Origin of the sequence: Holtiella tumoricola, assembly GCF_027857615.1 — a bacterium.
In the GTDB taxonomy this organism is placed as follows: domain Bacteria; phylum Bacillota; class Clostridia; order Lachnospirales; family Cellulosilyticaceae; genus Holtiella; species Holtiella tumoricola.
Window position 1 is genome coordinate 1 of record NZ_JAQIFT010000044.1, and the last position, 51,143, is coordinate 51,143.

Annotated in this window: 57 protein-coding genes; 3 read left to right on the plus strand and 54 right to left on the minus strand. The window is 33.6% G+C overall.

Annotation, left to right across the window (positions count from 1 at the left end; translation table 11 throughout):
• Positions 1 to 9: 9 nt before the first annotated feature.
• The 3 genes from PBV87_RS10960 to PBV87_RS10970 all read right to left on the minus strand — a co-directional run bounded on the left by PBV87_RS10960 (position 10) and on the right by PBV87_RS10970 (position 4,090).
• Positions 10 to 2,271 (minus strand): helix-turn-helix domain-containing protein, encoded by a 2,262-nt coding sequence (locus tag PBV87_RS10960; protein ID WP_271012299.1) that lies wholly within the window; start codon positions 2,269 to 2,271, stop codon positions 10 to 12.
• A gap of 172 nt (positions 2,272 to 2,443) precedes the next feature.
• Positions 2,444 to 3,247: an ECF transporter S component gene (locus tag PBV87_RS10965; protein WP_271012300.1), complete on the minus strand. Its 804-nt coding sequence runs from the start codon at positions 3,245 to 3,247 to the stop codon at positions 2,444 to 2,446.
• Positions 3,248 to 3,268: 21 nt separating this feature from the next.
• Entirely contained in the window at positions 3,269 to 4,090 is an 822-nt protein-coding gene (locus PBV87_RS10970; protein ID WP_271012301.1) for a pyridoxamine kinase, read from the minus strand.
• 161 nt (positions 4,091 to 4,251) lie between these two features.
• Between PBV87_RS10970 and pdxR the strand changes: the two genes are divergently transcribed.
• The 3 genes from pdxR (at position 4,252) to PBV87_RS10985 (ending at position 6,473) form a co-directional block, all read left to right on the plus strand.
• The gene (gene pdxR / locus PBV87_RS10975; RefSeq protein WP_271012302.1) at positions 4,252 to 5,658 is read left to right on the plus strand and encodes a MocR-like pyridoxine biosynthesis transcription factor PdxR; all 1,407 of its coding nucleotides are present in this window, start codon (positions 4,252 to 4,254) and stop codon (positions 5,656 to 5,658) included.
• Positions 5,659 to 5,750: 92 nt separating this feature from the next.
• Positions 5,751 to 6,053, plus strand: a complete 303-nt coding sequence (locus PBV87_RS10980; RefSeq protein ID WP_053984636.1) for a hypothetical protein — start codon at positions 5,751 to 5,753, stop codon at positions 6,051 to 6,053.
• A gap of 87 nt (positions 6,054 to 6,140) precedes the next feature.
• Entirely contained in the window at positions 6,141 to 6,473 is a 333-nt protein-coding gene (locus PBV87_RS10985) for a winged helix-turn-helix transcriptional regulator (RefSeq protein ID WP_053984637.1), read from the plus strand.
• A gap of 2 nt (positions 6,474 to 6,475) precedes the next feature.
• Here PBV87_RS10985 and PBV87_RS10990 read toward each other — a convergent pair whose 3' ends face one another.
• The 51 genes from PBV87_RS10990 to PBV87_RS11240 form a co-directional block, all read right to left on the minus strand.
• Entirely contained in the window at positions 6,476 to 7,297 is an 822-nt protein-coding gene (locus PBV87_RS10990) for a metallophosphoesterase (protein ID WP_271012303.1), read from the minus strand.
• A gap of 289 nt (positions 7,298 to 7,586) precedes the next feature.
• Complete coding sequence (locus PBV87_RS10995) at positions 7,587 to 7,757, minus strand: hypothetical protein (protein WP_154668822.1); 171 nt, start codon at positions 7,755 to 7,757, stop codon at positions 7,587 to 7,589.
• 85 nt (positions 7,758 to 7,842) lie between these two features.
• Positions 7,843 to 8,985, minus strand: coding sequence for an HlyD family secretion protein (locus PBV87_RS11000; RefSeq protein WP_271012304.1), 1,143 nt, complete (start codon positions 8,983 to 8,985; stop codon positions 7,843 to 7,845).
• Positions 8,986 to 9,021: 36 nt separating this feature from the next.
• Positions 9,022 to 11,295, minus strand: coding sequence for an ABC transporter permease (locus tag PBV87_RS11005; RefSeq protein WP_271012305.1), 2,274 nt, complete (start codon positions 11,293 to 11,295; stop codon positions 9,022 to 9,024).
• Positions 11,296 to 11,396: 101 nt separating this feature from the next.
• Positions 11,397 to 12,098 carry an ABC transporter ATP-binding protein gene (locus PBV87_RS11010; RefSeq protein ID WP_271012306.1) on the minus strand — a complete coding sequence of 234 codons (702 nt, stop codon included), beginning with the start codon at positions 12,096 to 12,098 and terminating at the stop codon, positions 11,397 to 11,399.
• A 24-nt stretch (positions 12,099 to 12,122) separates the two neighbouring features.
• On the minus strand, positions 12,123 to 12,983 hold the full coding sequence (locus tag PBV87_RS11015; protein ID WP_271012307.1) for a cation diffusion facilitator family transporter: 861 nt from the start codon (positions 12,981 to 12,983) through the stop codon (positions 12,123 to 12,125).
• 186 nt (positions 12,984 to 13,169) lie between these two features.
• Positions 13,170 to 15,083: an ABC transporter ATP-binding protein gene (locus tag PBV87_RS11020; RefSeq protein ID WP_053984643.1), complete on the minus strand. Its 1,914-nt coding sequence runs from the start codon at positions 15,081 to 15,083 to the stop codon at positions 13,170 to 13,172.
• Positions 15,073 to 16,809 carry an ABC transporter ATP-binding protein gene (locus PBV87_RS11025; RefSeq protein WP_271012308.1) on the minus strand — a complete coding sequence of 579 codons (1,737 nt, stop codon included), beginning with the start codon at positions 16,807 to 16,809 and terminating at the stop codon, positions 15,073 to 15,075. The genes PBV87_RS11020 and PBV87_RS11025 overlap by 11 nt, the downstream gene beginning before the upstream one ends.
• A gap of 131 nt (positions 16,810 to 16,940) precedes the next feature.
• Positions 16,941 to 17,384, minus strand: a complete 444-nt coding sequence (locus tag PBV87_RS11030) for a MarR family winged helix-turn-helix transcriptional regulator (RefSeq protein ID WP_271012309.1) — start codon at positions 17,382 to 17,384, stop codon at positions 16,941 to 16,943.
• A gap of 65 nt (positions 17,385 to 17,449) precedes the next feature.
• Positions 17,450 to 18,445 carry an SH3 domain-containing protein gene (locus PBV87_RS11035; protein ID WP_271012310.1) on the minus strand — a complete coding sequence of 332 codons (996 nt, stop codon included), beginning with the start codon at positions 18,443 to 18,445 and terminating at the stop codon, positions 17,450 to 17,452.
• 170 nt (positions 18,446 to 18,615) lie between these two features.
• Entirely contained in the window at positions 18,616 to 19,413 is a 798-nt protein-coding gene (locus PBV87_RS11040; RefSeq protein ID WP_271012311.1) for an ABC transporter ATP-binding protein, read from the minus strand.
• A complete protein-coding gene (locus PBV87_RS11045) occupies positions 19,388 to 20,347 on the minus strand; it encodes an ABC transporter permease (RefSeq protein WP_053984647.1) in 960 nt (319 codons plus the stop codon). Before PBV87_RS11045 ends, PBV87_RS11040 begins: the two co-directional genes overlap by 26 nt.
• Positions 20,348 to 20,371: 24 nt before the next feature.
• Positions 20,372 to 21,325, minus strand: coding sequence for an ABC transporter substrate-binding protein (locus tag PBV87_RS11050; protein ID WP_271012312.1), 954 nt, complete (start codon positions 21,323 to 21,325; stop codon positions 20,372 to 20,374).
• Between the two features lie 505 nt (positions 21,326 to 21,830).
• Entirely contained in the window at positions 21,831 to 22,973 is a 1,143-nt protein-coding gene (locus PBV87_RS11055; RefSeq protein ID WP_271012313.1) for an exo-beta-N-acetylmuramidase NamZ family protein, read from the minus strand.
• 16 nt (positions 22,974 to 22,989) lie between these two features.
• A complete protein-coding gene (locus PBV87_RS11060; protein WP_271012314.1) occupies positions 22,990 to 23,907 on the minus strand; it encodes a BadF/BadG/BcrA/BcrD ATPase family protein in 918 nt (305 codons plus the stop codon).
• 135 nt (positions 23,908 to 24,042) lie between these two features.
• A complete protein-coding gene (locus PBV87_RS11065; RefSeq protein ID WP_053984651.1) occupies positions 24,043 to 25,014 on the minus strand; it encodes a DHH family phosphoesterase in 972 nt (323 codons plus the stop codon).
• Between the two features lie 493 nt (positions 25,015 to 25,507).
• On the minus strand, positions 25,508 to 26,122 hold the full coding sequence (locus PBV87_RS11070) for a lysozyme (protein ID WP_271012315.1): 615 nt from the start codon (positions 26,120 to 26,122) through the stop codon (positions 25,508 to 25,510).
• Positions 26,109 to 26,594: a phage holin family protein gene (locus PBV87_RS11075; protein WP_271012316.1), complete on the minus strand. Its 486-nt coding sequence runs from the start codon at positions 26,592 to 26,594 to the stop codon at positions 26,109 to 26,111. Before PBV87_RS11075 ends, PBV87_RS11070 begins: the two co-directional genes overlap by 14 nt.
• Positions 26,595 to 26,686: 92 nt before the next feature.
• Positions 26,687 to 26,905: a hypothetical protein gene (locus PBV87_RS11080; protein WP_271012317.1), complete on the minus strand. Its 219-nt coding sequence runs from the start codon at positions 26,903 to 26,905 to the stop codon at positions 26,687 to 26,689.
• A 27-nt stretch (positions 26,906 to 26,932) separates the two neighbouring features.
• Complete coding sequence (locus tag PBV87_RS11085; RefSeq protein ID WP_271012318.1) at positions 26,933 to 27,265, minus strand: hypothetical protein; 333 nt, start codon at positions 27,263 to 27,265, stop codon at positions 26,933 to 26,935.
• Positions 27,266 to 27,280: 15 nt separating this feature from the next.
• Positions 27,281 to 27,892 carry a hypothetical protein gene (locus PBV87_RS11090; RefSeq protein WP_271012319.1) on the minus strand — a complete coding sequence of 204 codons (612 nt, stop codon included), beginning with the start codon at positions 27,890 to 27,892 and terminating at the stop codon, positions 27,281 to 27,283.
• A gap of 10 nt (positions 27,893 to 27,902) precedes the next feature.
• Positions 27,903 to 28,502, minus strand: coding sequence for a collagen-like domain-containing protein (locus PBV87_RS11095; protein WP_271012320.1), 600 nt, complete (start codon positions 28,500 to 28,502; stop codon positions 27,903 to 27,905).
• Positions 28,503 to 28,516: 14 nt separating this feature from the next.
• The gene (locus PBV87_RS11100) at positions 28,517 to 29,197 is read right to left on the minus strand and encodes a phage tail protein (protein WP_271012321.1); all 681 of its coding nucleotides are present in this window, start codon (positions 29,195 to 29,197) and stop codon (positions 28,517 to 28,519) included.
• A 1-nt stretch (position 29,198) separates the two neighbouring features.
• Entirely contained in the window at positions 29,199 to 29,753 is a 555-nt protein-coding gene (locus PBV87_RS11105; protein WP_271012322.1) for a phage tail protein, read from the minus strand.
• A complete protein-coding gene (locus PBV87_RS11110; protein WP_271012323.1) occupies positions 29,753 to 30,862 on the minus strand; it encodes a baseplate assembly protein in 1,110 nt (369 codons plus the stop codon). Before PBV87_RS11110 ends, PBV87_RS11105 begins: the two co-directional genes overlap by 1 nt.
• Positions 30,859 to 31,164, minus strand: a complete 306-nt coding sequence (locus PBV87_RS11115; RefSeq protein WP_271012324.1) for a hypothetical protein — start codon at positions 31,162 to 31,164, stop codon at positions 30,859 to 30,861. Before PBV87_RS11115 ends, PBV87_RS11110 begins: the two co-directional genes overlap by 4 nt.
• Positions 31,165 to 31,166: 2 nt before the next feature.
• Positions 31,167 to 31,730, minus strand: coding sequence for a phage tail protein (locus PBV87_RS11120; RefSeq protein WP_271012325.1), 564 nt, complete (start codon positions 31,728 to 31,730; stop codon positions 31,167 to 31,169).
• Between the two features lie 12 nt (positions 31,731 to 31,742).
• The gene (locus PBV87_RS11125; RefSeq protein ID WP_271012326.1) at positions 31,743 to 31,931 is read right to left on the minus strand and encodes a hypothetical protein; all 189 of its coding nucleotides are present in this window, start codon (positions 31,929 to 31,931) and stop codon (positions 31,743 to 31,745) included.
• Between the two features lie 4 nt (positions 31,932 to 31,935).
• Positions 31,936 to 32,835 carry a phage late control D family protein gene (locus tag PBV87_RS11130; RefSeq protein ID WP_271012327.1) on the minus strand — a complete coding sequence of 300 codons (900 nt, stop codon included), beginning with the start codon at positions 32,833 to 32,835 and terminating at the stop codon, positions 31,936 to 31,938.
• Positions 32,832 to 33,041: a tail protein X gene (locus PBV87_RS11135; protein WP_271012328.1), complete on the minus strand. Its 210-nt coding sequence runs from the start codon at positions 33,039 to 33,041 to the stop codon at positions 32,832 to 32,834. The genes PBV87_RS11130 and PBV87_RS11135 overlap by 4 nt, the downstream gene beginning before the upstream one ends.
• Entirely contained in the window at positions 33,034 to 34,884 is a 1,851-nt protein-coding gene (locus PBV87_RS11140) for a phage tail family protein (protein WP_271012329.1), read from the minus strand. The genes PBV87_RS11135 and PBV87_RS11140 overlap by 8 nt, the downstream gene beginning before the upstream one ends.
• A gap of 156 nt (positions 34,885 to 35,040) precedes the next feature.
• Complete coding sequence (locus PBV87_RS11145) at positions 35,041 to 35,376, minus strand: hypothetical protein (protein WP_271012330.1); 336 nt, start codon at positions 35,374 to 35,376, stop codon at positions 35,041 to 35,043.
• 46 nt (positions 35,377 to 35,422) lie between these two features.
• Entirely contained in the window at positions 35,423 to 35,929 is a 507-nt protein-coding gene (locus PBV87_RS11150; RefSeq protein ID WP_271012331.1) for a phage major tail tube protein, read from the minus strand.
• Positions 35,929 to 37,389, minus strand: a complete 1,461-nt coding sequence (locus tag PBV87_RS11155) for a phage tail sheath family protein (protein ID WP_271012332.1) — start codon at positions 37,387 to 37,389, stop codon at positions 35,929 to 35,931. Before PBV87_RS11155 ends, PBV87_RS11150 begins: the two co-directional genes overlap by 1 nt.
• A gap of 13 nt (positions 37,390 to 37,402) precedes the next feature.
• A complete protein-coding gene (locus PBV87_RS11160) occupies positions 37,403 to 37,927 on the minus strand; it encodes a hypothetical protein (RefSeq protein WP_271012333.1) in 525 nt (174 codons plus the stop codon).
• 2 nt (positions 37,928 to 37,929) lie between these two features.
• The gene (locus PBV87_RS11165) at positions 37,930 to 38,580 is read right to left on the minus strand and encodes a hypothetical protein (RefSeq protein WP_271012334.1); all 651 of its coding nucleotides are present in this window, start codon (positions 38,578 to 38,580) and stop codon (positions 37,930 to 37,932) included.
• Complete coding sequence (locus PBV87_RS11170; protein ID WP_271012335.1) at positions 38,546 to 38,863, minus strand: hypothetical protein; 318 nt, start codon at positions 38,861 to 38,863, stop codon at positions 38,546 to 38,548. Before PBV87_RS11170 ends, PBV87_RS11165 begins: the two co-directional genes overlap by 35 nt.
• A gap of 7 nt (positions 38,864 to 38,870) precedes the next feature.
• Positions 38,871 to 39,170, minus strand: a complete 300-nt coding sequence (locus PBV87_RS11175; protein ID WP_271012336.1) for a hypothetical protein — start codon at positions 39,168 to 39,170, stop codon at positions 38,871 to 38,873.
• 13 nt (positions 39,171 to 39,183) lie between these two features.
• Positions 39,184 to 39,513, minus strand: coding sequence for a DUF2190 family protein (locus tag PBV87_RS11180; RefSeq protein ID WP_271012337.1), 330 nt, complete (start codon positions 39,511 to 39,513; stop codon positions 39,184 to 39,186).
• Positions 39,514 to 39,565: 52 nt separating this feature from the next.
• Positions 39,566 to 41,056 (minus strand): phage major capsid protein, encoded by a 1,491-nt coding sequence (locus PBV87_RS11185; protein WP_271012338.1) that lies wholly within the window; start codon positions 41,054 to 41,056, stop codon positions 39,566 to 39,568.
• Between the two features lie 10 nt (positions 41,057 to 41,066).
• A complete protein-coding gene (locus PBV87_RS11190) occupies positions 41,067 to 41,675 on the minus strand; it encodes an HK97 family phage prohead protease (RefSeq protein WP_271012339.1) in 609 nt (202 codons plus the stop codon).
• Positions 41,653 to 43,125, minus strand: a complete 1,473-nt coding sequence (locus tag PBV87_RS11195) for a phage portal protein (protein WP_271012340.1) — start codon at positions 43,123 to 43,125, stop codon at positions 41,653 to 41,655. The genes PBV87_RS11190 and PBV87_RS11195 overlap by 23 nt, the downstream gene beginning before the upstream one ends.
• Positions 43,126 to 43,152: 27 nt before the next feature.
• Positions 43,153 to 43,347, minus strand: coding sequence for a peptidylprolyl isomerase (locus tag PBV87_RS11200; protein WP_271012341.1), 195 nt, complete (start codon positions 43,345 to 43,347; stop codon positions 43,153 to 43,155).
• Positions 43,348 to 45,180, minus strand: coding sequence for a phage terminase large subunit family protein (locus PBV87_RS11205; RefSeq protein WP_271012342.1), 1,833 nt, complete (start codon positions 45,178 to 45,180; stop codon positions 43,348 to 43,350).
• A complete protein-coding gene (locus tag PBV87_RS11210) occupies positions 45,131 to 45,652 on the minus strand; it encodes a hypothetical protein (protein WP_271012343.1) in 522 nt (173 codons plus the stop codon). Before PBV87_RS11210 ends, PBV87_RS11205 begins: the two co-directional genes overlap by 50 nt.
• A gap of 410 nt (positions 45,653 to 46,062) precedes the next feature.
• Positions 46,063 to 46,623 carry a site-specific integrase gene (locus tag PBV87_RS11215; RefSeq protein WP_271012344.1) on the minus strand — a complete coding sequence of 187 codons (561 nt, stop codon included), beginning with the start codon at positions 46,621 to 46,623 and terminating at the stop codon, positions 46,063 to 46,065.
• A gap of 18 nt (positions 46,624 to 46,641) precedes the next feature.
• A complete protein-coding gene (locus PBV87_RS11220; RefSeq protein ID WP_271012345.1) occupies positions 46,642 to 47,397 on the minus strand; it encodes a DNA adenine methylase in 756 nt (251 codons plus the stop codon).
• Between the two features lie 1,019 nt (positions 47,398 to 48,416).
• Positions 48,417 to 48,923 carry an RNA polymerase sigma factor gene (locus PBV87_RS11225; protein ID WP_271012346.1) on the minus strand — a complete coding sequence of 169 codons (507 nt, stop codon included), beginning with the start codon at positions 48,921 to 48,923 and terminating at the stop codon, positions 48,417 to 48,419.
• 107 nt (positions 48,924 to 49,030) lie between these two features.
• Positions 49,031 to 49,327 carry a hypothetical protein gene (locus PBV87_RS11230; protein WP_271012347.1) on the minus strand — a complete coding sequence of 99 codons (297 nt, stop codon included), beginning with the start codon at positions 49,325 to 49,327 and terminating at the stop codon, positions 49,031 to 49,033.
• Entirely contained in the window at positions 49,324 to 50,247 is a 924-nt protein-coding gene (locus tag PBV87_RS11235; RefSeq protein WP_271012348.1) for a ParM/StbA family protein, read from the minus strand. Before PBV87_RS11235 ends, PBV87_RS11230 begins: the two co-directional genes overlap by 4 nt.
• Before the next feature lie 101 nt (positions 50,248 to 50,348).
• On the minus strand, positions 50,349 to 50,507 hold the full coding sequence (locus tag PBV87_RS11240) for a hypothetical protein (RefSeq protein ID WP_271012349.1): 159 nt from the start codon (positions 50,505 to 50,507) through the stop codon (positions 50,349 to 50,351).
• Between the last annotated feature and the right edge of the window lie 636 nt (positions 50,508 to 51,143).

Here is a 51,143-nt window from a genome sequence, read left to right on the forward strand (position 1 = left end):
GACTATGTTTTACATAGTCTTTCTGTATTGTGCAGGCGTTATATCATTGATTTTTTTAAATACCCTATTAAAATGTTCTACATTGTGGTACCCTACCATCTCTGCAATCTCATACACTTTAAATTGGGTTGTCCTAAGCATTTCTTTTGATTTTTGCATCCTTATACCTGTTAAGTAAGTCAAAAATGTCTCTCCTGCTTCTTTAGAGAAACGATTTGCAAAGTATTTTTCATTTAATCCAACATATTCAGCAACTTTAGCTAAACATAGCTCACTATCATCAAAATGATCAATCATATATCTTTTTGCTTTAATAATAATATCTGTTTCGGAAATATTTAATTTGCTCGCTGAATAGTCCATAATCCATTCAAAATAATTAGTTACCCAAAGTTTAAGTTGCCTTATATCTTCTATTCTCTTAAGTTTCTCTATATAATCATATCTTTGACCAAAGATATCTATAAAACTAAAATGGTGTATACTAGACTGCATACCAATAGCTAAAACAGCTGCCAGTACATGGTTTATTGCATGTGTTTCATCTTTCTTAGCAAATTGCTCAAAAAGTTTTTCTCTTTCCTCTACCATATTCTTTTCATCAGCTATATATAAGGCGTTAGCTAGCTGTAAATAATTCTTAGATAACTCCAAAATTTCTTCTAGTTGCTCTTTATCCTCTTCTAAATCAATAATACCTTGATTTCCTTTTAAATATCTTAGGCACATTTGTTTTTTTATAACATCTACGGCCTCTTCAAATTGCGTACTTTCTGCTTGTAGCGCTCCTACACATGCTGTTATTTGAATGTTAAATTGCTTCATAGAAGAATGCTGCAATTCTCCTAACATTTGCTTAATATTCCCTTTGTCCCCCTCTTCTCTAACACTATAAAAGACTAAGAAAAAGGATGGTGTTTGAGCATATACTAAGCATCTAGATGAAAATCTAGGGTTCTTTTGAAAATGACATATGAGCTTTTCCCTACTATCACTCTCATTTTCTTGATGATGAGCCCCCTCTAACCAAAGTCCAATTATAATAAAACGATCACTAAATAACTCTTTGCATTTGCTCTTAGCTTCTGCAACACTTATTTCTTCTTTAAGTAATAGCTCAAAATAATCTTGTGGGGTCTTCTCAGTATTTCTAATTTTATCTTCATATTCATCAATTAGCGCTTTCAGTCTTCTTACCATGGCATTAAAAGAATGAATCATAGTCCTTAATTCATGTTGTCCACTTGGTAAAATATGAATATCTAAGTTTCCTTCTTCCACTGTTTTTAAAGCAGTACTCATCTCTTCTATTGGTCGTACAATACTTTTCAAAAAATAGCTTAGACAATATCCAACTAACGCTAAGATAATAATAGCTACCCCTAATATAATAAAGGCTTTTTCCCAATAGTCTCCCATAAGATGAGAGGTCTGTATATAACTTTCTATGTACCAAGTTGTATTATTATAAAATATAGGAGAGGTAATACAAAGAACATTTTTTTGATCTTCTTTATAAGTATCCCCCTCTATAGTAGAAAAAATAATCTCTCCATTCTGATCTCTAATAAGCGTTACACCCAGCTTATTTTGTCCTTCTAAATATTGATTGTTATACTGTCTAATACGCTCCCCTGCTGAAACAGACTGATACATAGTTATCATTTCAATCTTTTGTGACCTATCTATAACTACATTAGGTGACAACGCATACACCAGTATAAATAAATCTTTTTTTCCACCTGTAAATAAGTCATTCATATAAGCTGTATCATATGCGCCAAGATGAACTGTATTAGGATTTTCTAAAGCCTCTTTATACCACTCTGTCTCCTTCAACTCTATATCTGTTCGTTTAATAGGATTTTTAACATAAATATTTTTTCCATTCTTCATATGAAATCCTAAAGAAATAATGTTTTTTGTTGGCTCTAGCGCTAAGCTACTGGCTTGATTTAGCTTTTGTTCATAGTGATAGCGTTCCACTTGATCTAATGTGTCCATTTTAGATACGTAATTAATAACCTCATTATCATTTGTATAAATAAGATGTGACAACTTCATAGACATAGCATTAATATCTGCCATTAACTCTGTTCTTATAGTCTCTTGAGCTTGCTCAATATTATGAATAGCTTGTTCTCTAAACTCCCAATTAAGCCAATTAAGTGCAGCAATAAATATAATTAAAATAGGTAGTACAATAAAAAAAGCAAAAACAAAATAGTATACCTTTTTTAAAGGTAATTTTTTGAACTGTGTTTTGCGCATTTTGATCCCCTTAGAATAAGTCTTTCTTTATTTTTTGCCTTATAACAATCTCACCATAACCTTATCATAATTTTATCAACTCTTATATTTTTTGTATATATTTTATTTTATTTTTATATACAATTTAGTATTTTAATTACAAAAAAATAGATCCCTTAGGATCTATTTTAAGTTAAAATTTAAAATTTGATTTTGCCACTACTTTTGAAAGTGGAATATATAAAAGTACTGCTATAACAATAGAGAATGTACCATTAATAACTGTAGATGGTAAACTTATTAAAGCGCTCATTACTGCTGGCATAAAACCACTTCCTACAATAAGAAGTGAAATAACAGCAAATAAAAATTCTCCTACTAAGTTAAATCCAATACCACACACTGCACCCAAGATTGCATATTGTACTTTAATAGATACTTTTTTAATAAAGAAGCAAGTTACCGCAAGACCAATTCCTAAAACAAGTGAAAAGATATATAACACAGGAATAACAACAAGAGTTGTTTTTAGCCCTTCTGTAGTTTCAGCTGCTTGTTGAAGAAAAGGAATATTAACTTCATATCCATATACAAGAGATGTAATACATAAACCAAGTCCAATAATAATAAAGAAAGCTGCCGCTATCATAATGCCTACAAGTGGAGATTTTGCATCTTCTTTATGACCTTTTGATGCTACTAGGCCTGTTACAAATCCTATACCAAACTTTAAGATAATCGTTTTTGGAGCACTTGTTGCCCATCCATTGAGTAAATCAAAAAGTCCCATTCCAATAGAGCCAGATAGACCTCCAATTGTTCCACTAAATAGTAGTGCTGCAAGGATTACAAACATATTCCCAAAGTGAATAAATGGTTTACCAACTGGTGATGGTATTGGTATTTTAAATAGCATAAGTGCAATATAACAAATTGCACTAAATAGCCCTATTAAAACCATTGATTGTAAAGTTAACCCCTTTTTTTTGTTCTCCATATTAAATCCCTCCTAAATTCTTTATAATAAATTTTCTAACAAGATCCCTTCCCTTGTATCTGTACCTGCTTCATACGTTGCCTTTACCCCTAACGTTACAAAGGATGTTGCTTGCTTAGTTGCCTCTAATAATGTTTCACCTTGTAATAAAGCACCTATTAACTTACTTGTAAAACAGTCCCCAGTTCCTGGGTAGTTCTGTGGTACTTCCTCATAAGGAATCATTCCAAACAACTCTGTTTGCTTATCATAAATCACATTTACTTTCTGCCCATTTTCATAAGGTACACCTTTAAGTACAATTTGTTTTGGTCCTAGCTTTGCAAGTGCTTTCATCATACTTTTGATCTCCTCCTTATTAATAGGCTCCATGTTATATGGTCTATGTAGTAAGAAAGAAGCTTCTGTCCAATTTGGTGTAATAACATCTGCTTTTTCAACCAAATGCTTCATCTTTTGTTGCATCATCTCATTATAAGTTTTATATAGCTTGCCGTAATCTCCCATAACTGGATCTACAACTATAAGCGTATCTTCTCCTTTAAAGTTCTCAAAAAAGTACAATACTTCTTCAATTTGTATAGCATTACTTAAAAATCCGCTATAAATACAGTCTAGTTCTACGCCTACTTCTTTCCAATGCTCTGTTAAACCATGCATCATTCCAGTTAAATCTGTCATCTTCGGTGTACCAAACCCTCCAGTATGTGTACTAAATACTGCTGTTGGTACAGGACAAACTTGAACGCCCATTTTTGATAATATGGGAATAATGACACTTAATGAACATCTTCCAAAACATGATAAATCTTGTATCGCCGCAACACGTGGTATTTTTCTCACTTTGCCCTCCTTATTTTCTTCTTTGCTTTACAGCAAAACTATTCTTCTTTATAATAAAAGCATATTAAATTGTATCGAAACACTTTAGCCTTATGTATGGCAATATTCTGCCATACATTTTAATCTCTAGTCAATATTTTCTCACAACAGGAGGATAGAAAATGAATTTTGTATCCATACAATTAGATAATACAAGTAATGAGCCCCTATATTTACAACTTTTTAACCAAATTAAACAAGCTATACTAAGTGAACAACTCCCTACTAACTATCGTCTCCCAGCTATTCGAACACTGGCAAAAACTTTACAAGTTAATAATGTAACGGTAATTAATGCTTATAAGCAACTAGAGTCTTCGGGTTATGTGATCTCCAAAAAGGGCAGTGGCTTCTATGTTTCAAAACCTAATACATCAGAAATTAGTTTAATGACTACCCCTAACCCAAAAGCTGCAAAAGCTTCTATTAACTTCTCTAGTGCATCTCCTCACCCGGGTATCTTTCCCACAGATTCTTTTAAAGCTTGTCTCAATCAAGTTCTTGACCGCGATAAAGGCTTTGCTTTTGGCTATCAAGAAACTAATGGTTTTATGCCCCTTCGTGAAGTTCTCGTTGAATACTTGCAAAAAGAACATCATATCCTTACAACGCCTGAATCTATCCAAATTGTATCAGGTGCTCAACAAGGAATTGATATTATCTCCAAAAGTTGCTTAAATGCTGGTGATTATGTTATTACGGAAACACCTACTTATAACGGTGCTACCGATGCATTTAAATCTCGTGGTGCACGCATTGTACCTGTAGAACTTACTTCAGAAGGCATTGATCTTATTGCACTTGAAAAGCGTATTAATATCTGTAAACCTAAACTTGTTTATGTGATGACTAAGTTTCAAAATCCTACTACTCTATGTTATACCCAACAAACCCTTAAGGCACTCCTACAGCTGGCCCAAAAGTATGATTTCTACTTAGTCGAAGATGATTCTATGTCTGAACTGAGCTACAAAGATAAATCTACCTATAGTTTAAAATCCTTAGATACATTTAATTGTGTTATCTATATTAAAAGTTTTTCTAAACTTCTTATGCCTGGATTACGTATAGGATTTCTAGTTATCCCTGATAATCTTTTAGATCATTTTACCAGAACAAAACAAATGACGGATATTGCTGCTTCTGGTCTCATTCATCGTAGCCTTGATTTATTCTTTAGAACCAATAAATGGGAAGAACACTTAAGCTATATGAAAGCCATCTACACTAGTAAGTATGAACTTATGCTTAGCCAGCTTAATAAATTAAAAGTTTATAATATTACTTATACTGAACCTAATGGCGGGCTTTGCTTCTGGCTCAAGCTCTCCAAGAATATTTCCGCTTACAAACTCTATGAACTTTGTTTGGATAAAGGCCTTCTTATCTTACCAAGTACAATTTTTTATCCTAATACACACAAGCAAAGAGATAGTTTTATACGTTTAAGTTTTGCACCTTGTGATGCAAAAGAAATTGTAGAAGGTATAGCTATATTAGAAGAAGTCATTAAAGGCTACTCTTATTAGTCTAGTGGTTACAAAAAAGTACCTAATTGCCTCATCATACGCACAAAATTATACTTACTTTAGAATAAACTTAAAACTCTAAGGTGATAAATATGACAAATAAACTTACTTATAAAATTAAAGAAATTATTACTAGCAAAGAATATACTGATGTAATTATTAAACACAAGCATGATAATTATGACGTTGAAATTAGTAGTGCTAAAATAAAATTTAGATATGAACCAAAAGTTGATAAATCTTGCTTAAGCTTTGGAGATTCTAATGGTTATACAGTCTGCGAAGTTGAAGATAAAAATATTAATGAAGTTATTCTTTTAGAGGATTCTTTAAGTATAGAAACAGATGAAAAAATTTATTATTGTTATATAGACAAAAAGAAGTTATATTATTAAACTAAAAATAGACAAATACTATAGACAAAAAAGCGTAGAGTAATCTACGCTTTTAAAATTAAGATCTATCAAGGAGGTATAATATAGATGTATAATATAGATGAAATAATCTACAGTTGTCCCGTAGAAGCACTCTCTAATATATTAGGCAAAAAATGGATTGCTATTATTATCTGGAAATTACAAGATAATAAAATGCGCTTTGGAGAACTTCAAAGAGCTATAGATGGCTGTACAAAAAAAATGTTAATCCAACAACTGGATGTTTTAATTGACCAAGGTATTGTTATAAATGATAAAAAGGTTAGTAATAACTCCGTAGAGTCTACTTATTATTTAAGTGAAGCTGGTATAAAATTACTTCCTATTATGGCAAATATGATGGCCTGGAGCAATCAGCATCTTCCTTGTGGTCATTAATTTTATTGGATATCCTCTGAAACAGTTGGTAACTTTATATTCAGTACAGCTATTTGAGGTGGGTTCCAAAATCGTATTTCCATTTTAGTCGTACCTACACCACTATTCACATACAAATACTTCTCATCTTCTAATTCATATAAACCATGAGTATAAATTTCAGCAAGCCCTGGTGTATAAATAGGCCCTATAAATGGAATTTGTATTTGTCCACCATGGCTATGCCCTGCTAATACTAAATCATAGTTATTGGCACTTACACGTTCTACCAAGTCTGGTTCATGCATTAAAAATATATTATATGCCTCTTCCTTTATACCTTTGCACGCCCCTTGTATATCTACTTTTCCAAGCAATGCATCATCTATCCCAATCACATTAATTTTATGACCTGCCTCCGTATAAACCGCTTTACTTTCATTTTGTAGTAATGTAAAACCTGCTGCTTCCATAATATCTTCGTAGTACCTTACCCCTGCTCCTCCATGGTCATGATTGCCCCATACTGCATATTTACCATATGTACTCTGAATACCTGAAAGTACCTTTCCAATTTCTTCCTTGTAAGGATATTGGCCTGGATGATCCATCAAGTCACCTGTAAATACTACAAGGTCTGGATTTTGTTTATTAGTCTTTTCTACTAATTTTTTAAGTTCTTCAAGGGTATAACTAGGTCCTAAGTGTGTATCTGTAAAGTGTACAATCTTTAGTTTTTCTCCCATATTCCCTTTACCTATTTCTAATTTTTTCTCTATAAGAATATTAGGTTCTATATAGCGTATATCTATCCACAATGCAATTATAATCACTAAAATAATCATTATACTCACACCCACTATTTTTATTAGACTTTTAATAATATGCTTCACAAGTTCTTTCCTTCCTTTGTACTTCCATTACTTCTATCAATAATCTTCTTATATATTATATCAATTTCATACTCATTGATAGCATTATTGCCAATATGTATATGCTCTCATACCTCATATAAAATCTACCCATTTTTAAAAAGTCCACAAGCATTAAGGAGCTGTTACATTTTTCTATGCAACAGCTCCTTTCTATTTATAAGTTATTAACTAAAAGTTATATCTCAAATTAAATACATTCTTAGCAAATTCTATCTTTTGATAAGAATGCTAAAATAAATCCAGCTACGATGAGGATACTTGAAATATCTTCTGCCTTTTCTTCACCTGCACAATTTAAGATAAATAAAGAGGCAACTACGATAAGAATAATCCATTGAAGATTAGAACTATCTAACATACAATTTTTCATGTTTTTCACTCCTTGTAAGCATCTACAATTATAATATATTACATTTATTACCATTTTGTGCTTACAAAATAAAAAATCTTATATTTTAAAATTGAATATCTACATTTCCTCCAATAGTTAGTAATCCTTCCTTATCCTCTACTTTAATAATGGTTTTAATTACTGTTTCACCATAGCTTTCTGTAGCATGTTCAGCCTTTCTTACGACTGTTCCTTTTAAAGTTGTCCCTTGATCCGTATAGGGTAATACCTCTACTGTATCTTCCAGTTGCAAGTCTCCATTATATTCTTCCGGTAGATTAGCTTCTATAACAAGGCTCTTCTCATCTAACCCTTCCATTAACGATCCAATAATTGTCTCTACCTTACTTCCCTTTTGACAATTAATATTATAGATAATCAACCCATCACCAGGAGCAATAATCTGATTCTCTTGAAGATATTCCCTATCTAATTTACTTTTCATACTTTCTAATTGCAAAGTCGCAGTTTCCATTTGAATCCGAAGTTTATCTGTACCTGTTGCACTTTGCTTCTTTCCATTATTCACTTGGGTCGTTAAATTTCCTAACTCTGCCTTTAGACTTTCAATCTCTAATTTTTTACTTTGCTTCGTTTGTTCTATACTTAGTTCTAGATTTTCTATCTGTTTACTCGCCTCTTGAAGAGCTAGTTTAGCCTTTGTCACCTCTTCTTGTGAAACAGCTTGAACTTCTAATAATTCTTCTAATGTATTGTAATCCTTTAGGCCTTTATCATAGTTTTGTTTTGCAATCTCTAAATTGTTTTCTAGCTTCTTAACATCTTGGTCTGTTCCTTGTTCTAACTGTGCTTGTTTCTCTTTAATATTATTTGAGATTTGTGTAATATAGGCATTTTGAGGATAAAGAACTTCACCTAGCTCTTGCAACTCTATCTCATAAAGTTTTATTTCATTTTCCTTTTGTGCAATTTGATTCTTGTAATCTTCTAAATCTAAAGTAGCAAGTATATCCCCTACTTTTACTTTTTCACCATCTTTTACATGTACATTGGTAATCGTCGCTGGAAACTCTATATTAAACTCCATCTTGTCTTCTACAGCTACTACGCCTTCAATTTCTATCTTTGTTTCAGGTACAATGACATCTTCTACTGGTGTTTCTGCCTTCTCACATCCTGCAAACATCATACTCCCTAAGCATAATGTCACTATTCCAATACCCAGTTTAACCTTCTTACATCCCATAGCCTTACCCCCTTACTATTTAGTAATCACCTTACTTTATTCTCTATAAGCCTTAAGTACTTCTTGAAGTGATACTTTGTCAATATGACGTTTAGCTGCATATGTCCCCATTAAGAATATGATAAGAATAATTCCAAACCCTACAATAATGTGCCATCCTTCTAGTTCTAATGGCATTACAAAATCAAAAGCACTACTAAAATAAATCACCATTACTTTTACAAGCAACCACGTTATTGGGATACTAATAGCATAAGTTATAATCGCATAAATCAAATAACTATTTAAAATCATACGGTTAACTTCTCTTTGATTGTAGCCCATTACTTTTAATAATGAGATATTGTAATAGTTATCTTCAACAGTCAAAGTTGTCAGTACGTATAAAATTAAAGCTGACATCATAATTGCTGAACCAAACATAGCATACATAGCTAATTTAATAAATCCTTGCATAAGCTCTGTTTGTTCCATTAACGTTCCTTTGCTGACTACAGTCATAAACATTTTTTCATCTAGCGATTCTTCACTATAAATACCTGTATAAAGTTTCTTGGATTTATTTTTTGATAAGACTAAACTTAAATCTTCTATCTCACAATACACTGTGTTTTCTCCATAAGTTGTAGCAATCCCTACTACTTCATGCTGATACACTCTATCCTCTATCTTAAGTACAAGCTGATCCCCTTTTTTAATGCCATATGAAATTGCAAAGCTTTGATTCACAATAAAGCCTTCGTCTAATAAGTGGGTAATCTCCTGTCCTTTTTTATCTACTAGTTTATGTAATTGATTGTCTGATTCTAATCCTTTTGCAGTAATAGGTTCATCTTCATAGAAAATATTACTTGCTGTCAAAAACTTTTCTTGCCCTGCCTTTACTTTAGGTTTAGGCTTGGAGTAATCTAAATAACCTTCATATTGATAACCTACATTTTGATAATATTCAACGGTCATCTTATCAAACATACCGCTCATCATAAATCCTAGTAAAATCAACATAGACGAAAATGTAATTCCCCAGAAAAATACAATAAACTTACCTGTATTTTTAAAGATAAAAGTATACTTAAATTTTGTTTCAGCTTTTGTACGTGAAAGAATCTTTCCTATCATCTTTCCAAGTTTAGTTATCTTTTCATTTTCCCCAACTTTAAGCAATTTGATTGTTTCTTTACTGAGCATCCGCCAAATCATAAAGAAAGATAGCCCCAAAATAAAAGCTAATGGCACTAATACTGCTGTTATAAAAACATAGCTGTTAGTTGTAATCGCCTCATTAAGAAGCAAATAAAATTCTAAATAAAAATCTTTCATAGGATCTGCAGCATATAGTCCCGTCATATACCCTATAACAAGCATAGGTACACCAATTACTAAGAGGAGTAATATATAAGGTATGGCAATCTCCCATGGTTCATATCCTAATGCTTTCAATACACCTATTTGTGTCTTTTCACTTCTAAGAATCTTAGATACCAAAATACCTACTATCATAACGGCAATCCCTGCAATAATAATGCTTATTCCAAGGGTTGCTGCCTTACCTGTTCTAAGTTCTTCGTATATTGCACCACTACGCATTTGATTTTCAGTTGCTACAATACTTGTAATAAACCCTAAGGTATCATGAGACTTATAATCATCTTCAACTTCTTGCTTGAAGTTTTCCATTTTGCCTTGCTTTGTCGCTTTTCCAGCTAAATAAAAATATTCTTCACCTTTTAAGTTATGGTAGACACTATCCTTGAGCGTACCTATAGTAATTTTACTATTATCAATGATAAAATCATTTCCTAACATTGGAAGATTCATATCGGAAAATAATACATATCCAGTCAATGTATACGGTTTTCCACCAAGGGTAAGTGTGTCTCCAAATTGCATGCCATTCTTCTCACCATAAATTTGATTTACGACTATTTCATTAGCTGTATGGGGCATACGCCCACTTACTAAGTAAGTTTTATTAATGTCTCGCCCATCTTTAAAAACGCGAATAGTATGACTCGCTCTATCATGAACAAAATCTATGTCCTTGTACGATCTAACCTCTAAATTATAATCTGGATATACTTTATTAAACGCTTTAATCCTAGTCTTTAATATGCCTTCATAGCATTTATAATCTATACGCTTTAGGTCTGTTAACTTATAGGAAGCATACTCTAATTGATGTTCTTTAGGGATCTGCCCCAGCTCACTTGGCAAAACAGCATTGATTACTTCCACAGAGAAATCTTCCTGATTACAAACTTTTGCTAACTTTTCTATTCCTAAAGTCATGCTATCCATCGTATAATACATCATTGTATAGAGCAAAGAACTCAACATAATAATAATCCCTATACACAGTAGTTGAGTCTTCTTTTTCCAAAAGGTTCTGAGGGTATTAAGGCATAAATATTTTATCCCCACTTAATCTCACCCACTCTTTTCTTATCCACGTTTTCATAAACAGTGTGAATAATCCCTGAATTCATTTTGATGACTCGATCTCCCATTAAGGCAATACTCGGATTATGCGTAATAATAACGATAGTCGTATGGTATAAATCATTCATTTTTTCAAGTAGCTCTAATACTTGGCAAGCTGTCTTTTCATCCAATGCTCCTGTAGGTTCGTCACAAAAGAGTACTGCTGGATTCTTCACAACACTACGCGCAATAGCAACCCTTTGTTGCTCTCCACCTGAAAGTTGAGAAGGATATTTTTTTGCCTTATCTGTTAAACCTACCGCATCCATTACTTCATCAATAGATAATGGATGATCGCTTAATGCTGCCCCCATTTCTATATTTTCTTTTACACTTAAGTTCTGAAGTAAATTATATTGCTGAAAAATAAACCCTAAGTATTTTCTTCTAAATTTAGTTAGTCCTCTTTGATCTAACTTATGTATAGCTAAATCATTGTAGTACATTTCCCCAGCACTTGGTGTATCTAGCCCACTCATTACATTAAGTAGTGTACTCTTACCACTTCCACTTGGTCCTAAGACAATAAGCACTTCCCCTTCTTTAATAGTCAAGTCGATATCTTTAAGTGCACTTGTCTCTACTTCTCCTGTTTTATAAACCTTTGATACCTGTCGTAATACAATCCCCATATCATCACCCTTTTATCTAGATTTCTAGTAAGGCTCTACGTGTACCATACAATGTTTCAATTCTTCTATATCCTTTTCTAATAAGTCATGTACTCGTGTTGCAATATGATGTCCCTCTTCAACACTTGCTTTTTTTTCTACCAAAATCTCTAAGTCTGCATAAATTTTATTTCCAGCTACTCGTGTTTTAAGATCATGAATCCCTTTTACACCTTGTATGGAATAAGTAAGTTCTTCAATTTTTTGAATAACGCTCTCTGGTGCGGCCTCATCTACTAATTGATTAGTTGCCTGCATAAATAAGTCTATTCCTACTTTGATAATAAATATGCTTACTATGACAGCTGTTAATGGATCTAAAAATGTCCATCCAAGGGATGCACCTAAAATTCCAATAAATGTTCCTATTGAAGAAAATGCATCTGTACGATGATGCCATGCATCTGCCTCCATAGATACACTCTTAATTTTTTTAGCTGTACGTAATGTATACCAATACATGCCTTCTTTTACTATAATAGATGCAACTGCTGCCACAAGTGCAATAGGTGCTGGTTTTGTAAATTCACCTTTAACAAGAGCCATAATCCCTTCATATCCAATCATAACACCAGTAAAAGCTAAAAATAAACTAATTAATTTCCCAAATACAGGTTCAAATCGTTCATGCCCATAAGGATGCTTGTCATCTGCTCCCTTATTAGAAACTTTCACTCCTATAATCACCATAACAGTTGTTACAACATCTGATGCAGTATGCATACCATCTGCAATCATAGCTGTACTATGACCTAATACCCCAGCAATCACTTTAAATACTCCTAGTACAACATTAAGTATAATCGTTACAATCGAAACTTTTTTTGCTTCTTCATAAACATTCATTATTGCCACTCCATTCTCAATAGAAAATAAATATTTTATTAGATTATATGTTTAATTCTTTTATTTGTAAACATTTTTAGACAAAACAGATACAACTATCATTCTCAATTGAAATTATAACTTAAAAAGAATAGAGCTATTACATTTATGCAATAGCTCTATTCTTTTTAAAGAAATGTATTTCTCTTAGCTAAGTTCAAAAGCACCTGTATAAAGCTGATAATACTTACCACGTTGTTCAATCAGTTCTTCATGTGTCCCACGTTCAATAATATGACCTTGCTCAAGTACCATAATACTATCTGCATTTTGAACAGTAGAGAGACGATGGGCAATAACAAATACGGTTCTACCGTGCATTAAGGCATCCATACCTTTTTGAACAATAGCTTCTGTACGTGTATCAATACTAGAAGTTGCTTCATCCAAAATCATAACTGGTGGATCCGCTACAGCAGCTCTTGCAATAGCAAGTAACTGTCTTTGTCCTTGTGAAAGGCCTGATCCATCTCCTTCTAAAACAGTATGATATCCTTGTGGTAACATGGAAATAAAGGCATGTGCATTGGCACGTTTTGCTGCTGCATAGATTTCTTCATCCGTTGCATCTAGCTTCCCATAACGGATATTCTCAAGCACTGTGCCAGTAAATAAATGTGTATCTTGTAGAACAATTCCGAGTGATCTCCTTAAATCATCCTTTTTAATCTTATTAATATTGATACCATCGTAACGAATTTTTCCATCTGCAAGATCATAAAAACGATTGATTAAGTTAGTGATTGTTGTTTTCCCCGCTCCTGTTGCACCTACAAAGGCAATTTTTTGACCTGGTTTAGCATAAAGAGTTACATTGTGTAATACAATCTTTTCTTCATTGTAGCCAAAATCTACATCAAAGAATCGTACATCTCCCATTACTTGTGTATAGGTTACTGTTCCATCTTCATGAGGATGTTTCCAAGCCCAGATACCTGTTCTTTCTTTGCATTCTCTAAGCTCACCATCTTCTTCTTTTGCATTTACAAGTGTAACGTATCCTTGGTCTTCTTCAACTGTTTCATCCATTAAGTCAAAAATACGCTCTGCCCCTGCTAATGCCATAATTACAGAGTTTAGTTGTTGTGATACTTGGCTAATAGGCATAGTAAAGGATTTGCTAAGTTGAAGGAAACTTGCAATAGCTCCAAGTGTCACTCCACCAAATCCTGTTACAGCAAAGGCTCCACCTACAATAGCTAGTAATACATATTGTAAATGTCCCATATTCCCCATAATAGGCATTAATATATTAGCAAATCTATTAGCCTGCGTAGCATTCTCACAAAGCTCATCATTAAGTTTATCAAAATCTATTTTTGCTTCTTCCTCATGACAAAAAACTTTTACAACTTTTTGCCCTTCGATCATTTCTTCAATAAATCCATTTGTTTTACCAATAGACTCTTGTTGTTTTAAGAAATAATGTCCACTTTTCCCTGCAATCTTACCTGTACAATAAAGCATAAGGATAAGTGATAAAATAACAATAATTGTAAGATAAATGCTTGTTGTAACCATCGCTACAAATACAAATACAATACTTACAACAGAAGAAAAAAGTTGTGGTAAACTTTGTGCAATCATTTGTCTTAATGTATCTGTATCATTGGTATAACGGCTCATGATATCTCCATTAGAATGAGTATCAAAATATTTAATTGGTAACCTTTGCATATGTGCAAAAAGTTCATCACGAATTTTCTTAAGCACACCTTGTGCAATCCCTACCATTAAGAAATTATAAAACCATGTAGAGAATACACCTACTATATAAACAACTGCCATAATCATAATCATTCTAAACAGCGGCATAAAGGATGGATTTGCTATACCTACAAGTGGTGTAATGTAATCATCAATTAAAGTCCCTATAAATACAGATCCTGCAACACCTGCAAAAGCACTAACTAAAATACAGACAATAATAACAGCTAGTTCTAACTTATGAGAACCTGATACATAACCTAGTAACCTTTTAATAGTCTTTTTATTTGCTTTAGGTTTTCCTGGAAATGGAGGAGGACTTCCTTTTATATCTCTTGCATTATTAGGCTTCATCTTTATTTTCCCCCTTTACTTGTGAGTAATAAACTTGCTGATAAATTTCATTTGTTTTTAATAACTCATCATGTGTACCAACCGCATCAATATGTCCCTCATCTAGAACAATAATTTGATCTGCTTCACTAATAGAAGCTACACGCTGAGCAATAATAATCTTTGTTGTATCTGGAATCTCTTCTTTAAAAGCTTTACGGATTAAAGCATCTGTTTTTGTATCTACTGCACTTGTTGAATCATCTAAAATAATTATTTTTGGTTTTTTAAGTAAAGCACGTGCTATACAAAGACGTTGTTTTTGCCCTCCTGATACGTTATTTCCACCTTGCTCAATATAAGTTTCATACCCATTTGGAAAGCTTTCAATAAAATCATGAGCTTGTGCTAACTTACATACACGTATCATTTCTTCATCAGTTGCTTCTTTATTTCCCCATCTTAAATTCTCTTTAATCGTACCTGAGAATAAGACGTTCTTTTGAAGTACCATCGCTACTTCGTCTCTTAGTACTTTCATATCATATTCTCTAACATCTATACCACCTACACGTACAGATCCTAGCGTTACATCATATAATCTTGGAATAAGTTGAATCAGACTTGTTTTAGAACTTCCTGTTCCACCTATAACGCCTATAGTCTGACCACTTTTGATATGTAAATTTACATTTTTAAGACAGAGATGGTCTTTATCCTTTGCATAACTAAATCCTACATTTTCAAAGATGATTTCTCCATTCTTTACCTCAGTTTTTGGAGAAGGACAGTTTTTAATATCACTTTCTTCTTCAATAACTTCTACAATACGTTCTGCTGATGCACGTGATAATGTAATCATAACCAATACCATAGAAAGCATCATTAAGCTCATCAAAATTTGTGAGGTATAAGCTGTAAGACTGACTAATTGTCCTGTTGTCATAGATGATCCTACGATCATTTTTGCCCCGAACCAAGATATAAGTAATAGACTTGTATACATTGTAAATTGCATTAGTGGGCTATTAAATGCAAGGATTCTCTCAGCTTTTGTAAAGTCTTTATAAATACTTTCTGATACCTTATCAAACTTATGTATTTCTTCGTTTTCTCTTACAAAAGCTTTAACAACACGGATACCCCTTAAATTTTCTTGTACAACATTGTTTAGCTTATCATATGTTTTAAATACTCTTTCAAAGATTGGATGCGCATTACGGATAATTAAATATAAACCAAATCCTAAGAATGGAATGGCTCCTAAGAATATAAGAGATAAAGTTGGATTAATGCTAAATGCCATAAATAATGAAAAGATTAGCATAATAGGGCCGCGTACTGCTACCCTAATAATCATTTGATAGGCATTTTGTACATTGGTTACGTCTGTTGTTAAACGTGTTACCAGACTTGCTGTAGAGAATTTATCAATATTATAAAATGAAAAATCCTGTATACGATGGTACATTTTTTTTCTTACATTTTTTGCAAACCCAGCTGAAGCACAGGCTGCAAAATGTCCTGATAACACACCAAAAAGTAATGAAATAAGTGTAGAAAAAACAAGGGCTAGACCATATTTCAAAATAACATTCATAGCACCTTGATTAATCCCAAAGTCAATCATATTTGCCATAAGTAAAGGTATAATAACCTCCATTATAACTTCAAAAATAATGAAAAATGGTGCAAGCAAAGAATCTTTTTTGTATTCTCCTACACACTTTAGCAATTGCTTAATCATGTTTATGCCTCCTTTTATGTTTTATAAGTTAATCAATCTCCAGTAGATTGTTAGCTTCCGTATTGTAAGTTCCCTAACAATTTATTCATTTTTTAAGGAGAGGGTAAACTTCTACGTTTACACCACTCCTCCTAGTTTACATTAACTTTAATTTTATCAATCAAATAAAAAAAGGTTTCAATTTCTTCTTGTGTTAACCCTCTCATTAATTGGCTTTCAATTTCTTTGATATTCTCAAGAACCATCTCCTGCCCTTTAATTGCTTTAGGTGTTAACTTAATACGCTTCAATCTAGCATCATAGTCAACTGCCTCACGAATAATAAGTTCATCTCGCTCCATGACTTGCAATACACCAGTAGCTGTTGAACGACGAATCTTGAATTCTTTTTCTATATCCCTTTGAAATATTTCTTTGCCTTCTTCATTGTCTTGTCTATGAATATAGGCAATAATCCATCCTTGCATTCCTGTTAAGCTATCAAGGTTTTTTACCCGTAACTTTTCTTCAAAGCATCTCTTTATCAGATTTGAAAGAGTCTTTACTTCAAATCCAATATGTTTTTCCTTCTTCAAAGGATCACCTCATATTGTTAGGATGCTAACATTATAGAATAATACATCCTTTATTGTCAATCTTTTTATCCTGCATAACATAGTCCTTCAAACACTTCTAATGCATCTAGGCCTACTGAATGTATTGTACTGTATTCATCTATTTTTATCCAGCCCTTTCTCCCGTCCTGTGTTTCAATAGCTATCCAGCTTATATTATCTGTTCCAAGTAAACGAATCTTCTCTCCTTCTTTTACAGTAAAAGTTTCACTCATCTCATCTTTCTCTTGATAGATAGGTACTTCTCTAAGTAAGCCTACTACAAAATCTGTTTCATATAATTCTTGTGGTACTTCCTGTAATATATTATTTTTCAATTCATAAACCTTATCAATCCACCAAGTTTGTAGAATACTTGCTCGCTCACTTGAAATAATTTTGCCATCGCCTAAAACACCATTACGATCATCATAAGTCATCCCCAAATAAATCAGTTTACCATGGTCATATCTAAAATAGGTAGTTGTGTAATCTGCACTCGGTCCTTCATCTATAAATCCGATTTCTTTATAATCATCTTTTTCATCAATATCTACAATAATAAACTCTTTAGAAGGTGCTTCTAGTAGTAGTTCTCCTTCTGCATTCTCTGCAGTTAATCTTTCTTTACCATTAATAAAAAATTTCATACACTCTTCTACATTCGTAACCTCTTCATTATTTGCCCCAAAATCATTTTGCTGTTCTCTGACTTTATACTGTAGACTTTCTAGTACACCATCACCATCTAGATCCGCTTTAACCTCTTCTCCTCCTTGATAAGTAACTCCATTGGTTTCTAAACCAAATATTTTCTCTGGAAATCCTAACTTCCATCCTTTTTCTTCATCGTCTGCTTGTTGTGCTTCTTCTTGCTTTATATGTATATTATCACTGGCTTGACCTATAATTTCTTCTTGTAATATCGGTTTCTCTATAGGAATTGCTTGTTCATTATCTGAGTGTGCTTGCATGTGGACTATATAACCACTACTTCCTAATAAAATTCCTAAGCTTAATAGTATGATTAGCTGCTTCTTCATGGTAATTTCCTTTCTACTCTCATTCCTTCCTAATCCATTAATATTGTATGCTAAGTCTTTCTTCTTTCATAATAAAAAAGAGATATGTAATCAAAATGTTACATATCCCTCTCATTTATTCACAATTTGTCCATTTTATCCAATACTAAAGATATTATTTATAAGTGTATCTATTTAGTAAGTAGTATACGATCATTATCAAGTACTTTATGGCTTTCTTTCTTGAAGCGTTCAAGAAGGTCTTGCACAGTCATACCTTCTCTTTCTTTTCCTTTAATATCTAATATAATACGCCCATCATCCATCATAATCGTACGATTCCCAAGATCTAGAGCTGATTGAATATTATGAGTGATCATCATCGTCGTAATATGATCCTTCTTTACAACCTCTTGTGTAATAGCTAATACCTTATCTGCTGTACCTGGGTCAAGAGCTGCTGTATGCTCATCTAAAAGTAATACTTTAGGTGTAACGAGGGTACTCATCATTAACGTTACAGCTTGCCTTTGTCCCCCTGATAAGAGACCTACTTTTGTTTTCATACGGTCTTCTAATCCTAAATCTAGCTTAGCTAATTTTTCTCTAAATAATTCTTTTTCCTGCTTGCTAATCCCAAATCCAAATTTACGCCCTGCTGTACGCATATAAGCAAGTGCTAAATTCTCCTCAATCGTCATAGAAGGTGCTGTTCCTTTAAGTGGATCTTGAAAAAGTCTTCCTATATACTTAGCTCTTTTATGTTCTTTCATAAAAGTTAAGTCTATATCATCTAGTATAATGCTCCCACTATCTGTTTGGAAATTACCTGAAATCATATTAAATAACGTAGACTTTCCTGCTCCATTAGAGCCTATAATTGTTACAAAGTCACCCGGTTCTAAATGAAGGCTAATATCTTTAAGAGCTGCTCTTTCATTCACTGTTCCTGGATTAAATGTTTTATTGATATGATTGAGTGTTAACATTGGCTTCTTCCTTTCTTGCAACTTGATGCATACGTCTTTTCTTATTAAAGTTAAATTTATCTTTTATAACTGGATAGGAAATAGCTAATGTAATAATAATTGCTGAAATGAGCTTCATACTTGAAGCTGATAAATTAAACTCAAGTGCCACTGCTATAATCGTTCTATAGGCTACTGAACCCAGTAAAACTGCTATCACATGCATCAAAATCGTACGTTTCTTAAAGATTAACTCAAACAGAGTACCAAATATGATTTCACCAATTACCAAAGAAGCAAGACCTGCTACTACCATACCTACACCCATATTTGAATCGGCAAAACCTTGATTTTGCCCAATTAATGCACCTGATAATCCTACAAGTGCATTAGCCATTGCAAGACCTATGGTTTTTGTAAAATCTACATTAATGGAAGAAGATCTCACCATATCTTCGTTATCGCCTGTAGCACGAATGGAAAGTCCAACCTGTGTATGAAGAAATACTACAATAAATAACACTACTAATACTGCTATTATAAGGCCAACTATTGTACCCCCCCATTGCTTACCCAATATCCCATTTACTTTACTAAATAAGGTTTCTACATTGGCAAGTGCTAAGTTTGGCTTGCCACCCATAACATTAATATTAATCGTATAAAGAGCAGTCATTGTCAAAATACCTGCTAAAATTGGCTGTACCTTTAGTTTTGTTTGCAAAAATGCTGTTACAACACCTGCTAAAGCACCTGCTAAAACACCTAGAATAATTCCTATGAAAGGATGCCCAAGTGTTGCTGCCATAACAGAAACAGCTGCACCTAGTGTAAAACTACCATCTACAGTCAAATCTGCAATGTTCAAAATACGATAAGATATATAAATGCCTAGTGCTAAAAGACCATATAAAAGACCTAGTTCTAAACATGATGTAAGTGTATATAAGCTCATTTTTAAATCTCCCTCCACAAAGTTTTATTCTACAATGATTGCACCATCTGTGCCATTTGGTGCTCCAATTTTGTTAGCTGTTGTTTTATTAATGACTTTTTCAAAGTTATCTAAAGTTGCAACTGGAATATCACTTATTGGTGTACCTTCTAGTACTTCTACAACCATATCTGCTGTTTTTTGTCCAAGTACTTCATAGTTAATTCCTACAGTTGCATATGCACCATCCATAACCATAGAATCTGCACCTACATAGACTGGTATTTTACTTTCTCTTCCTACTTCTGAAAGTACTGTCATTGCAGAAGCTATTGTATTATCAATAGGTGTATAAATTGCATCTACTTTATTAGCTAAACTATATGCAGCTTGTTGAAGTTCTGATGTATTTGTAATAGCCACCTCTTGATAATCAAATCCATAATCCTTGGCATACTTTTTCGCTTCATCAATAACTGATTGAGAGTTTACTTCACTTGCTGTATATAAGAATCCAAATGTTTTAACCTCTGGCGTAAGTTCTTTGCATAGTTCAAATACTTGGTCTACTGGAATAGCGTCAGATGTTCCTGTAATATTTCCTGTTGGTTTATTTAAATCACTTACTAAGTTAGCTGCAAGTGGGTCAGTTACTGCAGAAAAGACAATCGGAATATCACTTGTTGCTGCAGCTGCTGCTTGTGCAGATGGTGTAGCAATGGCTACTATTACATCCACGTTATCTCCTACAAACTTTTTACAAATAGAGTTTAAGTTTGATTGATCACCTTGAGCATTTTGATAATCAATTTTAATTTTAGACTCATCATATCCTTTGGTAGTAAGTTCTGCTACTAAACTTTCCCTGATCATGTCTAAGCTAGTATGCTCTACAATTTGTACGATTCCTACTGTAATTTTATCATCTTGTGCACTACATCCTGTGAATACACTTAATCCCATCATTGCTGCGAATGCTAAACCTAATAATTTTTTCATTTTTAAATCCTCCCTATTTTTAATTTCCAATTTGATAAGTTTACTACGACATCTGTTTATCAAGATTGTGTCGTTTAGGGAGAGCACTTAAATTTAACTGAGGTTATCATCCCTCCTAAATACTCTGCCCTTACACCACTGATCTTCAGTTCATAACATATCTATCAGCTCCTTTCAGGCAATAAAAAAAACACCTATCCTTATTCAAGGACAGATGTTATATCTGCGGTACCACCTTGTTTGGCTTACACAAAATAAGCCCACCTCACTAGAATGCCATCACATTCTTGACTTGTTAACGCGAGTCTCCGCGTCGTATGCTACTAAGCCTAAGCTTTTCACTACGCCCTCAAAGGTCCATTTGTCCGATCCGCTCTCTGTTAGGTTCCCAGCCTCCCCAACTCTCTGTAAGTGCGCTAAAGGTTTTATCTCCTTATCACAGGTTTCATATTATTATACATTAGTATACGCTTACTTAAATAAAATGTCAAAGATTTTTTTATTTTTAATATAAATGATAAGTCATCTTAATCCTTTTAAACTTTATAGCTTCCTTCTCCCACCTACTATATACTTCCTCTGGGCTAAATTCATGGGTTCTTATATAATCACTACCGGTATTATAATCTATCATTGGCTTTCCATTTGTAGTATACGAAGATAAAAATTCAAATTGATCAGGTACTTGATGCTGAATTTCATATAAAAGATGTAAGGCTACTTTGACTGGTTTAAATGCTAACCTATCTTGTACATGTATTTGTACACCTCTACATAACACTCCATTATGCTTTGAAAAAGTTGGTGTAAAATAAACTGGCCTAAAGATGACACCAGGTAATACCTTTGCATTCATATCCTCGGCTAATTTATAAGCATCTAACCATGGTGCACCTACCCATTCAAAAGGTTTAGTTGTTCCTCTTCCTTCTGAAATATTCGTCCCTTCAAATATACAAGTTGCATTATATACAAATGCTGTATCTACAGTTGGCATATTGGGGGATGGTAATATCCACGTAAGTCCCGTATCTTCATAACTCATATTCCTTTGCCAACCAAGCATTTTTATGACTTCTAGTTTACAATTGATATTAAACTCACTATTAAAGAATTTTGCTGCTTCTCCTATTGTAAGCCCATATCTGTATGGGATAGGATATAGTCCTACAAATGAAGTAAAACCTTCCTGAATTAATCCTCCTTCTACTATTTCTCCACCCACTGGGTTTGGCCGATCAAATACAACAAATTGCTTATCATATTCCCTACAACTTTGCATACAATATGCCATCGTATATAAATATGTATAAAGCCGTGATCCAACATCTTGAATATCAATAGCCATTATATCTATATCATCTAACATTTCTTTTGTAGGCTTTTTACTCTGTCCATATAATGTATAGACTTTTACACCACTCTTTTCATCTATGTATGAATCTACTTTCTCTCCTGCTTGTATATCTCCTCTTATGCCATGCTCTGGTGAATAAAGTGCTACAAGGTTAATTTTTTCATTTAATATATCTATCGTGCTTCTTAAGGTACTATTAACACCTGTAGGATTTGTAATTAATCCGACTCGTTTGCCTTGGAATAAATGAATCATTTCATCAATACGGTCAATCCCCAATATTACTTGCATTATCTTATTTCCCTTCTTATATTGTTCTAATTGCTTTTATTGCAGCTCCATAAGCCGCATCTTGAATCATATAACTTACTTCTACTTTAGGGTATAGTAGCTGTAGCTTATTACAAAATCCTTCTTGAATCCTTTTGTTATTGATCAATACACTTCCATTGATAATAACTTTTGTTGATTTATTTTCAAAATCTAGGCAATGTATATTAGTATTTACTGCCTCTACTAAAGCATCTATTGTTTCATCAATTATTTTTAATGCTACTTCATCCCCCCTATTACATGCTTCCTCAATCAAAATAGCGTATCCTGCAATATCTTGCTTAGATGCCCCTACTTTATAAACTTCACCAATGATATCCTCTACAGTTTCAAGTGCTAATCGTTTAAGCACTAATTCTGTAAGAATTGTCTCTTGTCCTCTTTTATCATATGCTCGCATGATAGCATTTAAAATTTTAACACCTATACTATAAGCACTACCTTCATCTCCAATAATATGGCCCCATCCACCTACTCTATGTGTTTTCCCTTCCTTATTTTCTCCATAGCATATAGTTCCTGTTCCTGCAATAAGTAAGATTCCTTCTTCCCCGTCGGTCCCTCCTATTAGTGCAGTCTCTGCATCATGAGTTATAATAAGTGGTCCTTTATATCCAGTCTCTCTTATTATTGCTTCAAGTTGTACTTTAACACTTTCACGTGCTGCCCCTGCTATACCTATGCACATTGCCCTACATTCTTCAAAGCAATCTCCTGAGTTTATAACCGCATCTATAATCACATCATGCAATGATTGTCTAACTACACCATATCCACTTGATAAAATATTACTGGGGCCTGACATGTATGAATCTATTACTGTGCCATCCAGAGTACAACGTACTAGCTTCGTCTTTGTTCCTCCACCATCTATTCCAATTACATAATTCATAGTTTCACCTTCTTGTACTTTTATTTATTATGTATATGTATAATTACACTTATTATTAATTTAGATTCTTTATCCACTCTTCTACTTTTTAAGTATATAAAAAAGAGCCGTCTAAAAACGGCTCTTCTACTCTTATTATTTTTGTTCACCTAAATAGGCACCACAGTTTTCTTCAAAGTCAGCAATAATAGACTCTACAATATCCCAATTCTCTATTGTAGCACCTCCAGCTAAGAAGTGACCACCACCGCCGTATTTTGCAGCAATTTCATTCACACGTGGCCCATTTGAACGGAACTCACACATAATCTTACCTGTAGAGGGAACTTCAGCAAAGAAATGCCAGTTAATAATGCCATCAATATCTTGAAGTGTATTAACCATTCTTGCAGCAACCATGTAATCCATACCATATTCTTCAATAATCTCTTTTGAAATTTTAAGTACTGCTACACCATTTTTGCGCACTTCAAAGTTGCTATAGATATATCCCATAAATTTAACTGCATTCATTTTACGTTTATAGAATGAAGCATAAAGTGGCTTTGTATTTAAATCATAAGTTAGGTGTTCCATCTTTTTAAATACATTTGTTGGATTCTCTAGGTATACAAAGCGACCAGTATCTGCCACAATCCCAATATAAAGAGCTTCTCTTGCTACTTTATCCATTTGAAGACGATTATCACTTTCTAAGAATAAGTCTAAGAGCATTAAACTTGTTGCTGGATAGTTAATATCTACCCATGCTAGGTTAGCAAATTCCTCACCAAATGGATGATGGTGGTCTATCTTAATGACATAGCCACATTTAGCAAAGCTTTGATCATCTACACGATGTGCATCACCTATATCTAATAAAATAGCTAGGCATTTTTCATCAATACTTACTTGCTCTGGATCATCCATTACTCCTATATAAGCAAGGTCTTCGTCATGTTTTCCCATTAAATACACTTTTTTTCCCGGGAAACTTTTTTCTATCATATTTTTTAAAGCAACTTGTGAACCATATGAATCTGGGTCTGGATAAACGTGTCTATAAAGAGCTATTGTGTCATATTCTTGTATCTTATTAATAATTTCTACTATTAATGTTTTATTCATTTTCTATTTCTCCCTATCTAAATTCTATTGCCTATATATCTAGCTATCTGCTAATATTCTGCTTCAACCTACTTATATCTATTCTTATAATCAATAGGCCTCTATGTAAAACAAATAAGAATGACCTGTTACACATGGTGTAACAGGTCATTTCTCTATTAATTTTTCAAATTATTGACGTTGAATGACCTATGTCTATTTTATTATGTTTTATAGTACTTTTTAGTGTATATATTATATATATTTTATGTAATTTAAAAATAAATTTTTGTCAGTTAAACTTTTTAGTTCCATAATAGTACCACATATTTTATCATAGTTCAATTTATAACAACCTTTAATGACATAAATATTATCAGGATTAGATAATATTTCATTCTCTTCTATATAAAATTAGCTTGCAAACTAGTACATTCTCTGTATATAATAGAAGTTGCGACCATCTTATATACAGAGAGGCCTACTAGTTTCTAGTAGGCCTTTTTATTTTTTATTATTTTACTTTTACCTTGATGATAGGCATGCTATCATACCCAATATCAATCATTCCATCTCTTAGATCTTGTAGCTTCACATAATTATGTCCATCTTTTTCTATAGCATCAACATTCTTTTCTACACCATTTAGTTTGATTGTAACTTTTTTAACCACTTCTTCAGCCTCCTTTAAAAATAGTTTTCTTTCAGCTTCACGCCTACGTGTTAATCCTTTTAGTTCTGTAAATACACCATTCACTCTAGCTTTGTTATAAAGTAACATCTGATTAGCTACACTATTCCAATCTTTAGCATTAATTGCACCTAAGAGATTTCCTTTAAAAATACCCGGTCCTAAATTATAACAAAAACTTACTAATGCATCGTATTGATTTTGGTTTAATCCAGTAAACTTTCTTACAGCTGGCTCATATCTCTTTTCAAGACATTCACTCAATAGCTGCTCTGCTTTTTCTTGTGTAATAGTCATCCCTGCACATACTGGCTTACCGTCTATAGTTCCTGTATGTCCAATGCCAATTGTCCAAATACCAGCTGGGCATTTATATGCTTTTAATTGACACCCTTCAAATTCTTTAATTAGATTCATACCTACTTTAGATATTTTCATCTTTACTCTCCCCTCCTATTACAGCATTACCCATACTATCTACTTTATCTTTTGCTATATTTAATGCTTTGACAATAAACGGTGGTAAATCCATACCTGCATGACTTAAGTTCTCTAAATTACTTATCAGTTCTCTGACGAATATCCATGCCAATGTTAATGCTGTAAATATAACCTTTGTAGCAACCATTATCCCAAGTGTATTTGCAATCTGAATCAGCCCATAATCTAATAACAGAGACAATAATATAAGCATGACCATGCCGAGTTTTCTATAAATCCCTTTAATAACTAACTTACTTTGTACTTTTTCATCTTCTCTAGCTCCTGCCGCATATGCTCTAGTAAATAAATCTGCAATCATAAGCCCTGCTACTACGTAAAGCAATGGAGTAAATATACCAAAGAAATTTGTTAAGAGCATATTAAACGCTGTAAAAAGAACTACTACTTTTGATTTTAAATTTTCCATCATTTCTCCTTCCTAATATAAAAAGGGCACAAAAAATGCAGCCTTTAAGCTGCTCTCTTATGCCACATTATTTACTTTCTCAAATCATTCTTTTATTCTACTAATCCAAGTTCCTTTTTGACTTCTTCTTGGTACTTCTCAGGAATAACTTTTTCTCCTATTCCTTCTAACTGCCATTCATAATCAGCAATAAGGACTACACAAATCTCTGTTTGTTGTGCAGCTGGACACTTTTCCACTTTCTTTCTTCCCGCATCTACTAATCTTGCATTTGCTCTTACTTGTACTGGGTATTGTGCTGTATCAATCATCGTGATGTCTCCTTTAAATATATTATTTTATAATCCTAAATGGGTAATGATCTTACTTAATTTCTCATCTAATGCAGTTTGATACTCCATAATTGTTAAAGTATCATCTGCAGTTAATGAAGTTGTTGCTTTAATTGGCGATGTATCCTTTTTGATATCTTGTAATGTTAATTCTGCCTGCGGATCTATTATAGATAAATACTCATCAGTCCACTGTTTGGATTCCTTATCATACTTTCTACTAATATACAAATTGTCATACTGTTCAATAAGAATCATATTTTCTTGTACAACTTCATTCGTTAATGAAGATATACCGATACAATAACCTTGTTCATTAATTTGTGCATAATTAAACATCTAACCTACCCCTTTCTAATAAAATTCTATAACTTGCCATGCCACTTGATAATCTGTACCACCAGCAAATGTTAGCGTTGTACTATTGGTTAAAACACACGTATTTGTATAATTTGATGATGTACCATGCATTGCAGTTTCACTAATTACAAAAGACTTTGACATGTTAACTGGGCTAATTGTTACAGTTTTCTCACGACTTGTAGGTGCAAAAACGCCTCTTTGGATACTCTTAATAATCTTAAGATTTGCCATAGAATTCGCCATATGACTTTTAATATCATCTCTAGCTGCATCTACTTTAGAAGTTATATGATTTTTAGTAGCTGTATGTTGATTAGTAACATGCGTTGCCAAAGTACTTATTGTCTCTAAAATAGCTGTTTTAGCTGAAGTAATCCATTCATTAATTAGAGCGCTAAGTGGTTTAGAAGTATCTGCATTAACTCTTTCATTGATAACTCGTCTAACGTCGCTTGAAACATCTATACCCGTTATTTTCTGATCTATACTTTTAATTTTTTCCTCTGCACTTGTTCCATTATCCATAAATACAACATCTGCAGATGTATGAGGATGCAGCACATCTCCATTATCAGCCTGAAGTTCTCCTTTTAATTTAGCCATGTCATGCCTCCTATTCTATTACTTTAAAAAATAGTTTTCTTGGTACTGCATTGGATGTAGTTGTCCCAACTTTAATGCCATCACCTGGATCACCTTTAGGCCCCTGTGGTCCTGTTGCCCCCTTTGCACCTGCTGGTCCTTGCGGTCCTGTTTCTCCTCTTGGCCCTTGTGGGCCTGTTGCTCCCACTGGTCCCTGTGCTCCAGTTGTTCCCTTAAAGTTTCCTCTTTTAGTCCAAGTTGTAGATGCTGTTTTTTCAAATACATCTCCATTAGATGTATTCAGTGCCCAATCTCCTACTACACCTAATGATGTAGCTGGTGTCCCAGTAACATTATGCATTTTAGATCCTGCAACTCCAGCTGGTCCTTGCTCTCCAGTTTCTCCTCTTAGACCTTGTGGGCCTGCTGCACCTGTAGGGCCTTGTGGACCTATTGCTCCCGTTGCCCCCTTAGGACCCGTTAATTTACCTGCATTTAACTTTTGCTGAAAAGTTTCTCCATCTGAAAAAGTTACACAATCTGCTGACGTTAATACATCTACTCCTTCAATAACTTCGCCAGTACTTTCATCTATCAATTGTACTCTTACTTTTTTTAATACTTCTGCCATTTAAAGTTCACTCCTTATTCTTTTATTTCAATCCCCATATTAGGGCTTACTTTTATAATGCCATTGCTACTTCCACCACTTTGTCTACTTGTAACTTTAAAATACATCTTCCCCTTTACTCTATCTTGAATAGGAATATCTGAACCTTCTGGTATAACATATGGACTAGATAAATTCTTGATTTGATTGATTAACTCAGAGTGTGCGACTGGATTAATATTATGATTCTCAATGTCTTCTATAGTTGCATATACTAAACTTTGATTAATTGTGGCACTCACATTTATGGCATTTCCTATAATCGTTTCAATAGCCACAAACTTTTCTAATATTTGACTACCACCACTAGAGGGAATATATTCAGCTAATGCTCCTGCATTACCATAGCAATAGAGTATTTCTCCTAAGTCTGGATCTGTTGCATAAAGCCCTAACTCTCTCCAATAAAACCCCGTGTCAATGTCCTGATTCGTAAAGGTACCACCTATACTTGCAATACCTCCAGTAAGTACTTTTAAGTTTGATATAGGAATATCTAGTTTTTTACTTTTTAAATCTGTCAATTCTAAAATAGATTGACTCCCTAGTTCACCATCACCTATGGCAAGCTTAGTAAAGTTAAGTTTCGTACCAACTTGTGCCTTTGATTGCAGCACCTTTCCTCTTGTTGTAAAATCTACACTTCCAAAAGCCATTTCATCCCTCCTGTCTAATGATTATTTTGTCACCGGTATGTACAATAAACCCATAATAAAGATTTAGATTTGCACTCATGATCACTAATACTTCATGAAGTCGTGTACTTTTCCTTTTTACTGCTTCTACTGCTTTATGAAATTGATCTGCAAGTTCTCCTGTTACTTTCGTATTGGTTGTAAGTACTCTAAAATGATAAGGTTGTCCATCATACTCATACCATTCTTCTATTTGTCCATCTCCAAAATAATCTGCTATAACTTGCTCTATAGCATAATTAGTACCAAGTGTCCTAAATACTTTATTGCAATTTCTAATAATATTTCTTTTTATATCTATATCCGAATTTGAATCATACCAAAAAATATTTTTTTCAACAGCTATAAGATCTAAAATCTCTTCTGTTAGAGTATCAAGTTGTGTACGTATCAAGCTCTTTTCTGTATCAATAGCATTAAATACGTCACTTAAGACTTTACTCATAGCACAAGTAGTTGGATCATGTTTCATACTTCCTGTTTGTAGAGAAAGCATGCTTACTTTACCAAGTTCCATTATTTAAGTCCTCCATATGTAACCGTCTGAGTTGTAACTTTTGCAACTTGTGTTTTGGTTAATTCTTGATAAGTAGGTGATACAATATCTACTTTATAAGCTCCGGCATTTAAGACAAGTTGTTTAAGGTAATCTGGATTAATAGCACGCCCTATCTTACTGCCTTGCCAAGCAATATAAGTTTCTATAGATTCAATGACTCTATCTTTAATAAGCTTCTCACTTTGAGCTTGTTCACGGCTTATATAGTAAGTCAAAGAAAGTGCGTACTCTACTACTGAAGGTGCTGCAGTAGAAACCTTATCTGTCATAGGACGTACCTTTTTACTACTACAAGCATCATTTATCCGTTGTAAAATCGTTTCATTAGGAAGTTCTCCTTGTTTCATTAATGCAGTAATAAGAATTTCTCCTGGGTTGGGTGATGTAACAACAACATCTTCAATATTTGCATCTGCCGATTTGGCATGATAAATATAGCCAAGTTCATGGCCAGCTGTAGAAATTTTAGAAGCTGCTAAACGAATACGCTCTCTATATCCACTCCATGTTTCTAAACCATTATCATCAAGTTCAGCTGATGAGCCTCCACTTGAAAGCGTAGTATTAGATACTGCACCTATAAAAGGAATTGTATCTACTAACGTTTTAATTTGACCAGGTGTAAAACCGTTATGATCTTCTCCTGCAACTGTTCCATAAGTTAAAACTTCTACTTCCATTTGACTAGCCATAATATACGCATCATTTACAGTTTCAAAAAATAGTAATCCATCTGGTGTAACCCTTGTACCTTTAGGAATATGAACTGTTTTCATCTGAGCACTGGATAAAGTAAACTTCACTATGCACTCTGCCTTTTGTGCCTCTAATCTTTTAGTATCGTACTCTTGCCCAATAGCATCCAGCACAGCGCCTCTTGCATACATTAATAAATTTTGCTTAGCACTTTCATTAATAGCATTATAAATAGCTACTATAATTTGAACCTCTTGCTCTAAAAAGATCCTTCTTTCATCTCCAGGATAAAGAACATCCCCTAATGCCTTTTGAAAACGTATAATAATATCATCATAAAGTTGTTGTGCATCTACATTAACAAAGTTCATAGTTCTACCACCACCTTAAAATCTATATTACCTTCCTCATCTATCTTGATTAAATCAACACTCACTACTTCTACATCTGGCTGATACGTTTCAAGAAGCCGATATACTTCAGCTGTATACAAAGCAATAGCATCATCCTTCGGTAAATATAAAATAGAAGGATCAAGTCCCTTTGTTCTGTCATAGGCTACTTCATATCGCCATGTAGTTAATAAGTTACGGATATTTTGCAAGATGCGTTTATCTCCCTTGGCATTCCAATCAAGGCTACTTACTTGTAATGTTTCAATTGTATATCTCATCATTACGTCCTTTCTGCACTTGGCTTAACACTTGGTGATTGTGAATTGCTTGTACGTGTCATATTCGCCTTTTGACTAGGGCTTAACGCATTATAAATAGATGCTGTATCTGCTGCTTTTTTGCTTTTCTTACTGCTTTTCTTATTTTTTTTACTAGCTTGTGCACTTCCTGCTCTTACAAATTCCTCAAAATTTAAGGTAATGGTTGCAGCAAGTATATAGCCTGTATTATCAATATGTGTCTCATTAATTCCTATGCTTTTTAAAATCCATTTTGTATTTAGAAAAGGTTTTCCATTTAATAAAAAAGGATAAGCTTCTGCTTTATCTTTAATACTCATCCAATCCTCTATTTGCTCCATAGGATAAACCCCTAATGCACGGTCAAGTCTAACCTTAACGCTAAATGTATCAAGCCCAGCACCTTTAATATATGTGCTAGGCTTTTTATTTTTACTTTCTTGTTTTTCTGTTTCAAGTGATGAGTTTGAAGAAAAATCATCAAATGTAATCACTTTATTTGAACTTACTGTAAAACCTTTTGGGCCAAACATAGCAAGATACATACTAGCCCTCCTTTATACTTTCCCAATAATTGCACCTTCTGATAAGCTATTGTTGTAAAAGGCAACAATTACTTTATCATTAACTTGTAACTGTCCAATATGCGCAGCTACATCTAAAAAATTAGTATACAAGGCTTTTTCTTTAATAAAGACTTTCACCTTTCCATCTTGCACAAAACCTATTTCACCTTTAACATTCATAACGTCACCACCTTGGAACTGTTCTTAACACTAATATAGTTTGATCTTTTGTAAGATTTTGCTCCACAATATAAACATAGTAAAGATTATCAGCTAGGCCAAACCCTTGCGTTTCAACCATACATCCTGCTGCTATACCTGGATTAAACTTAATGCTGAACTGCATCTTATTTTCATATTTATTACTTGCTCTTAGACTATTCTTACTAAATCGTTCAGCTTCACCTATACTTGATGCCATGGCATCTACTAATAAGGTTGGGCCTTTATGATCTGGAGAATAAAAAATATATTCTCCTAACTTAGCACTTCCGTACACTTGCCTAGCATACATTCTATAATCAAAATCACCTATTACTTCTTGTCTCTGTATAACTGTTGGATTTTGTTCCTCCATCCAATGTTCATCATACACAACAAGGGCATTATCTGTAATCTTCATTACATATCCTTCAAGCAAACACCTATGATGTAAAAAAAGAAAATCTGATTGCTCTACCTGACTCACAAATCTATACCTATAATTAGTCAAGCTATATGTTTTGAGTTTTAGCTTATGCTTATTAGCTATTTCATGTAAAAGTTCCAGGAGTGTTACATCTTCCCATGATTTTGTATACTTTTCTTTACTTTCTTCTTTAATAGGTAAACATATCATTTTCATAGTATCTTTTAATTGCTTAATACTATGAATATACATGACACCAGAAGAAAAACCACCTTCTTCTATAATCACTTGATGATTTTTCTCTGGTCTCCATGTACTCCATTCATTTTCAGGATTATTTACCTCTAGTTCTATAGAATCTAGTTTCTCACCAGCTCTATCTATAATCTTAGCCAAACGTATACTTACATCATTTGTAATATCCTTACCCTCATAAATAAGTTTGATAACGATCACCTCTTCCAAGGTGGTAAAGTTGAAGGTTTATCTTCTTCTAAGATAGGTATCTTCAATTCTATGCCACCTTTAAAAGTAATGATTGAGGCATATTGAGGATTAGCTTGAATAATCAAATGAGCCTTAAATTCATCTAAGTAATAATCTAAAGCAATCATATCAAAAGTATCTTTATCTACTGTTGTATAGATTTCAAAGTTATTCAAATGCAATCACCCCTTCCTCATATTCTAGTTCTTCTAAAACTTCCTTTACTTTTGCTTTAATGTCCATAGGTGTTCTCTCAGCAACTTCACCTATCACTTGAATAGTTATATTAGCTATCTTTTGAACAACGGTTTGCTCTTTTACTCCAAAGTTATCAAATGTACAACCTACCGAAGAGTTTACATGCTCTTTTGTTGGATTTATACCTAATATTTGAGCGGTTTGATTCAGTAGTTCAAAAGATCTTGATGTGCGTTTAAGAGGGATAGCCATTTCTGGCCCAGCCTCACCAAAAATAGATGCTTGTGTTGCAATACCACCTCTTGCAAAGGCAGGCAGCATTGGCAACTCTAAAGATTTTCCTCCTACTATAGGTACCCAATCCGGTATAGATAATTGATTCAATCCACTTATAAGATGGTTTACAATTTCAATGATGAAATTAATAGGAGCAACAATGACTTCTCTAAGCCCCTTCATTACTCCATCAAAAATATTTACAACACCTTGCCAAGCAAGTTGCCAATTACCTGTGAAAGCACCAGTAATAAAATCAATCAACCCTTCTAAAGCTTGGAAAATATAATGAATTAAAGGCATAAATGCATCAAACGCTGAAATAATAACACCTACTACTTCACCTATAATAGGTCCTAATATAGAAAACATAGTCGCTGCTTTCTCCAAAATTGGTCCAAAGGCCTCGCTTATTTTTAAAAAGATAGGTATAGCAGCATCTCCTACCTTGACCAGAATAGGTAATAAAAAGTTTAAAAAGCCACCAGCTAGTTTGACTACACTTTCATTCAATTTTAATAAAGGCTCTGAGCCTGTACTAATAAACTTTTTAAATCCTTCCCCTAGTTGTCCTAGATTAGGGAGGATATCTTTAAAGGTTTGCTTAATCACATCACCTAAACTTTCAATATGAGGTATTAAAGGCTGTAGAAAATCTCTTACTTTACTAAACAATCCAAAAACCTTATCTACATCTATATTAGATACGAATTCATTAGCCTTTTTGTAAAGCTTTGTTAAAAATGGTAATGCTTTTGATGCAATTGTAGCTGATAATTGCTTAATATTGTTGGTAAGTAACTTTTGTTGATTGGCAAAAGAATCGGATGTTCTAGCAAAGTCACCTTGTGCATCCGCTGAAACTTCCATAAGGTAGTTATACCGTAAAAGTGTTTGCTCTGCTTGTGACATATTGCTAAAGGATTTTTTAATTCCTTGCGACAATGCATAGGCCTCTAGGTTAGCAACACTCATATTGATACCCAGTTCTTTTAATGGTTCACTTTCACCTGCTATACCACTCCTAATTTTTTGCCAAGCATTGTCATGCTCTAAGTTATAGAACGAAGCAAAGTCTCCTGCTAATCCCGCCAAGTTCGTGGACATGATTAGCATATCTTCGCTAGCTATATTACTGCTCTTAAGCATGGCCCCCATACTTCCAGACCATTGTTTGGCTTGTAGCTCCGTAATACCAAAGGCATTTAATGTCGTTTTAGCCCATGTATCTATCTTTGATGCATTCTGAGCAAATGTCGTATCTACTACGTTTTGTACTTCAACTAAATCACTTGCTAGTTGAATACTTTCTTTTCCAAGTTCAACGACCTTGCTAGTCAATGCAACTACACCACTAGCAATTGCACCTCCTAGAAAACTGGCCTTAACAAGTTGACTAAATTTAGCTACATACCTAGTAGATTGTTTAAATCCCTCTGATAAGCCTTTTGTGCTTTTAGTTGTTTTCATTAAAGAAGCTTGAAGGCTAGGATCAACTTTACCTGCAAGTGTAATCAGTGCTTTTAGTTCTTTTTTACTTGCCATTCCCTTTATTCGCCTCCTTTAATTCAATAGTGGCTTCTGATAAATCCCCTATGAATTCAAAAAGCTCTTGCAAAGGTAGCCTATAGCAATATTCTGCTGATGTAGATGTGACTAAGGTAACTTTTGCAATGAGCTTACGAAGGTACTTGTCGTCAATTATTCCTCCGAATCGATGTAGAAAAAATCTCTTGCAAGTGATGCACCCTTTTGAATATCTTTAGCACTAATTCTAAGCACGTCTGATATATCCATTTCTGGATTGGCTTTTACTACTGCTGCAGCAAATAAGTACATGTGGTAATCTGTATCAATTTCCTCAACTGATACCGGGATACCATCTGCCTTTATACGTCTACCAGCATTTAATTTGTCCCTTGCAGTCATATTCTCAAAGTCATATGTAAGTTCCTTAGCTTCATTCCCATTAATCATAATAGGCTTTCTGAGTGTTAGTACATGTGTGTTTAATACTTCTACCATTTCTTTATGCATTTTATAATCCTCTTCTCGTTTTAGTTTTAAATAAAAAAGCTACTCTTTAAAGAGCAGCTCTTACTTTTTCCATGTAATCAATTCCGTTTATTTTAAAGATATTGTTCAGCTTATCAATAAGTAAGGTTTCTTTACCATCAATAATTTGTCTATATCTTAATACTTCAAATTCAATACTTCCATCCATGGTAGTTTGATTTTCAATTTTACCTGGATCATATTTCTTGTTAACTCCTGTAATAAAAATCTTACTACTTGCTGGAATCATTGAACCATCATTTTGCATTACATCTTGCACAAATCTTAATTCAATATTTTGAACGCCTGGCTTTGCAAGTTCTACTGAACCTGCATTAATAGAACGTGAATTTATTGTTAAAGTCATACTATTAACCTGACCTGTAATCGGCATATCAATACTTCCAAGTATTCCTGCTCCTTTAATTTCACTTGTTGGTTTTTCAATAGAAGGTAATTGGCAAGATACTTGATCTCCAATCTCTTTGCCATCTACTAACAACATATGTGCAATGATATTCCCTGCAATCATCATTATTGATCACCTCCAAATAATACATTTAAGCCTTTACTGGTATAGCAAATTTTAGCTGTTAAACTTTTTCCAGGAGGGGTTGTTGTGGTTTCAATATCAAATGTAAAATCTCCCTCAATCATATCTGAAGTTGAATTACTTGTTTCTTCAAAGCCTACTAGTCCATGTAAGATTTTCCCTTGTGCCATTAATGCATCTAACCATTCCTGCATATCATTTAGGATTGTATCAACTTTGGCTCGATTCATAGGTTTATCTACAAAAATACCATAGCGACTTTGAAAACTATTGGCGATATACTGAATCATACGTACACTACAATCAAAGATATTACGCTTGTCCATATCTTTACCATATTCGTACTCTCCTGTATGACCTCCCCAAAGTACCCATCTGCCACCCCAATAAGTTGCTGTTCTAATCCCTTTACTATTCAACTCATTGGCTTGTATCTGGTCATACTCAATAGTAGTACCATCTTCTAATACTAATCCAATAATATCTATAGGTTTATTAGATGGTGTTTCATGAGGCACATTACCATTTTCATAATCTACCCATTGCATAGTTACTGTTGCCAAGGTGGATAAATGGAATAACTTACCTTCTCCATTTTTAGCCATTGGCCAACAAGGAGCTTCGTAACTACTTGTAAATCCTGCTTCTGTTTTAGCTGCTTTAGCCTTATCAATAGTATTGCTTGTACTGGATTCAATATCACTATTTACAAAAGCATACCAATGACCATTAATTTTCTGACTTGCAGCCTTAAGTGCTGTATCCACTTCTGGAATCTTACTCCACTTTGGAGCACATAAAAGTGTAGGGATCATATTATGGTTTTGATACACTAGATCTAAAACATCTATCCCTGTTTTGTGTCCTTCAGAACTTGTTCCTCCAATAATCTCTGTTTTTGTTACGTTTGAAAGATCTACTTCATTAAAAGTAACTTCCACACTTGAACCTAATGTCCCTTTTAGGTCTGTAATTCGGATACGCCCTCCATCTGGTGTGTACTCAGCTTTATAGTCCTCTCCCATTACTTTTTCATTTATAGAAATGGTTTTTAAGATTCCTTTATATGTAGAAATAAAGCCTACTTTATTTGTTATTGATACAGTTTCTCTTTTTAGTGTGGCAGTTCTGGCCTTTAATAAATGTATTTTAGGATCTAATACATTTATTAAAATAATAGGTCCTATCGGTTTAATGTTATTTTTAAAGTGTGCATAGATAGCTTCGCATAGTGTAAAGTCTTCCCAGTGCTCACTGTACCCAACTTTTTCTTGAGCTTCTTTAAAGCTATTAATAAGAATAGGCTTATTAACAAGCTCTTCATAATTCAATTTCTGATGTGCTGGTAGCGTTCCAAAGTAAACTGGAAGTGTTCCAGCATCTTTAGGTGGAATAAAATCCTTTGTTGCCATAATCTCGGCAAATGCTCCATGTTTATACATATTTTTCACCCTTTCATTCATTTAATAATTTTTGTACTTCTACCCTTGGATAAGCACTTCCTTGTACTGAAAACGTCATATATCCATACCAATAAGGATAAGGCTGATCTTGGTACATTCCCCACTTAATCTCATCACTGATTTTAAGCTTATTACCTAAAATAATCTGCTGACTTAGTTTCGCCTTGGTTAAATCCATAAGATTTAATAAATCTAAGTATCCATTAAAATTAGGGACATAAGAACCATCTGGTTTATGTTCTCCTGACGAATACACTGCAAAAGAAATCTTAATATCAAACTCACTTTCTTTATGTATATCTGCACCAGTATCCAATCCTACGACTAAGCATGGTATACTACTTTCTAACTCATCCGGTAAATAGCCCTGTGGAGGTACCCATCCTATAAAAATATTTGGATGCACTAATTCATACTGAAGCACATCTTCATCTGATGCCTTTTGTAAACGAATATTAGGAGAGACTTGCTGTTCTAAAAAATCTTTAACGATTTCCAATGTTCTTACTGTATGCATGGTTAGCCTCCTTTTATTTTATTCTGTATTCTATCCATAGCTCTGTTGGTCTCATGCTCAAGACGTTGTTCAAACTTTTCAAGAGCAAAGCTTTGTATCTTCTCATCTATTCCTTCAGCAGTAATCATTTGAGGAATAGATAATGTTCTAATTGGTGCAATAGGAAATCTTTCTTTTCCTAAACGTCTAAATACGTTAAATTGTACCTTATCATCACTTTTAGCACCTGTACTTGCCGTAAAACCAACTTTAGAAGTAACTTTAGGTCTGCTCTTCTTAATTGTTACTTTAACTACTGCACGCTTCCCTTTTCTTATAGATGTCTTAGGTGTAAAGGGGAAATGTGCAAAACTTAATCTCTTACCTTTTGATGTAAGAGAAGCTTCTAAATTAGACTTGGTTGGATAATTAACACCACCAGCAAAAGATTCCTTTACTTCTTTTGCTTTAATGGCATACTCTTTAGGTACAATTCGTCCAATCTCATTTTTTGTTTGATCAAGACTTCTTTTAAGAGCATGATATATGGCTGTTTGTGTTTGTTTGGGAAATGATTGAAGTTCAACAGAAAGCAAATCTATCTGCCTTGTATCAATCTGTATAAGACCTTTTCCCATATTAACTACCAGAATTACGATTAAGAATGACCTCATACATTCCCATATCCTCTCTTAACGAAAAGATAGAGGTTTGCTTTCCATCAAAAACAAGAGGCATGTCTTGTTTAAGTTTGATAGGTGTCTTTTCTACTGGAATAAAAAAGAGTAATTCACCAATGTATAGACCATCATATTCTTTTTTTGAGCGTTCCTTCAGTCTATCATTATCAATAATGACTTCTACTGAAATACCATTAAGAGTATGCTGCTCTGCAAATTCATTTGTATTAAAAAACAGATGCTGTAAATCTTTATTAATTGTTTCTTTAAAATTCATCACACACCTACTTTTTAGATGTTCTACCTATACGTGTTGAAGTTTTTTTAACTTCTTTAGGTTCTGGATCTTCTTTATCTGTTTGGACTGCTTCTACTTCTTTAGGTCCATCTACTTGACAACCTTCTTTGTACAACTCTTCTTTATTCTCCTCATCATCTGACTTCTCATCTGTTTTTAATGAGGGATAAGCCTCTGCCAAACCATTCGCTATAAGTTCTCGTTCATCCTTTAAGGATAAGGTTAAAAGAGCACCCTTTTCATAAAGGATGCCATCTCTATTAAGTGGATTTGTTAGTTTTACCATCTTCTATCTCCTCCTAACCAATTCTACAGTATACAGTCCCAGCTCCTGAGCCTGCTTTTTTAGAAACAGCTATTCCTGCTATACAAGTCAGTTCACCTTTTGTTTTCGTAACATAGTTATTGTCATTGTCCCAATAAAGTGTGTCTCCTACCTCCATTGTTTCTGCTGCAGCTGGCATTTCATAAACACCTGTCATCCTTACCCCTCCGGTTGAACCTGCATGAATACTTTCTGCTGCAACGCCTACACAATTTCCAATTGGTACAATATCGTTATAAGCAATCTCCTTTTGAGCTGTAAAATTAATAATCTTCCCTTCTTGAATAAATGTTACTTTAGCCATATTTAGGCACCTCCTATATTTATATATCAAAAGGACTTCTTAATAAGTCCTTTTATGATAATGCTACTCCATTATTCTTAGCAAGACCTTTAAAGTCTGTAACGGTTACACCATAATCCATATAAATTCGCCATTCCATCCCTAAAAAGTCAAAGCCCATTCTACTTTCAAGTTTAGGCATATCGTCACCATTTAAATAGGTAACCTCAATGGTATCTGATAACATTGGATCTGCTGCTAAGAAATAATTCAATAAATTACTTCCATCTGCTTCAAGTTCTGCATCTACAACGAGTTCAAGGGCATTTCTCCAAATATTATTCACACCTGCATTTTGTTGGCCTGGTAATGCCATAGATGTTAAGAGTTGTAGTGCTTCATTTTCCAACTCTGGTGGTACAATAAGGAATTTTGGTGAAATATTTAAAGCCTGCTTACCTGCAATACCTTTTTGACGTTTCATTAGAGTTTTCATCTCTGCTAATGTCTTATTAGATAATGCCCCTGCTGTTCCTAAGTTACCATGATCAGCATGGAATAAAGGCTTGTTATCAAAAATAGTTGGATTGCTCATAAGTTGTTGATAAACAAGCTTATTAATCCCACGTCGAGCTGATTGAACGTAAAGCATAGGAATCTTAGTTAAGATGCCTAAATCATCATTAATCATAGCTTGACGTGTAAATCCAAACTTTTTACCAAAGGTTGCAATAGATTTTTTAACACCTTGGTCTTTCAGTTCATCAAATGTGAACTCACCTGTTTCACTCATTCTTGTAAGATCGCCAGCTTCAGAAATTTGATAGTGTGTTGCACCTTTAAAGTCTGGATTGCTTCCAATACTTGTCCAACGTTCAAAGGTTGTTTGAGCAATCTGGTTACCTCTTGCCATAGATTTATTCACTGTATCAGAAAGGATACTTGCAAATTGACTTTCTGGACTTAAGGCTCTTCGTAAAAGTTCATCATCATCTAAACGGTATGCATATGTTACGCCTGAACGCTGTAAACATTCAACAGCAATATCTCTTAATTTCATGCCACGCATTTCCCTAGCACCTTCTGCTGGATTTTCTACATTACCAAATGCACGCATCTGTAATGCATCTGATGCTGCATCACGTATTTTATCTGTCTCATCTTTATGTACATGTAAATGACCTTCTGAACGTCCTGATGAAATAGGTTCATTCATATTCATAAATCTTTTTAGCACCTCAGCATTTACTTGTTCTATGCTTAACCCTCTCTTGATAAAATCTTGCATATCAAGTTCTAATCCTCTTTGACTAGCTGTACCACAAATTTCTGCAATGGCTGCATAACGTTCACGCTCTGCTTGTAATACTCTTTGAATATCATCATTACTACCTTGTACTCTTTCTTCTTCCTCGATTTCTCTTTTCAAGGTCTCAATTTCTCTTTGTAAGGAATCAAATTCTGCTTGTTCTGTGTCTGCCAATGCTCTATTTCCATTCCTAGCTGCATCTAATAATGACTGCTGTCTTTGTGTTTTTTGTTTAATTAACTCTTTCTTATCCATTTTCTTTCTCCTATAGGTAATTTTTATTTATTTGAACTTGCCTTTCTAAATTTGAAAGAACAATATTCTCAACTTGTTTTTGTTGCATCATTTCATCTAATTCTCTACCCACACCAACACTAGGGTCTGCTGGAATAGATACAATAGATACTTCATAAGGTTGCCACTTTGTTGCAACTTCACATGGCCCAATAAAGCGCCCATTACTAGATGTAGCACCTGCTCTTACTTCCTCCCAACAAGAGACTGTATAACCTACTGATACACCTTTTAATGTTCCACTTCTTACTTTCTTGTAAATCTTTTCACTCTCTTCATCATCATCAAAAACAATGTCACAGTACGTTCTTTTTTCTGTTGCATTACATATAGCATTTTCAATACGTCCAATGACCTTATCTCGATCATGATTAAAGAGTGATACACCCATTTCATTTAAACGCATAAAATCTACACATTCTTCATCATGGCAAAGAATTTCTTGGCCATACCATCTATTAACAGGTGTCTCACTTGAAAACGAAACAGATATCCTGCGTTCTTCTTCATTGACTTGTCTAATGGCTAGTGGAATACTTCTTTGTTGTGTTTCCCCACTATTCGGTCTTTTCTTCTCCATTTACTTCTTCACCTTCCTTCTCTTGCGGAAATAAGCCTTTTTCAAAAGCTTTTTCTTTGGCACGTTGTTTCATGACTTCCTTCCAATCAAGCCCTCTTGAACCACAAATGTTGGCCAAAGTATCCATACCAGATTCTAGAGCAAATTGGTTGGCTCTTACTTCTTTTAATGGATCTATCCAACTCCATCCTGGTGTAACCCAGTCATGCTTAAGGTATTTTTTTGTATTGCTCCAAAAGTCTTTAATAGGTAATTTCCCACTTAAGACTGCTGAAATAATAAATTCTATATAGACTTCTCTACAGAAATGATCTATCAAATACTTTTGTTCCATTTGATACGTTCTTTGGTCTTCTAACAATCCCTGTCTTGCACTTGAATAGTTAACCTGCGACATATCTCTAGAAGATGCCTCATAACTTAAGCCTTGTCCTGCTCCTGCAATACGTTGTTGAGTCATAATAAATTCTTTCGCATTGGATGATTGACCACTCGGATTAACCGTTGTTACATCATCACCTGGTTGTAATTCATGAATCATACCTGGACTAATAGACCTAACAGGATAACCACTTTTTTTATCTATGATTCCACCTCTACCAACTGTGCCTGTTGGTGTATTCTTTTTAATGAATACAGATAAGCAAGCTAAAATACGCTCTTTAACAGATATAGCTTCTACAAACTCATTGACCTCTTTGACTATCGGCATCGTTCTGGCCAACTCTGTTACTTCACGAATTTGAGTAGGTCGCTTCTTACTAAATAAATAGATTACCCTATTGGCTTCAATGCGCTCTGTACCACCTGTCCAGTAGCCATCTGGTGAGTACTGTTTAAAATAATAGGCAACAGGTCTGTTGTATTGATTGACTTCAATCCCTCCAATAATCCTATTTCCTTCTGAAGTTTTACTTAAAGAGTAAGAAGTATCTAGTTCATCTACCTCTTTTGCTTGCAAACAAAAAGGAATTATTCCATCATCTGTATAACATTTGATGAATATAATTCCTCCATCTACTTTTTTCCTTCTTACAGCCATAGCTTGAAACTCATCAAAGCATTGTGTCCCTGCCACATCACAATTTTTTGCATGACACCACTCTTCCCACAACTCTTCAATTTCAGCATTGAGTTTTTCATCTTCATTTCCATCTAAATCTGCTACCTTTGCTTGTGCCATGATACCTGTACCAATAACATTTCTTTCAAATGGATTGATAAGACCTTCTAAAATATCAGAATTTCTTTCTAGATCTCTTGCTCTTGCTCGTAAGACATCCCGATGCGCTTGATTTGCCTGCTCTGCTGTTCCATTAACGGTTGTCCAATTTGCATTTAGCCTACTTTTAGTGCCAGCATCATAAGACCTTAAGGAATCTCTCCATGCCATACGATTATAGGCCCATCTAGGCGATACTGCTGCTATGCCTCTATCAAGCCAGTTCATTTTCTCACCTCCTTTCAAGTACATCCCTTATCTTCTGTCAAAACAAGCTACAGTTACACCACCATAATTCTCTTGTTCACGTAATTCTTGCTCCAATCTTCTTCTTTCTTGATAAAGGACACTCAGCTCAGCTTTCTTAATTCTTCTACTGCCTATCTGATATTCCTGAGCACCTTGCTCAATTGCAGTAATTGCCATATTAATTTGATTAAGCCTGTCCATCTAAATCCACTCCTTATTATTATTTATCCAGTTATTTTGCTCTGTTTCTTCTACTTTTTGTTCATTACCTTGCGGCATCATATATCTTACATGTAATAGGTCTGCCGCTGCTGCTGCATAAACCTCACAGTCTAAATAGTGATTGTCTGCATGGCTTGTTTTGGTTTTCCAGACTTCTACATCTCGCCCGCCTCTTCTTTCAACAACCTTCTCTTCACTGGTAACTTGTTTTGCATAGTCCATATCTACACCATCATAGACCATCCATGAACCTATTCCATTTTCTTTACGCATCCTTGCATAAATCATATTTTTATATTGGCTACCATCTACAATGCATAACCTCATACCATAAGCGCAACTATCTATCTTATCAATATTTGCTAGCTTATATTTAGCTGTGATTGTATTTGATGAACCTTTACATGCCATGGCCCAATCTTGATTGTCAACACAAAATTGATAAACATTTTCTGTATCATTTCCAGAGTCAATTAAAGTCAAGTTCACAAGGTATGACTGACCGTTAGCACTACTAAAACTTTGATTCATAATAAAATCTATCTCTTCCCAAGTGTCTACCTTACCATGTAATATATTCCATGATGTCATATATGGTCCCCATGCTCTTATAGTGAAGTAGAAACAATCTTTTTGAACGTCTACACCTCCAGTAAGTATCAACGCTTCATCTGGTACAATACCTTCTGTATATTCTGATTGACGTTCAAATACAATATCACTATCCATCTTAGTTTTTGTATCTTCCCAAGGCTCTCCAAGCCAAGAGTTAATAAAGTTCATCAGTTTTTCAGGATAGTTGTGAGAAGATACAAACTCATAAGCTACATCTCCAAATCGAACCCACGGAGAATAAATAGCATTCAGATGAAAAGCCACAGAACGTTTGCCACTTCCATTTATACATCTCCATTCACCATTTCTAATCATCTGTGGTTTATGATTATCTTGAATAGTCTCCTGACAAGCTTCACATTCATAATAAGCTGTTTCTCTCGCTTCTTTAGGTGACTTTGTATCAGTCTTCCATTTAACTTGTTTAAAGAGTAGCTTTTGATAGGTACCACAATGAGGGCATGGTACGAAGTATTCATACTGACTGTCTGCATTAAGCCATTCTTGCCATATGGGACCTCTTTTCAATGTAGGTGTTGATGTTAAAAATATTTTCTTTGTATTAGGAAATGTTCTCGTACGCTCTTTAGCAAGGGATATAGGGTCAGCCTCTTTACCCGTATAGGTCGGATGTTTATCTACCTCATCAAAAAAAATAAATCTTACGGGTCTACTTGCTAAATCAGATTCTGAATTTGCTCCAACTAATACGATATACATCCCATTAAAGTTAAGCTCAAGTAATTTACTTTCATTGCTTCTATATTTTTCTGCTAACACTGGAGATAAATTGATCATCGGCTGAACTCTTTTTTTACTTGTAAACTCGGCAAGTTTTTCTGTTGGATAGACAATCATAGTGGGGCTAGGATCTTGGGCAATAACATAACCAATCATGTTGTTAAGGCACTCTGTCCCCCCTACCTGTGTAGGTTTTACAAATACTATTTTCTCTACCTCTATATCTGTAAAAGCATTCATAATACCTTTTAGATACTCTGTTCTACTAGTATTCCATTTACCTGGTTCAGCACTTGTTTGAGCATCTAATATACGATACTTATCTGCCCATTCTGAAACGGTTATTTTTTCGGGTGGTTTTAAAACTTTTAACGCCTGAAGAATCCAACTAGGAATATTAACCTTTTTACTTTTCTTTACAAATGCCATTTTCAGCAAACTGCTCCAATGCCTCATTTATAGTTTCTCTAATCTTATTTTCCACCCTTCTCGCTTCTACCTCGTCTACATAAGGTGCAATATCTACACCAATCTTAGCAACTAATCCAAGCGCCGAACGCTTAAATATAATGAAATATCTTTCAAGTTCAGCTATCGCATCCATTTTAAGTAGATAATCGCCCCTTGCAATAGCATTTTTTAAATCAGCATTTTCAGTCTGTGCCTTTTTAAGCTGTGTTTCATAAAATACTTTTTGATAGGTAATAGGCATCGTTTCTATATCTGTATCTTCTGGCATTTGCCTATTGGATTCATCTCGCCATTTCAAAACATCTGGCAAATACCAATAACCATGAGATATTTTAGGACATCCCTTCTTCTCCCACTGATTGACTGTCTTTTTAGTTACCCCAAAGGCATCTGCTAAAAAACCAGTCGATAAACATGTTTTACCTTCTATAATTTTAACTCCAACTTCTTTCGCCATATACTTCCTCCTAGGGTTAATTTAAAATTAAATATTTCCCAAGCTGTAGCCTTAGAGCCACAAAGCTTTCATGGACTTCATTTTTAATTTATAAAATCCTCATATTAACCTACTTTCAAAAATTTTATAATGACAGAAGCCTCGGGCCTCGCTAGACCCGCATAGCCCCCACCCTCGTCCAAGTACCTTTTAATTTTCGTCGTGCTTACTTATTCTCTCTTTCATTGATAAACAAGCTTACCCATTGATATTATTAGGTTTATATACTCTATATTAAGTTGTGTGATATTTTACTTATCTTATTATTCTGTTAAACTTCTCTTTTTGTTTTACTGTAATAGAAGAAACTCTTATAATTTCTTTACGGTTTTACCTTGCTCTCAATATGTAAAAGATACAAACTAAAAAGGTCATCTCTTCTTTTGAAAAGATAACCCCTTCATTAATTGATCTTTACTATCTTGATTCACACCTATATACCGTTTAGTAATAGATATATCTGAATGATTTAAGATATCCATAATAGCTGCAGCATCTTTGGTCGTTTGATAAAGCCAATAGCCAAATGTCTTACGCAACGTATGACATCCTATCTTATCTTTATATCCAAAATAACTTGCAGCATTGTTTAGAATCTGCCATACTCTTTGACGTGTAATAGGCTCATTCTTTCCTTTGCTCTTTCTAAATAAATATTCATAGTCTCTCTTCCCTTTTATGTAATGATGTAGTATCTTCTTAAGTTCATCATTGATAGGGAATCTTTTTTCCTTATCTGTCTTTTCTTCTCGTAAATATATGTAGTCTACATTTCTAACATCTCTTACCTTTAACGGTAATATGTCTGATATTCGTAGTCCTGAATAAATACCAAACATAAAGAGTACATAATCTCTTTCATTGTGCTCTCTTAGATAATCTGCAATATCCAATATAAGATTGAAGTCTCTAATTGGCTCTACTGTATTCAAACATATTACCTCCTTTATTTAATAATTTGTAATGATCAGCTCTCCATACTCTTTTCTAGCCTTTTGTTCTTTAGCTATTGAATAGGATACTTGTACTTCTTCTATGTTAAAATCTTTGTACCATTCTCTGACTTCGGGATGGTCGTTTATTGTAACTACAAATTTACCTTTTATCTTAGATAATGTATCTCTTAATAAAAGATGCTCTTGCTCTCCAAATTCATTACCATAACCTGCAGTTTCAAAATAAGGTGGATCGCAAAAGAAAAAGCTATGAGGTCTATCATATCTTTTGATAATATCCTCAAAGCTTTTATTTTCTACATATGTATTTCTAAGTCTTCCTTTAATGTCACTAAGTATACCTTGATAAAATATCTGTGGTGCGGGTATTTTACTTGTTCCATAGCCATATGTACTACCTTTCCCTGCAAAGCTTTGTGAGATGAGATATAGAAAGCGTACTGCTCTTTGAATATCGGTAAGATATTCAATTGTACAGTGCTTATACTCTTCAAACATGTCTCTACCAGAAAACTCATACTCTAGCACTCTTTCTATCTCTGGTGCATGGTACTTGATTATACGGAACATATTTATAAGTTCTTTGTCAACGTCATTAATCACTTCAACCTTACTCGGTTCTTTACCAAAGTATACCCATCCAGCTCCAAAGAATGGCTCTATGTAACAAGTATGCTCAGGTATTCTTTCTAAAATAGTCTTTCTTAATTTTGATTTTCCTCCCATACGAGGTATTGGTGGTTTCATCATTTGTTATATTCTCCTTTACAAAACAGTTTTTGATTGGGTTATTACACACCGTTTTGAACAAGGATTATTAAAACTAATATTTGATAGGTTACCCTATCTTTTTAATATTTTAGGGAATTAGGATGAACTCAATATTTAGGATGTTTTCTTTCGTTCACCCATTAACATATTAACATGGCAATCTATTCAGTGGCTGTTCAACATCTGTTCTTTCCTGTTCAAAATCTTCTATCATCTGTTCACTATTTGTTCAGCCTCTTAGCAAAAATAAGAAGTAAGTCATTAATAGCTTATCTCTTATAATATTTTTAGTCCCATCCATCAACAAAAAAGCTGCTTTCTATTAGTAAAGCGACTCTCTCTTTTACTTACTACTAATCGCAGTGTTTATAAATAATAAAACTCATACTTTAAATCGACTACAGTATATGTAGATTACAATTTCTTGCAAATATCAAGAACTTACACTAATTCTCCCTATAAATAAAACAAAAAAAGATACTAATCTAATCCCCATTAAAATTTAGTATCTTTTTCTATATTATATTCCCCTAAATAACTCCCAACATTAAATATTATATCACATTATAATATTTATCTCTATAAACTTTCATTAATTGTATATATTATTTTTTAATAGTAAGTAATATTGACTATATTTATATTAAGATGATATTATATATCTATAAGTATTACTTGTCTATTTAGTAATATTTATAAACTAGTCCTATGACTCCCCTAAATTTATAGGACTCCAATATTAAAAGAAGTAGATTTCCCCAATCTACTTCTTTTTTATGTAAAAACAGAAGTAGATTGGGGAAATCTCTCAATTAACCATTGTTATTTTTCCTCCGCCGCTAACAGCCACAATTGCAATTATCTTCATTAATTCACCTCGTATATCTCTATTTAATAGATACTAATTTACCTATCAATAAAATATCTCTTTTTTATTTTAACTTTATTGTATTTTTATAACTAAATCTATATTTAACCAATTAAAAGCATGCCTATGACTACTCTACTTTATCAATATAGATATACTTAAACAAAGGTAAATCTATATAGCTTTCATCTCCTTTTATTTTATTTGCTAATGCTTTAATCCCTTTTTCAGAATACCTTCTACACGTCGACTCACTCAATCCCATTTTTCTTGTTACATACTCCCAAGTATAACCCCCTATATATTTTAACTCTAATATATCTCTCCACTCTTTCTTGAGATCCATTAAGCTTAAGTCTATTCGCCTTATATAAAATTGTAATGAATCTATTTCGTCTTCTAAATCTACTTCCATTTGAATATTTTTAATAGCAATTTTTTCTACTATAGAAGTTACTTTATTTGTTTTTGCAGGTGTGACATCATACGCAGTACTTTTAATATCAGCTTCCCTATCATTATTTTCTCTTTCACTTTTCAATTTCTTTAGAAATCCTTTTTTCAGCTCTAACCTTTCTTTATATTCTCTATAGTTTTCTAAACACTCTATTGTCTCTTTTAAATATTTATTTTTCATCCTAATCCCTCCTATTAGCCAAACTTTCATTTGATTGCTTAAATAAGCACCAAAACACTTGGACTAAATCATCAAAATTTAATCCAAGTGTACAGGTCCTTATTCAATTAATCCTCATCAAAAAAACTTGCTGCCTCAAGTAAATCTTTATCCTCGTGATTATCTTCACCTTTAACTTTAACTACCATTGGGTTAAACTCTTCAAGGCATTTCCTAACTATGTTCTCTATCCTAATATCTAAGTCTTTTTCATTTAGTGATGTTTTTCTTTCCTCCATCATTTCTTTTCTAATACAGTAACGTATAAACTCCGATTTATTTCCTTTACATTTTGACTTCACATAGTCATGCAGCTCAGGATCATTATCAAAACCAACTGGCACTATATCACGTGGTTTACTCACTTAAACTTCACCTTCCCTATTTCAAGAAATCCTGCCACATTAGTCCACTGTGTTTCTTCAACAGTCTGAGCATGTGGTACGACCTCTTGAAGTGCTTCTTTAACAAGTATACTTGTCCCTCCAGTAACCACTATATCCATTAAGTCCAGTGGAAACTCTTTCTTTAAATCTGCAATGACTTCCTCAACATATGCCTTATAGATTTTACTTAAAGCCTTTTTACTTTCAGGCTCAAATTTCCCCTGGTACTTAATACCACCATTTAAAATAATATTTTCTATATCTCTTGGTGCTAACCCTCTTCTATATCTCGCTTCAAATTCTCGTTTAATCATGGCTTCTATATGCATAGAGCCTTGGTTGGTTGTCATCATAGAATTCGGTTGAGGCACGAGATTATCGTAAATACCAAAGTTCATGTTTCTTCCACCTAAATCAATAACACCTACTCGCTTACCTATAAAAAGTTCTTTATTTGTATAAACTACCCCTGACGATTCTGGCATAATCAATACTCTTTTAAAGTCAATATTTTGCAGTTTCCCATCTACTACAAACTTCTTAGGCTTTTGTTTAATGTTATCTTGAAAGGCTTTTCTATTCTCCTTACTTAAATAGATATTCGTAGGACATCCAATAACAGCTGCTATTTCTCCTTTGCATCCCAATCGATAGGCTGCTGTATATATGGCCATCTTATGTAGTAATGTATTTTTTTCAAGCCCGTAGTCTATCTGTTCACCTTGTTCTCCAATAATATATGTATCATCTTCATAAATAACTTTATTACTGTTTCCTGTTGCTTCAATATCTAAACTTGCTGTAAGTTGTGTACTCTTTGTTCTAAAAAGAACTTTATCCCCACTTGCTGCCAATGCCTTTGTTGCATATTTTCCTGCGTCTACTGCTATAATTTTCATCCTAGTTCCTCCATTTTGTATTACAATGTAATACATTTTCTTATTTTCGTGTATTACAATGTATTACATTTAGATTTTTGTAATACATTGTAATACAAATCCTATTCAATAACTTCTACACCCTCTAATGCTACTGTCACTTGAACATCACATGTAATTCCACAATGTTCACATTTTTGATACTCAACCATTGCATTGGCCCATTCAGATGTATTGATTTTCTCACACCTTGGACATTCCCATTTGATTTCATCAGACATATTTTTCTCCTTCCAAAAACAAATTTTGCTTATTGAATATTTTTTACTATTTACTTGTTTTTTATACTTGTGTATAATAGTTACGAAATAGGTTACGCATACGCCTTATTTCATAATACTTCTTTAGGATTTTAATATAAAAACAGTGACTTACCCTCTCTGAAATTATTCTATCAATCCTAAGGAAGTATTTTTTATGTTTATATAATTTTTAAATGGTAAAAATGAATTTTTATTGCTTATTACAAAAATATAATTTATAATAATTATTAGATAGTAATTATAGTCTTTTTATTATCTATTTAACTTCCCCTATATTTTCCTTTAACCTTTATAGGAGAAGTTATCAGTCATTAATAACTTCCCTTAATGGAATACTCCCTTGGTATCTAAAGATGTTTTTATTTTCAGCCATATAAAGAACAAACATACTCCTACCACCAAGGGGGTATTTTTTTGGCCAAAAACATTTTTTATTGCTTATACTAAATTCTTAATTTATAATAATTGTTAGATAGGACTCCTTTTCTTAATTGATATACATACCTATCTATAAAATATCCCTTGGCTATTAAAAGTAAGAAATCCATCTCCCATTACTGTGGTTATATTTCTTTGCCAAGGGATATTTTTTTA

Bases quoted from the DNA above. Each gene is read 5' to 3' on its own strand.
- PBV87_RS10960 (WP_271012299.1), bottom strand. From the start codon at position 2,271: ATGCGCAAAACACAGTTCAAAAAATTACCTTTAAAAAAGGTATACTAT.
- PBV87_RS10965 (WP_271012300.1), bottom strand. From the start codon at position 3,247: ATGGAGAACAAAAAAAAGGGGTTAACTTTACAATCAATGGTTTTAATA.
- pdxR (WP_271012302.1), top strand. From the start codon at position 4,252: ATGAATTTTGTATCCATACAATTAGATAATACAAGTAATGAGCCCCTA.
- PBV87_RS10980 (WP_053984636.1), top strand. From the start codon at position 5,751: ATGACAAATAAACTTACTTATAAAATTAAAGAAATTATTACTAGCAAA.
- PBV87_RS10985 (WP_053984637.1), top strand. From the start codon at position 6,141: ATGTATAATATAGATGAAATAATCTACAGTTGTCCCGTAGAAGCACTC.
- PBV87_RS10990 (WP_271012303.1), bottom strand. From the start codon at position 7,297: ATGATTATTTTAGTGATTATAATTGCATTGTGGATAGATATACGCTAT.
- PBV87_RS10995 (WP_154668822.1), bottom strand. From the start codon at position 7,757: ATGAAAAATTGTATGTTAGATAGTTCTAATCTTCAATGGATTATTCTT.
- PBV87_RS11000 (WP_271012304.1), bottom strand. From the start codon at position 8,985: ATGGGATGTAAGAAGGTTAAACTGGGTATTGGAATAGTGACATTATGC.
- PBV87_RS11005 (WP_271012305.1), bottom strand. From the start codon at position 11,295: ATGTATTATACGATGGATAGCATGACTTTAGGAATAGAAAAGTTAGCA.
- PBV87_RS11010 (WP_271012306.1), bottom strand. From the start codon at position 12,098: ATGGGGATTGTATTACGACAGGTATCAAAGGTTTATAAAACAGGAGAA.
- PBV87_RS11015 (WP_271012307.1), bottom strand. From the start codon at position 12,983: ATGAATGTTTATGAAGAAGCAAAAAAAGTTTCGATTGTAACGATTATA.
- PBV87_RS11020 (WP_053984643.1), bottom strand. From the start codon at position 15,083: ATGAAGCCTAATAATGCAAGAGATATAAAAGGAAGTCCTCCTCCATTT.
- PBV87_RS11025 (WP_271012308.1), bottom strand. From the start codon at position 16,809: ATGATTAAGCAATTGCTAAAGTGTGTAGGAGAATACAAAAAAGATTCT.
- PBV87_RS11035 (WP_271012310.1), bottom strand. From the start codon at position 18,445: ATGAAGAAGCAGCTAATCATACTATTAAGCTTAGGAATTTTATTAGGA.
- PBV87_RS11040 (WP_271012311.1), bottom strand. From the start codon at position 19,413: ATGTTAACACTCAATCATATCAATAAAACATTTAATCCAGGAACAGTG.
- PBV87_RS11045 (WP_053984647.1), bottom strand. From the start codon at position 20,347: ATGAGCTTATATACACTTACATCATGTTTAGAACTAGGTCTTTTATAT.
- PBV87_RS11050 (WP_271012312.1), bottom strand. From the start codon at position 21,325: ATGAAAAAATTATTAGGTTTAGCATTCGCAGCAATGATGGGATTAAGT.
- PBV87_RS11055 (WP_271012313.1), bottom strand. From the start codon at position 22,973: ATGCAAGTAATATTGGGGATTGACCGTATTGATGAAATGATTCATTTA.
- PBV87_RS11060 (WP_271012314.1), bottom strand. From the start codon at position 23,907: ATGAATTATGTAATTGGAATAGATGGTGGAGGAACAAAGACGAAGCTA.
- PBV87_RS11065 (WP_053984651.1), bottom strand. From the start codon at position 25,014: ATGAATAAAACATTAATAGTAGAAATTATTAATAAGATACAAGAATAT.
- PBV87_RS11070 (WP_271012315.1), bottom strand. From the start codon at position 26,122: ATGAAAATATCTAAAGTAGGTATGAATCTAATTAAAGAATTTGAAGGG.
- PBV87_RS11075 (WP_271012316.1), bottom strand. From the start codon at position 26,594: ATGGAAAATTTAAAATCAAAAGTAGTAGTTCTTTTTACAGCGTTTAAT.
- PBV87_RS11080 (WP_271012317.1), bottom strand. From the start codon at position 26,905: ATGATTGATACAGCACAATACCCAGTACAAGTAAGAGCAAATGCAAGA.
- PBV87_RS11085 (WP_271012318.1), bottom strand. From the start codon at position 27,265: ATGTTTAATTATGCACAAATTAATGAACAAGGTTATTGTATCGGTATA.
- PBV87_RS11090 (WP_271012319.1), bottom strand. From the start codon at position 27,892: ATGGCTAAATTAAAAGGAGAACTTCAGGCTGATAATGGAGATGTGCTG.
- PBV87_RS11095 (WP_271012320.1), bottom strand. From the start codon at position 28,502: ATGGCAGAAGTATTAAAAAAAGTAAGAGTACAATTGATAGATGAAAGT.
- PBV87_RS11100 (WP_271012321.1), bottom strand. From the start codon at position 29,197: ATGGCTTTTGGAAGTGTAGATTTTACAACAAGAGGAAAGGTGCTGCAA.
- PBV87_RS11105 (WP_271012322.1), bottom strand. From the start codon at position 29,753: ATGGAACTTGGTAAAGTAAGCATGCTTTCTCTACAAACAGGAAGTATG.
- PBV87_RS11110 (WP_271012323.1), bottom strand. From the start codon at position 30,862: ATGAACTTTGTTAATGTAGATGCACAACAACTTTATGATGATATTATT.
- PBV87_RS11115 (WP_271012324.1), bottom strand. From the start codon at position 31,164: ATGAGATATACAATTGAAACATTACAAGTAAGTAGCCTTGATTGGAAT.
- PBV87_RS11120 (WP_271012325.1), bottom strand. From the start codon at position 31,730: ATGTATCTTGCTATGTTTGGCCCAAAAGGTTTTACAGTAAGTTCAAAT.
- PBV87_RS11125 (WP_271012326.1), bottom strand. From the start codon at position 31,931: ATGAATGTTAAAGGTGAAATAGGTTTTGTGCAAGATGGAAAGGTGAAA.
- PBV87_RS11140 (WP_271012329.1), bottom strand. From the start codon at position 34,884: ATGGCAAGTAAAAAAGAACTAAAAGCACTGATTACACTTGCAGGTAAA.
- PBV87_RS11145 (WP_271012330.1), bottom strand. From the start codon at position 35,376: ATGCATAAAGAAATGGTAGAAGTATTAAACACACATGTACTAACACTC.
- PBV87_RS11150 (WP_271012331.1), bottom strand. From the start codon at position 35,929: ATGATGATTGCAGGGAATATCATTGCACATATGTTGTTAGTAGATGGC.
- PBV87_RS11155 (WP_271012332.1), bottom strand. From the start codon at position 37,389: ATGTATAAACATGGAGCATTTGCCGAGATTATGGCAACAAAGGATTTT.
- PBV87_RS11160 (WP_271012333.1), bottom strand. From the start codon at position 37,927: ATGCATACAGTAAGAACATTGGAAATCGTTAAAGATTTTTTAGAACAG.
- PBV87_RS11165 (WP_271012334.1), bottom strand. From the start codon at position 38,580: ATGAGGTCATTCTTAATCGTAATTCTGGTAGTTAATATGGGAAAAGGT.
- PBV87_RS11170 (WP_271012335.1), bottom strand. From the start codon at position 38,863: ATGAATTTTAAAGAAACAATTAATAAAGATTTACAGCATCTGTTTTTT.
- PBV87_RS11175 (WP_271012336.1), bottom strand. From the start codon at position 39,170: ATGGTAAAACTAACAAATCCACTTAATAGAGATGGCATCCTTTATGAA.
- PBV87_RS11180 (WP_271012337.1), bottom strand. From the start codon at position 39,513: ATGGCTAAAGTAACATTTATTCAAGAAGGGAAGATTATTAATTTTACA.
- PBV87_RS11185 (WP_271012338.1), bottom strand. From the start codon at position 41,056: ATGGATAAGAAAGAGTTAATTAAACAAAAAACACAAAGACAGCAGTCA.
- PBV87_RS11190 (WP_271012339.1), bottom strand. From the start codon at position 41,675: ATGGAGAAGAAAAGACCGAATAGTGGGGAAACACAACAAAGAAGTATT.
- PBV87_RS11195 (WP_271012340.1), bottom strand. From the start codon at position 43,125: ATGAACTGGCTTGATAGAGGCATAGCAGCAGTATCGCCTAGATGGGCC.
- PBV87_RS11200 (WP_271012341.1), bottom strand. From the start codon at position 43,347: ATGGACAGGCTTAATCAAATTAATATGGCAATTACTGCAATTGAGCAA.
- PBV87_RS11205 (WP_271012342.1), bottom strand. From the start codon at position 45,180: ATGAGGCATTGGAGCAGTTTGCTGAAAATGGCATTTGTAAAGAAAAGT.
- PBV87_RS11210 (WP_271012343.1), bottom strand. From the start codon at position 45,652: ATGGCGAAAGAAGTTGGAGTTAAAATTATAGAAGGTAAAACATGTTTA.
- PBV87_RS11220 (WP_271012345.1), bottom strand. From the start codon at position 47,397: ATGATGAAACCACCAATACCTCGTATGGGAGGAAAATCAAAATTAAGA.
- PBV87_RS11225 (WP_271012346.1), bottom strand. From the start codon at position 48,923: ATGAAAAATAAATATTTAAAAGAGACAATAGAGTGTTTAGAAAACTAT.
- PBV87_RS11235 (WP_271012348.1), bottom strand. From the start codon at position 50,247: ATGAAAATTATAGCAGTAGACGCAGGAAAATATGCAACAAAGGCATTG.
- PBV87_RS11240 (WP_271012349.1), bottom strand. From the start codon at position 50,507: ATGTCTGATGAAATCAAATGGGAATGTCCAAGGTGTGAGAAAATCAAT.